The organism is Trichocoleus sp. DQ-U1, assembly GCF_039961925.1.
Lineage (GTDB): Bacteria > Cyanobacteriota > Cyanobacteriia > Cyanobacteriales > FACHB-T130 > FACHB-T130.
This window is the reverse complement of sequence record NZ_JAMPKB010000049.1, coordinates 1-44213: the sequence shown is the minus strand read 5'-3', so window position 1 is coordinate 44213 and position 44213 is coordinate 1. Positions and strand designations below refer to the sequence as shown.

General features: G+C 47.5%; 30 protein-coding genes and 1 pseudogene. 17 read left to right on the top strand and 14 right to left on the bottom strand.

Features of this window, described 5'->3' with window-relative positions; genetic code table 11:
* The first annotated feature begins 460 nt into the window (after positions 1 to 460).
* The 4 genes from NDI34_RS19090 (at position 461) to NDI34_RS19075 (ending at position 3495) form a co-directional block, all read left to right on the top strand.
* A complete protein-coding gene (locus NDI34_RS19090; protein WP_190689830.1) occupies positions 461 to 763 on the top strand; it encodes a hypothetical protein in 303 nt (100 codons plus the stop codon).
* 112 nt (positions 764 to 875) lie between these two features.
* Positions 876 to 1580: a pentapeptide repeat-containing protein gene (locus NDI34_RS19085; RefSeq protein WP_348233507.1), complete on the top strand. Its 705-nt coding sequence runs from the start codon at positions 876 to 878 to the stop codon at positions 1578 to 1580.
* A gap of 246 nt (positions 1581 to 1826) precedes the next feature.
* On the top strand, positions 1827 to 2480 hold the full coding sequence (gene msrA / locus NDI34_RS19080; RefSeq protein WP_190536153.1) for a peptide-methionine (S)-S-oxide reductase MsrA: 654 nt from the start codon (positions 1827 to 1829) through the stop codon (positions 2478 to 2480).
* 226 nt (positions 2481 to 2706) lie between these two features.
* Positions 2707 to 3495, top strand: coding sequence for a tryptophan-rich sensory protein (locus tag NDI34_RS19075; protein ID WP_348233504.1), 789 nt, complete (start codon positions 2707 to 2709; stop codon positions 3493 to 3495).
* Between the two features lie 149 nt (positions 3496 to 3644).
* On the opposite strand, the gene NDI34_RS19070 is transcribed toward NDI34_RS19075, so the two are convergent.
* Positions 3645 to 5156: a CoA-acylating methylmalonate-semialdehyde dehydrogenase gene (locus tag NDI34_RS19070; protein ID WP_348233503.1), complete on the bottom strand. Its 1512-nt coding sequence runs from the start codon at positions 5154 to 5156 to the stop codon at positions 3645 to 3647.
* 134 nt (positions 5157 to 5290) lie between these two features.
* The gene (locus tag NDI34_RS19065) at positions 5291 to 5476 is read right to left on the bottom strand and encodes a hypothetical protein (RefSeq protein ID WP_348233502.1); all 186 of its coding nucleotides are present in this window, start codon (positions 5474 to 5476) and stop codon (positions 5291 to 5293) included.
* 196 nt (positions 5477 to 5672) lie between these two features.
* Here NDI34_RS19065 and NDI34_RS19060 point away from each other — a divergent pair, with 196 nt between their 5' ends.
* Positions 5673 to 11105 carry an AAA family ATPase gene (locus tag NDI34_RS19060; RefSeq protein ID WP_348233501.1) on the top strand — a complete coding sequence of 1811 codons (5433 nt, stop codon included), beginning with the start codon at positions 5673 to 5675 and terminating at the stop codon, positions 11103 to 11105.
* Between the two features lie 438 nt (positions 11106 to 11543).
* Here the strand turns inward: NDI34_RS19060 and NDI34_RS19055 are convergent, their stop codons facing one another.
* Both NDI34_RS19055 and NDI34_RS19050 read right to left on the bottom strand, forming a co-directional pair.
* The gene (locus tag NDI34_RS19055; protein WP_348233500.1) at positions 11544 to 11834 is read right to left on the bottom strand and encodes a hypothetical protein; all 291 of its coding nucleotides are present in this window, start codon (positions 11832 to 11834) and stop codon (positions 11544 to 11546) included.
* 161 nt (positions 11835 to 11995) lie between these two features.
* Positions 11996 to 12663, bottom strand: a pseudogene (locus NDI34_RS19050) (DUF1614 domain-containing protein).
* A 431-nt stretch (positions 12664 to 13094) separates the two neighbouring features.
* On the opposite strand from NDI34_RS19050, the gene NDI34_RS19045 reads away from it, so the two are divergent.
* The 4 genes from NDI34_RS19045 (at position 13095) to NDI34_RS19030 (ending at position 19821) form a co-directional block, all read left to right on the top strand.
* Positions 13095 to 13664: an Hsp20/alpha crystallin family protein gene (locus NDI34_RS19045; protein WP_348233499.1), complete on the top strand. Its 570-nt coding sequence runs from the start codon at positions 13095 to 13097 to the stop codon at positions 13662 to 13664.
* Between the two features lie 448 nt (positions 13665 to 14112).
* On the top strand, positions 14113 to 14355 hold the full coding sequence (locus tag NDI34_RS19040; protein WP_348233506.1) for a hypothetical protein: 243 nt from the start codon (positions 14113 to 14115) through the stop codon (positions 14353 to 14355).
* Positions 14356 to 14832: 477 nt separating this feature from the next.
* The gene (locus NDI34_RS19035) at positions 14833 to 15915 is read left to right on the top strand and encodes a glycosyltransferase family 4 protein (protein ID WP_348233498.1); all 1083 of its coding nucleotides are present in this window, start codon (positions 14833 to 14835) and stop codon (positions 15913 to 15915) included.
* A 399-nt stretch (positions 15916 to 16314) separates the two neighbouring features.
* Positions 16315 to 19821 (top strand): tetratricopeptide repeat protein, encoded by a 3507-nt coding sequence (locus NDI34_RS19030; protein WP_348233497.1) that lies wholly within the window; start codon positions 16315 to 16317, stop codon positions 19819 to 19821.
* A gap of 7 nt (positions 19822 to 19828) precedes the next feature.
* On the opposite strand, the gene NDI34_RS19025 is transcribed toward NDI34_RS19030, so the two are convergent.
* Positions 19829 to 20041 (bottom strand): hypothetical protein, encoded by a 213-nt coding sequence (locus NDI34_RS19025; RefSeq protein WP_190412242.1) that lies wholly within the window; start codon positions 20039 to 20041, stop codon positions 19829 to 19831.
* 423 nt (positions 20042 to 20464) lie between these two features.
* Between NDI34_RS19025 and NDI34_RS19020 the strand changes: the two genes are divergently transcribed.
* Positions 20465 to 22942 (top strand): glycoside hydrolase family 31 protein, encoded by a 2478-nt coding sequence (locus tag NDI34_RS19020; RefSeq protein ID WP_348233496.1) that lies wholly within the window; start codon positions 20465 to 20467, stop codon positions 22940 to 22942.
* 36 nt (positions 22943 to 22978) lie between these two features.
* On the opposite strand, the gene NDI34_RS19015 is transcribed toward NDI34_RS19020, so the two are convergent.
* From NDI34_RS19015 to NDI34_RS19005, 3 genes are all read right to left on the bottom strand, one after another.
* Positions 22979 to 23854, bottom strand: coding sequence for a phosphatase PAP2 family protein (locus NDI34_RS19015; RefSeq protein ID WP_348233495.1), 876 nt, complete (start codon positions 23852 to 23854; stop codon positions 22979 to 22981).
* A gap of 138 nt (positions 23855 to 23992) precedes the next feature.
* Positions 23993 to 24214, bottom strand: coding sequence for a hypothetical protein (locus NDI34_RS19010; RefSeq protein WP_190529639.1), 222 nt, complete (start codon positions 24212 to 24214; stop codon positions 23993 to 23995).
* On the bottom strand, positions 24169 to 25527 hold the full coding sequence (locus tag NDI34_RS19005) for an erythromycin esterase family protein (protein WP_348233505.1): 1359 nt from the start codon (positions 25525 to 25527) through the stop codon (positions 24169 to 24171). The genes NDI34_RS19010 and NDI34_RS19005 overlap by 46 nt, the downstream gene beginning before the upstream one ends.
* A 386-nt stretch (positions 25528 to 25913) precedes the next feature.
* On the opposite strand from NDI34_RS19005, the gene glpK reads away from it, so the two are divergent.
* Positions 25914 to 27431 (top strand): glycerol kinase GlpK, encoded by a 1518-nt coding sequence (glpK, locus tag NDI34_RS19000; RefSeq protein WP_348233494.1) that lies wholly within the window; start codon positions 25914 to 25916, stop codon positions 27429 to 27431.
* A gap of 266 nt (positions 27432 to 27697) precedes the next feature.
* Here glpK and NDI34_RS18995 read toward each other — a convergent pair whose 3' ends face one another.
* A complete protein-coding gene (locus tag NDI34_RS18995) occupies positions 27698 to 28480 on the bottom strand; it encodes a hypothetical protein (RefSeq protein WP_348233493.1) in 783 nt (260 codons plus the stop codon).
* Positions 28481 to 28765: 285 nt separating this feature from the next.
* Here NDI34_RS18995 and NDI34_RS18990 point away from each other — a divergent pair, with 285 nt between their 5' ends.
* The 3 genes from NDI34_RS18990 (at position 28766) to NDI34_RS18980 (ending at position 32680) form a co-directional block, all read left to right on the top strand.
* Positions 28766 to 31258, top strand: a complete 2493-nt coding sequence (locus NDI34_RS18990; protein WP_348233492.1) for a glycoside hydrolase family 15 protein — start codon at positions 28766 to 28768, stop codon at positions 31256 to 31258.
* 118 nt (positions 31259 to 31376) lie between these two features.
* A complete protein-coding gene (locus tag NDI34_RS18985) occupies positions 31377 to 32102 on the top strand; it encodes a pentapeptide repeat-containing protein (RefSeq protein WP_348233491.1) in 726 nt (241 codons plus the stop codon).
* A gap of 11 nt (positions 32103 to 32113) precedes the next feature.
* On the top strand, positions 32114 to 32680 hold the full coding sequence (locus NDI34_RS18980) for a DUF4126 domain-containing protein (RefSeq protein WP_348233490.1): 567 nt from the start codon (positions 32114 to 32116) through the stop codon (positions 32678 to 32680).
* Between the two features lie 248 nt (positions 32681 to 32928).
* Here the strand turns inward: NDI34_RS18980 and NDI34_RS18975 are convergent, their stop codons facing one another.
* Both NDI34_RS18975 and NDI34_RS18970 read right to left on the bottom strand, forming a co-directional pair.
* A complete protein-coding gene (locus tag NDI34_RS18975; protein ID WP_190688330.1) occupies positions 32929 to 33903 on the bottom strand; it encodes a DUF6569 family protein in 975 nt (324 codons plus the stop codon).
* Entirely contained in the window at positions 33885 to 35264 is a 1380-nt protein-coding gene (locus NDI34_RS18970) for a VWA domain-containing protein (RefSeq protein WP_348233489.1), read from the bottom strand. Before NDI34_RS18970 ends, NDI34_RS18975 begins: the two co-directional genes overlap by 19 nt.
* Before the next feature lie 388 nt (positions 35265 to 35652).
* On the opposite strand from NDI34_RS18970, the gene NDI34_RS18965 reads away from it, so the two are divergent.
* Positions 35653 to 36420 (top strand): Mut7-C RNAse domain-containing protein, encoded by a 768-nt coding sequence (locus NDI34_RS18965; RefSeq protein WP_348233488.1) that lies wholly within the window; start codon positions 35653 to 35655, stop codon positions 36418 to 36420.
* A 191-nt stretch (positions 36421 to 36611) separates the two neighbouring features.
* On the top strand, positions 36612 to 37082 hold the full coding sequence (locus NDI34_RS18960) for a regulatory protein RecX (RefSeq protein ID WP_348233487.1): 471 nt from the start codon (positions 36612 to 36614) through the stop codon (positions 37080 to 37082).
* A 491-nt stretch (positions 37083 to 37573) separates the two neighbouring features.
* On the opposite strand, the gene NDI34_RS18955 is transcribed toward NDI34_RS18960, so the two are convergent.
* Positions 37574 to 38122, bottom strand: a complete 549-nt coding sequence (locus NDI34_RS18955) for a GAF domain-containing protein (RefSeq protein WP_348233486.1) — start codon at positions 38120 to 38122, stop codon at positions 37574 to 37576.
* Positions 38123 to 38134: 12 nt separating this feature from the next.
* Positions 38135 to 41401, bottom strand: a complete 3267-nt coding sequence (locus NDI34_RS18950) for an alpha-mannosidase (protein WP_348233485.1) — start codon at positions 41399 to 41401, stop codon at positions 38135 to 38137.
* Positions 41402 to 41468: 67 nt separating this feature from the next.
* Here NDI34_RS18950 and NDI34_RS18945 point away from each other — a divergent pair, with 67 nt between their 5' ends.
* The gene (locus NDI34_RS18945) at positions 41469 to 43511 is read left to right on the top strand and encodes a hypothetical protein (protein WP_348233484.1); all 2043 of its coding nucleotides are present in this window, start codon (positions 41469 to 41471) and stop codon (positions 43509 to 43511) included.
* Between the two features lie 57 nt (positions 43512 to 43568).
* Here NDI34_RS18945 and NDI34_RS18940 read toward each other — a convergent pair.
* Positions 43569 to 44213, bottom strand: a 645-nt coding sequence (locus NDI34_RS18940) for a tetratricopeptide repeat protein (protein ID WP_348233483.1), incomplete at its 5' end; no start/stop codon positions are given.

Below are 44213 nucleotides of genomic sequence, written 5' to 3'. Positions count from 1 at the left end.
ACAACAGGAGTAAGGGAAATCACGACTAACAATAGAAATAAAATTAGTTTACCGCCATTGGGAAGAGCTTTAAATTTTTTCATGGTCGAGGGGTAAATGGCAACTTTACTAAAGTATCAGCGAACTTTCGTAGATGTACTTAATCTCAAATAATCTCACCTTATATCGAGTCAGCAGGTCTAACGTTTGACAAATCTGCCATTAGAGAGATGTTGGTTTTGATAACTTGGCAAGTTGAACCCCTCGCCATTTGCTAGTTCCCCAATCTTTAATATTTTTGTACTCAGATGATTAAGCGGAGTGCCAAACTACGGTAAGGGAATCGATAAACCGTAGTTTATATCGAAAGGGACACTTGCCGTGAGAATTTTGGAACGGAAGTCCTTACTTAGTTGATTCGCCCAAATCTCTATAATCATTCTTCGTCTGTGCCTTTCGTTAAACAATCCGGGAGCAGATTATGAGACTAGATGAATTTACACAGTTGATCGAACAGGAAAGATGCCCGGAGTCTCTACCTCAAGCGTTACAGGCACTGTGGTATGACAAAAAAGGAGACTGGGACAAAGCTCATCAAATTGTGCAAAATGCCAGTGATGCTGACAGCGCTTGGGTTCACGCCTACCTCCATCGAAAAGAAGGCGACAAAAGCAATGCCCTTTACTGGTATCGGCGCACCGGACGACCAGAGTTTAAAGAAGACCTAAACCAAGAGTGGCAGCAGATCGCTGAAGATGTGCTAGAGCGTTGCAAACCGCAATGATTTGATGAGATGGGCAACAGGAGCGCGATCGCCCCTAGAGGTTTCGGGATCTCATTACTTCACTCCAAAAGAAGCATTCGTTCAACCGGCAACGCCTGCTAGGGTAGTGATAATGAGCGATCTAGATCGATACTACAAAGTGCTGGGATTAGAGCCTGGAGCCTCACTTGATGAAGTGAACCAGGCTTATAGGGATTTGGCTTTTATTTGGCACCCCGATCGCATCCCAAAAGATAATCCTCGGTTACAGCAAAAGGCTCAAGAAAAGCTGAAAGAGATTAATCAGGCACGCGATCGCTTGCGCTCAGTTCGACCCGGCGAAAAGAACCGAAATCCCGACCCTCCGCCACGCGATCGCGCTCATCCACCGAGTTCTTATTATCAATCTAGTTACTCCTATCAATCACCGCCTCAATCTCACCCTCAATCTCACCCTCAGGCTCCTAAGCAGCAGTCCGACTTGAGCGGAGCCAACTTGAGCGGAGCTAATCTCAAAGAAAAGGACTTGTCTGGAAGAAATTTGAGCAATGCCAACCTCAGCAACGCCAACTTAAGCGATGCCTTCCTGCATAAAGTGAATCTTCAGGGAGCCAACCTGGAAAAAGCGAATCTTTTTAGAGCCAACCTGTTGCAAGCGAAGCTAAACAACGCTAACTTGCGAGAAGCTAACTTAATTGGAGCCGACCTCAGTGGAGCCGATTTAAGGGGAGCCGATTTGAGGGGAGCTAAGGTTGGGTCGCAAGACCGAGTCCTGGTTAAACTGACTGGAGCGAACTTAGCAGGAGCCATCCTACCTGATGGCAGCATCCACGGTTAGGAAGCAGCGATACATCCTATTTGACCTTACCCCGTAAGCAGGGAGAGGAGAAGCTAGCCCCGTTTAGCTCAACGTTTAGCTCAACAACAAAAAGGCAAAGAAATAGCCGCCTCTCCGTGAAGATCGAGGGGGTTGGGGGGTGAGGTTCCGGCTAACCCTACCTCCTTCCCGCTCTTCAGGGGATGCCAAAATCTTTACAATATGAAATAAGGTTAAAACGTTTATCAGAAAACAGAGTCAGAATCAATGGCGCTATTCGGATTTGGTAAAAAGCAAAGTCTGCCCACGATCGAGCAAGCATTGCCGGGACGGGCAGAACCCATGCAAGTCCCCGCTACTCACTACGTAAACGGTAATCCGCTGAAACCTCCTTTTCCCGATGGGATGGAGATGGCGATGTTTGGCTTGGGGTGTTTCTGGGGAGCAGAGCGCATATTCTGGAAGCAACCTGGAGTTTTCACCACCGCAGTTGGCTATGCAGCAGGAGTCACGCCAAACCCCACTTATCATGAGGTTTGTACGGGCATGACGGGACACAATGAAGTAGTTTTCGTTGTGTTTGACCCGAAAGAAATTAGTTACGAAACACTCCTGAAACTCTTCTGGGAAAGCCACAATCCTACCCAAGGAATGCGTCAAGGCAATGATGTCGGCACCCAATACCGTTCCGGAATTTATGCGTATTCAGAGAGCCAGAAGAAGCTGGCTGAAGCCTCAAGAGACGCTTATCAGCAAGCCCTGAAAACCGCCGGGTATGGGGAAATTTCTACTGAGATTCTGGATGCTCCTGAGTTCTATTACGCAGAAGCCTATCATCAGCAGTACCTCGCCAAAAACCCAAATGGGTATTGTGGACTAGGCGGGACGAACGTTACTTGTCCTGTAATGACGAACGCTTGAAATAGAAATTCTGTCTTTTAGCGATCGCTAGCAGAAATCACTATCTTTACCCGGTATGCTCTTAAGCGGGTTGGTGCGTTCGTGGCACTGGTTCCTTAAAGCGTGATGAACTTGTCTAACCTAGATTTGGCAATGGTTTGACCAGTTCTCACTCTTTAGCAAACCAGTGCCACAATTTTTTATTTTGAATTGTCAAACAAAGCCTTAAAAAAGAGGCGGTAACAATATGAAATCTGTCAATCAGCGCTTCGACTCAGATTTCCTCCGGTCAGTTGCAAATTTCATCGCGATTCTTGCCGCATTTGCGATGAATGTCTATGCAAATGTTGCTCCTCCCAATGGATTGACAATTGGGGAAATATCTAATCGCTTCTTCCGTGAAGTCCCCATCATCCCCGCTAACTATGCTTTTGCGATTTGGGGCGTCATTTATTTAGGTTTGATTAGTTTTGCAGTCTATCAAGTTCTACCCGCCCAAAGACAAAATCCCTATCTGCGTCGAGAAGGGTATTTTTTGGTATTCGCAAGTATTGCACAAATTGCCTGGGTGTTTCTTTTCGGATACCAGCTATTTTCACTCTCAGTTGTGGCAATGCTGTTCATATTGCTGTCCCTGATTGGGATTTATCTGCGGTTGGGAATTGGTTTAGAACGAGTTTCAAGGGCACAAAAATGGTTCGTTCATATTCCCTTGAGCATCTATCTAGCCTGGATTAGTGTTGCGACAATTGTGAATGTGGCGAGTACGCTTGACTATTTAGGTTGGAATGGTTGGGGGATCAGTCCTCAGATATGGACGGTAATTCTGCTGGTTGTAGCGGCAGCGATCGCTGCCACAATTACCCTAAAACGGGCGGATATTGCCTATCCCTCCGTCATTATCTGGGCATTCGTAGCGATCGCGGTTCGTCAAGCCAGTCAACCTTTGATTGCTGTGACAGCGGTTGGATTTGCGATCGCATTAGGGTTGTTAATTTTATGGCGTCAACTGCGGCGTCCTAAGGTGGCGATTTAATCGATAAAATCCCAAAGAACCTCACCCCTACCCCTCTCCGTTAACGGAGAGGGGAAAATGCTAAAGGTTTTATGGCTTGCCGTTCCTTTAAAGGAGAGGAATTGGGGGGTAAGGTTTTTATTGTGAAATACAATGTATTGCATCAGATACTAAAACTGACGCGACCAGGTTTTAGGCCAGCGTTCTACTACAACTTTTGTTTGGGTAAAGAACTGCACAGCGTCTTTCCCTTGACCGTGTAAATCGCCGTAGAAGCTGTCTTTCCAACCACTAAACGGGAAGAACGCCATCGGTGCCGCGACTCCTATATTAATGCCAATATTGCCAGCTTCTGCTTCATACCGAAACTGCCGCGCCGCTGCACCACTGCTAGTAAATAAACAAGCCATATTTCCCCACTGACCGCTATTGACTAATGCGATCGCATCCTCAATCGTCTCCAGATGCATCACTCCTAACACCGGGCCAAAGATTTCTGTACGAGCTAATTCGCTTTTTGGGTTGACATTTTGCAAGATTGTCGGTCGGACAAAGTTTCCCTGTTCGTAACCGGGAATCTTGGCGCTGCGTCCGTCTACTAATACCGTCGCACCTTCATCAGCTCCTTGTTGAATTAATTGCTCAATTCGCGCTTGACTTTGACGGGTAATTACCGGACCCATTTGCACTTTCTCATCCAAGCCATAGCCAACGACTCGTGTTTGTGCCGCATTTGCGATCGCTTCCGTAAAAGTGTGCCGTGCTTCTCCCACCGTCACAGCCACAGAAGCCGCTAAACAGCGCTGTCCAGCACAGCCAAAAGCACTATCGGCGGTAATTCGAGTCGTCATTTCCATATCCGCATCTGGCAGGACAATGATGGGATTTTTCGCGCCTCCCTGACATTGCACTCGTTTCCCAAAGGCGGCGGCTTTACTGTAGACATATTGGGCAACGGGTGAAGAACCGACAAAACTAATGGCGCGGATTGTAGAGTGTTCTAAGATTGCATCGACCACTTCTTTGGCACCATTGACCAAATTGACGACGCCTTTAGGCAATCCAGTTTTTTCTAGTAATTCAAAGACCTTCTGCATCGTCAAAGGGACTTTTTCAGAAGGCTTAAGAATGGTTGTATTGCCACAAGCGATCGCATACGGCAAAAACCAGAAAGGAATCATCCCAGGAAAATTAAACGGCGCGATGATTGCGGTCACTCCCACAGGTTGACGAATCATCATTTCGTCAATCCCACGGGCAACATCTTCCAAGTTGTAACCTTGCATCAACATGGGAATCCCACAAGCGACTTCTACATTCTCAATTGCCCGTTGTAATTCTGCTTTTGACTCAGCAAACGTCTTCCCGCATTCCAGCGTAACAATGCGAGATAATTCATCTAAATGTTCTTCTAACAGAAATTTCAATTTAAATAGATATTGCACTCGTTCCGTTGCCGGGATGCGTCGCCAGTTCGGATAGGCAGCCACCGCCGCAACAGCAGCAGCCTCTACATCGCTTGCCGGTGACAAGGGAACCTGGGTTAAGACTTCGGCAGTGGCGGGATTTACCACATCCAGGTATTCGGTGGTGCGGGAAGCACACCACTCGCCGTTAATGTAGTTGGGTAAGGGGTTTCTGAAGGACACAGAGATTTCTCCTTCCAAAGGTTTTTTCTGCATCCTACTCCCAAAAAGACCGGAACCGAAGCTTTACCGGGGAGGGTAATTTAACCTAAGTTTGGGTTAAGCAGCTTGGGGCAAAGCAAAGTCCAGATCCGACGGTTTCTTGGGCTGATGGCATTCTTGCAATCAACCTATACAGCAGGTTCATCATGAGGGACAGGTGGTAATTGTTGATAACGCGACGTTCCATCATGGCGAACGCATTGCACCACTGCTTGATTGGGCTGGCTTGAGGCTGTTGTATTTGCCCCTCTATTCTCCTGAACCTCAATCGAATTGAGAAGTGTTAGGTTTGGCTCAACACTCGCATTCGCCAATGCTTATCTCACTCCAGTTCCCTGCGACACGCGATCGAGTCTGTTCTTAGGGATGCTGTGTTCTCACACTCCTGCCGATAGGGATATATAGAAAGTTTCTGAATAATTAAGTAAGTTGTACTTTTAGCTTATTTGTTACATACGTAACATTTTAGGGAATCCTAGGAATAAAGTTAAAGCTCGCTTTTTAAACCTAATGACTCCTCTAGTACAGCAATTCCCAAAACTTTCTGGCTATACCTTGGTTGAGCAACTGTATCTAGGTTCTAGGACAGCTGTCTATCGAGGAGTGCAAAGGTCACAGCAATGTCCGGTGGTGATTAAGACACTGCGGCACGAATATCCCAGCTTTAGCGAGTTGGTGCAGTTTCGCAATCAGTATGCGATCGCAAAAAATCTCGACATTCCAGGCATTGTCCAACCGATGAGTCTAGAACCCTATGCTCATGGCTATGCCTTGGTGATGGAAGACATTGGTGGCATCTCCCTACGTCATTACATCCAAACTTCCCCGCTGACGGTTGAACAATTCTGGCCAATTGCTCTGCAAATTGTGGATGTCCTCCACCAGCTCTATCAGCAACGAATTATTCACAAAGACATTAAACCCGCCAACATTCTGATTCAACCCGAAACTGGGCAGATTAAGCTAATTGACTTTAGCATTGCTTCCCTGTTACCCCGCGAAACCCAAGAGATTCAAAATCCCAACATTCTAGAAGGCACCCTAGCCTATATTTCACCAGAACAAACCGGGCGGATGAACCGGGGGATTGACTATCGCAGCGATTTCTATTCTTTGGGAATTACCTTTTTTGAAGTGCTCACAGGACAGTTACCGTTCCCAGCTGACGAGCCAATGGAAATGGTTCATGCCCATATAGCGAAGCAACCCCTCTCTGTCTGCGATCTCAACCCAGATTTGCCCATCCTGCTCGGTGAAATCCTTCGCAAACTGATGGCTAAGAATGCGGAAGAGCGCTATCAAAGTGCCCTCGGTCTTAAGCACGATCTAATGAGATGCCAGCAAGAGTATGATGTTGCGAGCAAACACGCCTGGTTTAACTTAGGTGAACGGGATATCAGCGATCGCTTTTTGATTCCCGAAAAACTCTACGGACGAGAACAAGAAGTTCAAACCTTGCTTGAAGCGTTTGGTCGAGTTGCCAACGGAGCCTCCGAACTGATGCTAGTGGCAGGTTTTTCCGGCATTGGCAAAACCGCCGTCGTCAATGAAGTGCATAAGCCGATTGTGCGTTGGCATGGCTATTTCATCAAAGGTAAATACGACCAGTTCAACCGCAATCTTCCCTTTAGCGCCTTTGTCCAAGCCTTCCGCGACCTGATGAGCCAACTGCTGAGCAGTGATGATGTGCAGTTGCAAGCGTGGAAAGCGAAGATCCTGGCAGCAGTGGGTGACAATGGTCAGGTGCTGATTGAGGTAATTCCTGAACTCGAACAGGTACTTGGCTCGCAACCCCCTGTACCCGAACTCTCTGGTAGCGCCGCTCAGAACCGTTTCAATCTGCTGTTCCAGAAGTTCATCACCGTGTTCACCACCCCAGAGCATCCCCTGGTCATTTTCCTGGATGACTTGCAGTGGGCTGATTCCGCTTCTTTAAACTTGCTGAAGCTACTGCTGACAGAGCGCGATGCCTACGGCGGCAAGCAACGCGGTTATCTGTTCATCATCGGAGCTTATCGGGATAACGAAGTGTTCCCGACTCACCCCTTGATGCTGATGCTCGATGAGGTCAAAAAAGCTGAAACCCCGATCCATACCCTCACCCTGGAACCCCTGAGCCAAGGGGATGTGAATCAGTTAACGGCAGATACGCTGAGTTGCTCGATTGAATTAGCTCAGCCATTGACAGAGTTGGTCTGTCAAAAAACCAAGGGAAATCCCTTCTTCCTCACCCAATTTCTCAAAGCCCTGCATGAGGATGGCTATATTTCATTTGACTTCCAGGCAGGACATTGGCAGTGCGACTTAGCAACGGTGAAGTTACTCGCGCTCACGGATGATGTCGTCGAGTTTATGGCACTTCAGTTGCAAAAATTACCTGCTGCAACCCAGACTGCTTTGAAACTGGCAGCTTGCATTGGCGCTCAGTTCGATTTGGCAACCTTGGCGATTGTCAATGAGCGATCGCCCGAAGATACCGCCATCGACCTCTGGAAAGCCTTGCAAGAAGGCGTGATTTTACCGATTGCCGAGGTCTATAAGTTTTATCAGCCGTCACCACTTCAGGTGGCAGAAGTCAACCAGGCAGCAACTTTTAACTGTTCCTATCGCTTTCTCCACGACCGCGTTCAGCAAGCCGCCTATTCTCTCATCCCTAACGAGCAAAAACAGACGACTCATTACCAGATCGGGCAACTGTTGCTGCAACAAGTTTCCCCTGCCGCCAGAGAAGAGCGCATTTTTGAAATCGTCAATCAGTTGAACTATGGCACGACGCTGGTTGAGGCACAACAGGAACGGGACGAACTCGCCCAACTTAACCTCACGGCTTGCCGCAAAGCCAGACTGGCAACCGCCTATCAAGCCGCCCGCGAATATGCCACCGTCGGGCTGCAACTGCTAGGAGCAGACGCTTGGCACCGGCAGTACGACATGACTCTAGCTCTACACGACTTAGCTGCCGAGGTCGCTTTCTTGGTGGGCGATTTTGAGGAGATGGATCGGTGGATTGAAGCGGTAATTCATCATGCGAAAACGCCTTTAGAACAGGTGCAAGTCTATCAAGTCAGAATCCAGGCGTTGGTCGCCCGCAATCAATTTGTCGAGGCGATCGCGATCGGTCAATCGGTCTTCCGAATGTTGGGCGTGAACCTGCCGGACGAAACAACGCTAGAGGATATTCGGCTCCTGAAGCAGGAAATTGATGCCTTAATTGGCGATCGCGCCATTGAGTCATTTCTTCATCTGCCCCCCATGAGCGATCCTCAGCAGCTCGCGATTATGCAAAATGCAGCGCGACTGACCCCCGTCTGCTATATGTCCGGCACAAAGCTTTATTTTCTGGTCGTAGCCCTCCAGGTTAAATTATCAATTCAGTTTGGCAATAGTCCGGTTTCCCCTTACTGCTACGCGGGTTACGCCTTTCAACTGAGGATATTGTGGGGAGACATGACAAAGGTGCCTCAGTTTGGGCAATTAGGATACCAACTCGCCTTAGAGCCAGATGCCAAAAATATTCGAGCCGCAACAGCCCTGTTAATGGGGGGATATGTGGGTCACTGGACGATCCATTTGCGAGAAACGTTGGCTATTCTGCTGGAAGGCTATCAAGCTGGATTGGAAACTGGCAATCTAGAATTTATGGGCTACGATGCCCAGTTGTACTGCTTCAATGCTTATTGGTGCGGTCAACCGCTCGCTGAACTCGAACCCCAAATTCGCGCCTATTACCAACAGTTGTGTGACCTCCACCAAGTCACGGCAGCAAACTGTGTTTTGGCTTACTGGCAAGCGGCTCAAATTCTTTTGGGTGAGTCAGAGGAAGAAATTCCCTTACGCCAGGATGCCTATGAAGAACAAGTCCTGGATGAGGCAAAAGTCGATTTTTACCGACTATCTTTCTTTTACCTGTATCGATTCACATTGAATTACTGGCTGGAAGACTTTGCCAGAGCGGAACACGATGCCACTCAAACCCGACAGTATTTAGCCGGAGGGATGGGAAGTACCGTTGAACCGATCTTATATTTCTATGATTCTCTGACCGTGCTGGCGACTCCCCCGGAATCGATGTTGGAGTCAGAACCTAGATGGCAGCGAATGCAAGAAAATCAAGCCAAGCTAAAAGAGTGGGCAGATTATGGCCCCATGAATTACTTGCACAAATATCATCTAGTAGAAGCTGAAAAACATCGCGTTCTCGATCGCAAAACGGAAGCAATAGAACTGTATGACCTAGCGATCGCCGGTGCCAAAGCCAATGGCTACCCTCAGGAAGCAGCCCTTGCCAATGAACTGGCGGCAAAATTCTACCTGGCTTGGAACAAAGAGCGGATCGCCCAAGCTTATATAATTGAAGCCTATTATGGCTATGCTCGCTGGGGGGCGAAAGCCAAACTCGCCGACTTAGAAACTCGCTATCCTCAACTGCTGGCTCCCATCCTCCAACAAACGCAGACACTATTCTCTATCGACGAAACCGTATTTGCCACTGGAACTGTCACCGCTACGAATACTTCTTCCACCAGTATTTCTGATTCCCTGGATCTGCTTGCCATCCTCAAAGCTTCCCAAACTCTTTCTAGTGAAATTGAGCTTGAGCAGTTAATTGGCACTCTCTTACTTACGGTAATACAAACCTCAGGGGCGACGCAGTGCGCTTTGATGTTGAGTGAGGAACAAAATCTCACGGTTCAGGCTAAGGCAGAGCTTACGGGATCGGGTCAAATCGAAACGCAGATTCTGCATCCGGCGCAGTCGCTTGTCGATAGCGGTATAGTGCCCATCAGTCTGGTCACAAAAGTCAAACGCAACTTGCAGTCTGCCGTGATTCCCAACGCCGTGCAAGAGCCGCTATTGATCGGTGATGTGTATATTCAAAACCAACAGCCCAAGAGTCTGCTGTGCAGCCCCATTCTGCAACAAGGCAAGTTGCTGGGTATGGTCTATCTGGAAAATAATCTGGCAACAGGAGCCTTTACCCGCGATCGCGTTAAGTTGCTGAATCTGCTCTGTGCCCAAGCTGCGATTTCCCTGGAGAATGCTCGCCTCTATCGGCAAGCCCAAGCCTATGCTCAACAGCTAGAAGAATCTCAGCTTCAGATTGTGCAAAACGAAAAAATGGCGACTTTGGGTAACTTGGTGGCAGGAGTTGCTCACGAAATTAATAACCCAGTCGGCTTCCTCAACGGCAGTATTAATAATGCCAAAGATTATGTAAAAGACCTGCATGAGTATTTAGACACCTACCAGCAGCACCAGCCGCCTACTGGTTCAGTAGCCGAATTGGCCCAAGAAATTGACCTAGAGTTTCTATTGGAGGATTTACCCAAGTTAATTGACTCAATGCAAGGAGCGACCGATCGCATCAAAGGCATCAGCACCAGTCTGCGTACCTTCTCTCGTGCCGATACGGAACACAAAGTTAGCGCCAAGCTGCACGAAGGGTTAGATAGTACGCTGTTAATTCTCAAATATCGACTCAACGCGAATGAAAATCGGCCTGCCATTAAAGTTATCCGAAACTACGGTGAAATCCCTGAAATTGATTGCTTCCCCGGTCAGCTTAACCAAGTGTTTATGAACATTCTGGCTAATGCGATTGATATGTTCGATGAAATGGCACAGCAAACAACCTTTGAAAAATTAGAACATCATCCCCAGAAAATCACGATTCAAACTGCATTGTTACCAGAACAAAATACGGTTGAAATTCGCATTAATGATAATGGTAAAGGCATGAATGAGGAAGTTAGAACTAAGATTTTCGATCATTTGTTTACCACTAAAGAGGTTGGCAAGGGAACGGGGTTAGGCTTAGCGATCGCTCGTCAGATTGTGCTAGAGAAACATGATGGTCGGCTGGAAGTCCAGTCGGAGTTAGGGCAAGGCACTGAGTTTTCCATCTTCCTCCCGGTTCGGGGTCAAGTCATCCATCCTGCTTGAAAGGCTGTAGATCAACCACTGCTGTGGCGTAGTACAACCACTCTGTTGCAGCGGACACTTTAGATATCTTGGTGTAGATGCAAAGGCGATCTGCTGCCGCTGAACACGACCGTTGTACAGCTTAAATTCTGGGTTTTGGCTGCTGAAGCAGGGACTTTCGCCACTAGGGTTCAAAGTGGCAGCACAAATCGTCGATGTGCCATAAAAGTTCTTCTGGCACTAGATATGGGAGGAACTGGCTGAATTATAGATTTAACTCATTTCAGCTTACACGTCTCCTTCTTTTCTTATCCCAAACTCAGGTTGATTTAAACTCCAACGTTCGCCAAATCAAAGCGATTAAAAACAAAAAACCCCAGTACCCATCTGGGGTGTACTGAGGAGCGAGTTCTTTCGAGTCCGATTATTTTTTATCTAGAGTCCCGTCCGCTTTGTTCTCTACATGACAGCCGAAATTTGCTCCACTAACGAAAGCCGTCCTTTACACGCGGCGCGAAGCAGACGGTCGATGACATCTCTCTCTTCTTCACCCAACGAATCATCGAGTAGCGCTGCCAAAAGTCCGTAGCGGTCAGCAAGCGTCAGAGAACCAGAATAAGTAACTTGAGCGAATAACTCAGAGAGGGCGGTGGGGAGAAGTTGGATAGAAGGCATCGTTTGGGACTTGAACTCGATATCTATAATATCGGTGAATTTCCGGTTGTCATTGGTGATGCGATGGGATAGCAAAAAGTGATTCTTTTAGCCGCCTCTTGTGATTCAAATCACAAAAAATGGCGAACTCAATCGCAGCACGAGTACGATCTGGATCACTTCATGGCTTCCTGGCGAAAGCTTTACGTTTGTGCTGAATCGAGACTCCCAGAGGCTTCCGTCCTAGGAGTGTCAATTTAAGTCAACAGCAAGGCAAAAAGACCGCATAAAGCAATGCCATCAAAGACTCCGGCTCCACCGATACTTAGCACTCCTGGTGTCATTGCTTGAATTTCCTTCAGATGCAGCAAATCCGCACCAATCAACGTTCCCAATACGCCCCCAGCAAACGCGACAGGAGTAGCATAAACCCCTGCAATCACAATGGCAGACAGCGCAGCGGTTAGGGGAGCCAATAATGGACTCATTTGAATACCAATTCCCGGCACCACTTTCGCCCCGTAGTAGCTAACAAGCGAGACAATTGCAGTCACTAGGACAATGAAGAGCGGATCTGCACGGGTAAATTGGTACAGCGCCACAACTAGCGGAATTAATCCACCCCCCACATTTAAAGCTACGACAGTTGAACGCCGCACTTTCTCAGAGGAATCCCCCAGAATTGCCTTAACCAGAAGGAGGTAAAGTCATCGATCAAGTCAGCTTGGGATTCCACTCGATAGAGGGGGATATTGATAGTGCTGCCCAGAATAACTGCTGTTAGTAATAAAAGAGCCATACCGGGAGAAAATCCTAGCTTGGCTACCGCAATTTGCACCACATCCACCGCTAAAGCAAACCAAAGAAAAGGTAGTAGCAGCAGGAACAGGATAAATAGAAGTAGGGAGACTGGAAGATAAATCATAAACATCTGGGGGAAGGATTCCTCGTTAGAGTCCTTCACGCTGTCGCTATTGTATAAATTTAGAGAAAATCCAGTAAGACGGTGTTGACCACCTTAATCATTGGTTATTGCCGTACACGAGCAGGAAAGGCTCGTGGTTGTGCGGCCCTACAATATGGGTGGAAAGCATTACTTACTAGGTAGGGTTTTCCCAAATGACAAAAGTTTTTGGATAGAACAATATTAGATTAAGGCAAGTAAATAAGTCTTGTAACTAAAAGCTGCTTTGTCAAAGTAATTAGCAGTGCAGCCAGTTACTGAAAAAGACTATTTTCTTGCCTCAGGTAAAGCAGCTTCTCCATATTAAGTAATCGCAATCAAAGAAGCTGTGCGCGAGCCTATCAAACGATAACGTTGAGTGAGTTAAGTCTATAACGGAGGTAACTGAACGTATGGCACTAATACGTTGGCAACCATTCCGCGAAATAGAAACCTTACGCCGTCAATTTGACGAACTGTTTGAGGAACTTGCAAGAGGCAACCGCGAGTCTGAGATGACTTGGACGCCTTTGGTTGAACTTCAAGATATGGATGACAACCTCATTGTCAGGGCACAACTTCCCGGTTTAGAAGCTAAGGATCTCGATGTCCAAGTGACTCGTGATGCAGTTTCAATTTCGGGGGAACACCGCTCTGAAAACAAGGTTGAAGAGAAAGGATATTTCCGCTCAGAGTTTCGTTACGGTAAATTCCAACGGATGATTCCTTTGCCGGTTCATATCCAAAACGAGCGGGTACAAGCTGACTTCCAGAATGGCGTCTTAACGCTGACTCTACCTAAGGTGGAAGAAGCGCAACGCCGAGTTGTCAGACTCAACTTGGGTGAAAGCCAAGGCGTGGGCAGCGATGCGATGCCAAAGGAAATCGCTGGAGCAACTGCTTCCACAACTGTAGAAGCGAACAGCGAACAAGGTAACAGTCATAACGACCAGGCTCAAGCTGAATCAGCGATCGCTTCCTAATTAACGCGCTTCGCATCCTCCATTCCTCCTGAGAGACATGGCAGCAGACGGGAGCAATTCCGTCTGTTGCTGAAACGACAACTAACCGCGATCGCAATCACTGCAAGTGCGATCGCGGTTAATTTTTTCACATAACAGCTTTGTGCATTCCCACAAGTTAAAGGACTATTCTAATTTGTCTGTTGAGTGCTGCTTCAATCGCCGCATCAGTGGCTTGAACTGAGATTTTGAAATACACACCCACAGCAGCCTTCAATCTCCAGCAGTGTTGCAGCTGCTCATCAAAGCGTGGTGCGGTTAAGTTGCATTGGAATCCAGGTTAAGCCTGGTTCTTTACGAAGACGAAAATTCAGGGAATAATTAGAGAAATACAGATGAGGAAAATTTTTAGTTCGGTAGAAATACTATGCTGAGAATTGCGATCGTAGCTCTATTAACTTTGGAGATAGTGTTATTGTCTGCGTTAGCGCTATCTCCAGCTAACGCGACTAGCAGTGACTTTGAAAATTACATCTGGAGCTTTGCGGATGTAGGCAGCCATCAAGTTGTTTGTAAAAAGATTGTGATGCATCCGGAGAAACAGTTGCAGTCCGGAGAATCTGGCAGACAAGTTGTCAAAATGTCTTCTACCTCTACAGTCGTGAGTGATAGTTATTGTGCTGCCTCAACGAAACCTGTTGTGGGAAGCTAATCGGTTACTTTAATACTGAGCTGAGTAGGAGGTAACTGGAACGCACCTCACATCTTAGTTATGTTTTGCCCGATTGCTCCCGGAAAGGTATAGCAGTCCTAAATGATGCTTGAAAGCGAGATTACTGACTTCCTTAAAGAAGTCGGTAATCTGAACTTCTGAACTGCTGATTCACAACTCAAATAGGGTTGCTATAGCGCCAGCTAACAAGAGATTATTATGCGTAGAACTCGCATCATATAAGTATTTTCATTCTCAAAACTATATCCCAAACTTTATATTCTTTGGTTCGGATATCTCTACCTTCTTGATTCCAAGTTTCCGTCCAAAGTAGCATTTACAAAACTAAATAAACTTGATTAAAATCTTGTGAAGTAATTTCCTCTGTTTACGAAATCCTTCACAAGGAATAAGACATCTATAGAACAGAGCCTCTTCTAATCTAAATTAGACCTTACTACAATTAGGAGGTTAGTGATGAGAATTGCACAGGTGGCCCCTTTATGGGAGCGTGTTCCACCTCCAGCCTATGGCGGCATCGAATTAGTTGTCGGGTTACTTTGCGATGAATTAGTCCGGCGCGGTCATGAGGTCACTTTGTTTGCATCTGGTGATTCCATCAGTCTCGCTAAATTAGAATCTGTTCATCCACAGGCACTCCGTTTAGACTCCTCAGTGAAAGAATATAGCATTTACGAAATGCTGCAATTGAGTCGAGTCTACGAGCAAGCAGATAAGTTTGATATCATTCACTCTCACATGGGCTGCGCTGCCTTGCCTTATGCGAATCTGGTAAAAACGCCTACTGTTCACACCCTGCATGGCATTTTTACCCCAGACAATGAAAAGCTGTTTATGCACGCCCGTCGCCAACCTTTCATTAGTATCTCCAACGACCAGCGGGAACCCAGACTAAATCTGAACTGCGTCGCTACGGTTTACAACGGCATCAATCCAACGATTTATGAGTTTTACCCCCAGCCGGATAACCCCCCTTACTTGGCTTTTCTAGGTCGAATCTCACCGGAAAAAGGGCCGCATTTGGCAATAGAAATTGCGAAGCGTTCTGGCTGGCACTTAAAGATGGCAGGGAAAGTGGATGTCGTTGATGTGGAATATTTTGAGCAGGAAATCAAGCCTCACATCGATGGCAAGCAGATTGAATATTTGGGTGAAGCAAACCATGTTCAAAAGAATGCATTGATGGGAGGGGCTGTTGCAACTTTGTTCCCAATTACCTGGCGCGAACCGTTTGGGTTAGTAATGATTGAATCGATGGCATCAGGAACGCCAGTTATTGCCATGAAGATGGGTTCTACGCCAGAAGTGATTGCTCACGGAAAGACAGGCTTTTTAACCCAAAACGTTGAAGAAGCGATCGCTGCAATCGATCAAGCCGCCCAATTGAACCGCTACGCTTGTCGAGAACACGTGCTAACCCACTTCAGCGTCCAACAGATGACTGATGGTTACGAAGCAGTTTATCAACAAATCTTGGCAGAGCGCTTTTCGCAAAATGGTCACGTCCGCAGTCAATCTAAATTGCGTAGCACCCATTAATCGCTAATCGTTTTGAGGAATCTTACAGGGAGGAGGAAGCTTTTACCATCCAAACTGTAAGTCTTAATTCCTCAATTCAGTTCAGTTAAGAGCGAATCGCAGTTTAAGAATTCTAATTTTCATAAAACTTGGTATGATTTCGCCTAGTTGCTGTTAGGTAAGCAGACTTAAAAATAATTTCGCTAAATTAAGTCGTAGGCAATTTCGTGTCTCTACAAAGCCGGAGATTTATCTCAAGGCTCTTATGTCAGTGCCCTTCGGCTTAGCAATGGTGCAAGCTATGAGCTTTGCCACTAACCGGAGTGCTTGATAATTGAGCAAATTTTTACATAACTGTGGCTCAGATAAAGATATAGATAAGGGAGCAAGCCATCTACCAATCGGCAAGAGGACTTCCCAATGCACTACCGTCTTAGATACCTCAGCTTTACTACTGCGACTCTACTGCTTTCGGTAACATTCCCCCTTTTACCGCTTACCTCAAACTTTGAGCCGTTGGTAGTTCAGGCGCAAACGACCCAAGATAGAAATGCTAAGGCGAAGCGGCTGAACGAAGAGGGACTTCAGCAATTAGACAGGGGACAATTTCGAGAAGGCTTAGAGAAATTCCAGCAGGCTTTAGCGATTAATCGAGAAATTGGCGATCGCAAAGGCGAGGGAGTCAGCCTCAACAACATTGGGCTAGCTTACAATAACTTGGATCGATATCCCAAAGCTTTAGAGTTTTATCAACAAGCTTTAGCGATTTTTATAGAAAGTCGGGATAAGGCGGAGGAAGGAAACACTCGCAGTAACATCGGGTTAGTTTACCGCAAACTGAGTCAGTACCCTAAAGCCCTAGAGTTCTATCAGCAAGCCTTAGCCATTCGCAAAGAAATTGGTGATCGGGCAGGGATAGGGACAACTCTCAACAATATTGGAGCAGTTTACAACAGCCTTGGAGAGTATCCCAAAGCGCTAGAGTTCTTTAACCAAGCCTTAGCCATTCGCAGAGAAATTGGCGATAAGAGGGGGGAAGGGACAACCCTCGGCAACATTGGGACAGTTTACAACAGCCTTGGAGAGTACCCGAAAGCCTTAGAGTTTTATCAGCAAGCTTTAGCCATTGCTAGAGAAGTTAGGAATGAAGCGGGAGAAGGGGCAAACCTCGGCAATATTGGGGCAGTTTACAACAGCCTTGGAGAGTACCCGAAAGCTTTAGAGTTTTATCAACAAGCTTTAGCCATTTTCACGAAAATTGGTGCTAAGGCGTGGGAAGGAAACATCCTCAACAATATTGGGTTAATTTACAACAACCTGGGGCAGTACCCGAAAGCCTTGGAGTTTTATCAACAAGCTTTAGCCATTCGTAAACAAATTGGTGATAAGGCGGGTGAAGGAGACAACCTCAACAATATTGGGGGAGTTTACAGCGATCTGGGGCAGTACCCGAAAGCCTTGGAGTTTTATCAACAAGCTTTAGCCATTGGTAAAGAAATTGGCGATAAGGCGGGTGAAGGAAGCACCCTTAACAATATTGGGGAAGTTTACGGCGAACTGGGGCAGTACCCGAAAGCCTTGGAGTTCTATCAACAAGCTTTAGCGATTCTTACCGAAGTTGGCGACAAGGCGGGGAAAGGGATGACTCTCAATAATATTGGGTTAGTTTACGCCGATCTGGGACAGTACCCAAAAGCGTTGGAGTTTTATCAACAAGCTTTAGCGATTGGTAAAGAAATTGGTGGCAAGGCATGGAAAGGGTTGCTCTTCAACAATATTGGGTTAGTTTACTCGGATCTGGGACAGTATCCGAAAGCTTTGGAATTCTATCAACAAGCTTTAGCGGTTCTCATCGAAGTTGGCAGCAAAGCAGGGGAAGCAAACACCCGTAGCAACATCGGGTTAGTTCACCGAAAATTAAATCAGTACCCGAAAGCCTTGGAGTTTTATCAACAAGCTTTAGCAATTCGCACAAAAATTGGCGATCAGACGGGGGAAGGGACAACCCTCAATAACATTGGGGGAGTTTACTACAACCTGGGACAGTACGAGAAAGCCTTGGAGCTGTATCAACAAGCTTTAGCGATTCGCAGAGACGTTGGCGACAAGGCGGGGGAAGGGACAACCCTCAATAACATTGGGGCAGTTTACTACGACCAGGAACAGTATCCGAAAGCATTGGAATTCTATCAACAAGCTTTAGCGATTGTTAAAGAAATTGGCGACAAACCAGGGGAAGGTTTAACCCTCAACAATATTGGTGTGCTTTTAGAGGAAAAGCAGCCAGAATTAGCGATCGCTTTCTTCAAACAATCTGTCAATGTCACGGAAGGCATTCGCAAAGATTTAAGAATCCTGCCAAAAGAGCAACAGCAGTCTTATACCGAAACCGTTGCAGCTACCTATCGCCGTCTTGCCGATCTCCTGCTGAAACAAAACCGGGTACTGGAAGCGCAACGAGTCCTCGACTTGCTCAAACTTCAAGAACTCGACGATTACCTCCGCACCGTACAAGGGAACGAAAATACAAAACCGGGGGTGGAATATTTACCCTTAGAAGAGCGACTTTTGAGTGAGTACAATACTGAACTGGCGTCTGTTGTCCAAATCGGTAAAGAACTACAGAAACTCCAGAAAATTCCCGCAAGCGATCGCACTCCACAGCAGGAACAGCGACGACGGGAGATTGAAACCGCTCAGCGGGCAACAACTCGAAAATTTCTCGATTTCATCGGTTCTCCCCAAATTGTCGCCCTTGTCGGGCAACTGAACCAAACCACAGGCGGCGAAACTCTTAGCCCACAACTGCTTGTAGGTTTACAGGACAACCTCAAGAAACTGGCACAAAATGCCGTTCTCCTCTATCCGCTGATTCTCGAAGATCGCCTGGAACTGGTACTCATTACCCCCTACGCGCCTCCGATTCATCAGACTGTCCCCGTCAAACGAGAAGAACTCAACCGCACCATTGCCGATTTTCGCTCAGCTTTGAAAAATCCGAACGCGAATGCGAAAGAACCTGCCCAAAAACTCTACAATTGGCTCATTCAACCGATAGAAGCTGCCCTTAAAGAAGCGAACGCCCAGACGATTATCTATGCCCCAGACGGGCAACTGCGTTACATTCCCCTGGCGGCTTTGTATGACGGCAATCAGTGGTTGGTGCAGAAGTACCGCGTCAATAATATCACTGCCTTGAGTCTGATCGAGTGGGACAAGAAACCCCAAGCGCCTAAGATTTTAGCGGGTGCGTTCAGTCAGGGAAATTACAGCTTTCAAGTCGGCGATCGCAACTTCAACTTTGGAGGATTGCGCTTTGCAGGGAAGGAAGTCGAAAACTTGGTGGCGATGCTTCCCAGCACGACAGGTTTACTCAATCGGGACTTTAGCGAAAAGGAGATATTAGCCCGGATTAGCGATTATTCTATCCTTCACTTCGCGACTCATGCCGCCTTTGTCACGGGGAAACCTGAAGATTCGTTCATTTTATTTGGCAATGGCGATCGCGCAAATTTCCGCGATGTCGAAACTTGGCCTCTGAAAAACACCGATCTGGTCGTACTTTCTGCCTGTGAAACCGGAGTCGGCGGTCAATTAGGTGATGGGAAAGAGATTTTAGGCTTTGGGTACCTGATGCAAAAGGCGGGTGCGAGGGCGGCGATCGCGTCTTTGTGGATGGTCGATGATGGCGGTACCCAAGCACTGATGAATGCTTTCTATACCGCCCTAGAAAATGGCAATACCCCAAAAGCTGAATCCCTCCGCCAAGCACAAATCGCCTTGATTACCGGCGACTATACAGCTTTGGGTCAAGAACGGGGCATTTTTGTCGTCGAACGGATTCGCGATATACCCGGTAATGTTAGCGATCGCCTTAGCCACCCTTATTATTGGGCACCCTTCATCTTGATTGGCAATGGTCTATAAATGCCGATTACTGCTGTTCTTGCCCCGATCCGCCTTGATTCGGTCGTTGAGTCGCAGCGGCATTCTCCGGACTTTCTTCTTCGGCTCTTCTGGCATCAACACCTTCATCCAGAAGATCGGCTGGCTCTACTGAGAGGTCGGCAGCAGTATCAATCCGACCATTCGCATTCGTGTTGGGTTTTGGTGAAGTGCTTTTATGACTGGCATGACCACCTGGCATAATTTTTTCCTCAATTTAAATGAATTTATCTCTTTCAGCTTAGACTCGTCGGTTTAGAGAAATACCCTATCTTGGGGCTTAAATTTGGCTAAAAAAACCAACATTTCTGATTAGTTTCTGTTTATTCATTTCTGTCTATTTATACTCAAAAAGTATAGATGGAGACGCGACAACTCCTGTTTATACTGGCTATCTAGACGAAACTCGCTTTCAACGGCTTTCAACCCGGCTCTGCCAGAATTTGTCACCCGTGTCTTTTTAATTACCAGAATATTTTTTAGCATATTGAGATTTTAATTCAAGAGATCATACTTAGGATTGATGAGCTTACTAAGATAAATTTGCTTTTCTCTTGAAGAGTTGCTCGATTAAAAGATTTGTTAAATCGGTTAAAAAGATTAGCTCTGTTCTGGCATAAATACGATGAGTCTCTTCAAAGAAATATCGCTAAAGATACGTTTTGTTCTAGGATCGCTGCTCTATGTGAGTTATATGCCGCAGGCATGGGTCTATTCTCGCCAACGCGATCGCATTGAACAAGAGTTTCTCAATCCGCCAGCCGATGAGGCTTTTGACAACCCCGGAAAATTACTGCGGGGCGAGCCAAGCAATCGAGGTGCTAATTTTTACTTCGAGCAAGCAGAGTTAGAAATTTGTTTTCTGACTAGCGATTTAGTCCGAGTGGATTGGAAGCCGGGGATACCGCCGATTCCGTATGCGATCGCTCGTCAGGATTGGTCGGAAGTCGAGACGACGCTGGAAGAAACGGCGGAGGGTTGGACGGTTTCGAGCCACAATCTCACCGTTATCGTCGGAATCGATGGCAGCCTGAAATTCTGCGACGCCTCTGGGCAACCCTTACGGGAAGAACTCCCGCCGCAACGAAAAGACGGGGGATGGATTCACAAAGCCCAACTGCGAGAAGAAGAACGCATTTATGGCTTGGGAGAACGCGCTTCTTCCCTCAACCTGCGTGCAGCGAGGCAGGTGACGGAGAAAGGAGAAGTTACCGAGCAACCGAAAACCTATCGGATGTGGAACTATGACGCGGCTGGGATGTATGCCCCCGGTTCAGATCCGATGTATATCTGCATTCCGGTTTATTGGGGTCTTCACTCCGCTGGCAGTTACTTGGTTTTCTATGAAAATTCTTTTAATGCCAATTTTACGTTTGCGGATGTCGCCACCGCTGACTTCGACGGAGGATCGCTGCGTTACTACTTTACTTCCGGCTCCCCAGCGGAACTACTAGAGCGTTACACGGAGCTGACGGGACGTTCTCCCCTGCCTCCCCGCTGGGCTTTGGGCTATCATCAGTCGAAGTGGGGATATGGTACCGAAGAAGCAGTCCGAAAAGAAGCCAAGACATTTCAGGCTCATAACTTGCCGTTGAGTGCGATTCACCTAGATATTGACTGTCAGGTGGGATACCGAGCCTTTACGATTGACCCGGAGCGCTTTCCCAACTTAGGAAGTTTTACGCAAGAACTGGCTGAGCTAGGGGTACAGTTTATTGCCATTCTCAACCCAGGAATTAAGTACAGCCGCCAGAGCAACTTGTTCTTAGAGGGTCAGATTCTCGATGCGTTTTGCAAACACCCCAACGGCAAGCTTGTTGTTGCCCCAGTTTGGCCTGGTTGGTCAGTTTTCCCCGATTACACGAATCCAACGGTACGCAAGTGGTGGAGTCGGCAGTATGCATACTTGCTCGATGTCGGCGTGGCGGGATTTTGGCACGACATGAACGAACCCGCTGCATTTATTCTTTGGGGCGATCGCTCTCTTCCCAAACCGACGCGGCATTTCCTGGAAGGGAGAGGTGGCGACCACCGCGAGGCGCATAACATCTACGGGTTGCTGCAAGCGGAGGCGGGATACGAAAGTCTGCGGGAACATCGACCCCATCAACGCCCGTTCATTGTTTCGCGTTCGGGTTGGGCAGGACTCCAGCGTTATGCTTGGACTTGGACGGGCGATATTGAGTGTACTTGGGCGGCGTTGCGTCAGACGGTGGCAACGGTGGTGGGGTTAGGACTATCGGGAGTTCCTTATAGCGGCCCGGATATCGGCGGTTTTCAGGGAAATCCGAGTGCTGAACTTTACCTGCGCTGGTTCCAGATGGCAAGTTTTCTGACTTTTTGCCGCACCCATTCTTCTAATAACGTTGAACACCGCACGCCCTGGACGTATGGCGAACCTTACCTGAGTATTATTCGGCAATTCTTGCAATTACGCTACCGACTGCTGCCCTACTTCTATACATTGGCTTGGGAAGCAAGCCAGAAGGGTTATTCTCCAGTTCGTCCGCTTTTCTGGGTTGACAGCGATGAATCTGCACTTTGGGATGTAGAAGATGCTTTCTTGTTGGGCGATGCACTGCTGATTTGTCCGATTGTCGAGGATAAAGCGCGATCGCGTGACGTTATCTTACCCAAGGGTCGTTGGTATCGTTTCTGGGATGATGCCGTGCTGGAGGGTTCGCAGTCGGTCAATCTGGATGCACCGCTAGAGCAGATTCCGGTGCTGGTGAGGGCGGGGAGTATTCTCCCAATGGAGGAACAGCGGCAACTGATTCTCCACCTCTATCCACCCGTGCAAGGAACCGGCGAAGCTCATCTTTACAGCGACGCCGGAGATGGATATGGAGAATCGCGGCTCGATCGATTCCGGATGGTACGGGACGAGAACGGTTTAGAACTGACCTGGGAAGAACAACACGGGGATTATGCTTTCCCTTACGCCAGTGTCCAGGTGCAACTTCACGGGATGGAAGTGCAGCAAGCTTGGCTAGATGGGGCAGAAGTGACTTCTCAGGGGAATCGTGTGGAATGCGTTAGCGCAGCGGGAGGCGGTAGCATCCATCGCTTCCAGCAAATTCGCTTGAAAGGAGCGTTTTTTTAATCCCAATTGCCTCTTTTAAGCTTGATTGCAGAATGGCTACGTTAGTCCTGTCGATGATAGTTTCATGCGTACAAACAATGCCGGTGCCAAGAACACGATCCACAACGCCGCGATCGCAAACGTCACCACCTCAAGCGCCACCCCGTAAATGCCGATGAGGCGAGGCACCAGTACGAGCATGGCAAGTCCTCCCAAACCGACCGCCAGCTTCAACATTTGCTTTTGGAAGGGAAGTATATCTGGGGAGTAATGAACGTACCAATATTCCAGGGGCATTCCAATTCCCATACCCAGTGCAGCACCAAAAATTTCCCAAGCTTGGGGCAAAAAGCCGGTGAAAGGAAACACTGCAACGGGTGCGGAAAGACCGAGGATTAAGAAAAATCGAAAGGGGCGTCCGGAGAACCAGTGCAAAAGCACGAACCACAAACGCTGATAAGTCAGCACCAGGATCAGCCCGATCGACACGCCACCGAGTAAGTCTACCGGATAGTGTACGCCGAGATATAGGCGACTCAGCATCACCCCCGCAACAATACCCACCGCAACCACGATCGGGATACGATTGAACGCAGCTAACGTTCCCCACAGGGTAGTTGCAGTAACGGTGTGTCCGCTGGGAAAGGACGGTACTGTTTGTTTTTCGCGGATCTCGATCTGCGGGTCGTGCGGACGCGGCACCGGGAAGAGTGTCCAAATCAGGACGTTTGTAAAGGTTGCCCAGAGGATAATACCCAGCAAGCCGTAGGCAAGCTCTCGCCCCCAGATCCACAACACCACAGCAAAGACCACTGCGATCGCCGGAACTGTCCCTAGTATGGTGAGGGTCTTAAAGAACCAACTCCAGCTAGCCCCAAAAAAGCGCTGAACTCCAATAATCGACTCAGCACTCCACAGTACCTCAATCCCCATGCCGCAATTTTTCCGAAAAACCTAACTAAATATATTACGTTTTAGCTAAGTCGCCGTGCTGGAGGAGAATTCCACGCTTAAAATGCGGTACCAAAGTCTCAGGGAGAAGCCGTCCCTGCTCGCGGGGAAGAAGCCGATTCATAAATCTAGGGTGGGGTCTAATAACTGGCTGTTTCCTCCATCTCCTCTTTCCTCGCCTTCTCTTCGAGACGCTACACGAACGGCATGGGTCACAGGAGTATCGTCAACAGCCGGGGTTTCATCCCGACGCTGACCCTCGATCTGATAGAGGACGGGACTTCCTGCGAGGCGAGTTAAAAACCAGAGGGAAATGTCTCTGGCACTTCGTCTGTCTCCCATCCGGCACGCTCTAGTGGCTGCACTGCTTGGGTTTCGTCGAAGTGGATGATGGCGTCAAATTGGTCGGGTAGCCGTGCGTGGAAGTAATGGCTGCTCCGCTCGGTTTCGGGTCGATAGATGACACCGATCGCCCGTTCTAATCGAGGCTCCCGCAATCCTTTGATTGATGAGCCACTGTCGCGTAAGGCGAGCAGGAAGCGCGGCAAACCCGTATCGTGAAACAGCCCTTCATAACTGTCTGGGACTGCCGGACGGATGCGCTTGCGTTCGGCGGGTGCGTCCCAATTTGAGGCGGCGGTGACGGTTCCCGTGTAGGTGCTGAAGCCGACGAGTACCGCGTCGCGACCGTACTGTTCGCGCACCAGTTGACCGACGTTCAGTTCGCCGTGTGCGCTCATGTCGGTGGCGCGGGCGTCACCGAGATGGGAGTTGTGCGCCCACAGAACGACCTTAGTGCGATCGCTTTGTTTGTCCAAATGAGCGACGAGGTGTTGCAGCGTTTCTGCCATGTGGCGATCGCGCAAATTCCACGACGACACCCGACCACGAAACATTGAGCGGTAGTATTCCTCGGCGTTCTTGACCAGTCGTGCGTTCTGTTCGGCATAGAAAAATTCGTCCTCTGTCACGCGACCATCCCGATGGGCGTACTCGCTAGCACGACGTTGCAATTCTAGAAGTTGGTTGACAACTTGGCTCTCACAGGATTCCTCAACATCGAAGTTGGCGACATACCCGTAGGATTGAGCGTCTTCACCAAAGTCTTCAAAGCACGAGTAGCGGTGACGCGCCTGTTCTGCCGCCTCTGGGTCAATTTTGTCAAGGTAGTCGAGAACGGCGGCGATTGACTGGTGTAGGCTGTAGAGGTCAAGACCGTAGAAGCCAGTCTTCGTCGCATTTTCAGGGAGGGCGCTATTGTACTGGCGTAGCCAATCAATGAAGTTGACCACATCCGCGTTGCGCCACATCCAAGCGGGGAAGCGTCCAAAGCCAGAGAGTGCTTCGTTACTGGTGGTATCGTCGCTGACACCAGTGACGTAGCGGTTGACGCGGTAAGCATCGGGCCAATCGGCTTCGACAGCGATCGCTGTAAAGCCTTTTTCTTGAATCAGCCGCTTGGTAATTTCGGCTCGCGCTTGATAAAATTCATGGGTGCCGTGGGATGCCTCACCCAGCAGGACAAAGCGGGCATCGCCAATAAGTTCCATCAAGGGGTCGTAGTCAGAGGTGGCACCTGTGAGTGGGTGGGCAATGTGGCGCAGGGTATCGGTTAGGTTGGTCTGAGTCGCATTAGTCTGAGTCGCGTCGGGCATCGCTTTCGCCCTCCTTTCAAAAATTTGCTTGGGACAGCGATCGCTACTGGGTGAATATTTATGCGATCGCATTGCTGATGAGAACTGGTTCTTGGCAGACTCTTATACTTGTGCAAAATACTTGTGCAAAGTCTCAGAACGTGGAGAGTCTACCTCCAAACTAACTGCCTCGATTTCTGCTAACTTCTACCCCAGGAAAGGCTCTGGGTGAAGTTAGTCTGTTATGAGGAATACAAAAAAGCCGAGAAACGTAGACGTTGCACGCTCAAAGTCTGATGCGTGTAGCAGCGATCGCTTTCTTGGCATTCTTGGCAACGTTGACGATCGAGACTTCGGCTTAATTCGCCCGTTGAAAAACTCTCAATTTATTACTAATAAAGCTTGCAATGACTGCATCGACGCCTGCCTACGTTCTCGCCCTAGACCTCGGTACTACCGGCAACCGAGCGATCTTATTTAATGCTGAAGGGACGATTGTTAGCTCTGCTTACAAAGAACTCACTCAGTATTATCCCCAACCGGGTTGGTTAGAGCATGACCCCAGAGAAATTTGGCAAGATACTTGTTGGGCGATGCAGACTGTATTGCAGAAGGCGGACATCACTGCAAAAGATATTGCTGCGATTGGGTTAAGCGTGCAGCGAGAAACTTGTCTGTTGTGGGACAAAACCACGGGGCGACCTTTACATAATGCAATTGTCTGGCAAGACCGACGCACGGCACCCCTGTGCAATCAACTTGCAAGTCAAGGTCATGCAGCAGATATCTACGATCGCACGGGGTTAGTATTAGATGCCTACTTTTCTGCAACTAAATTAACTTGGTTGTTGGAGGAAATTCAACGAGAACATCCCCCCATCGATTTAGAGAATGTTTTAGCAGGCACGATTGATACCTGGATTCTCTGGAACCTCACGGGTGGTAAGGTACACGCCACGGATGATAGTAACGCCAGCCGCATGATGTTGATGAATCTGGCTTCGCGGGAGTGGGATCAGACGCTACTGAATTTATTTAAAATTCCGGTTCATTTGATGCCAAAAATTCAGTCAAGTTTAGGCTTATTTGGCTACACTCAGCCGGAATTATTAGGCAGTGAGGTGTCCATTACGGCAATTTTAGGCGATCAACAAGCTTCCTTATTTGCTCATGGTTGCGATCGCCCTGGGTTATTAAAATGCACCTATGGCACTGGCTGCTTCTTAGTTACACATACCGGAGAGAAAATACAGCGATCGCGCAATCAACTCCTTTCAACTGTCGCTTGGACACAGACAGGCAATGACGGACAAATCCAAGTCGGTTATGGCATGGAAGGCAGTATATTTACCACTGGAGCTTGCATCCAATGGTTGCGAGATGGCATTAAACTCATTACTGCGGCTACGGATACAGAACGAATGGCGCAGCAGGTGGCGGATAACGGGGGTGTTTACTTCGTTCCAGCGTTGAGTGGTTTGGGTGCGCCGCACTGGGATATGAGTGCGAGGGGGGCATTTTTCGGCATTACAGGCGGAGTCCAGCGAGAACACATGGTTAGGGCGGTGCTGGAAGCGATCGCCTTCCAAGTCAAAGAAGTTGTACAGGCAATCAACCAAGATAGCGGTACCGACATTTCCCTGCTAAAAGTAGATGGCGGAGCTTGTCAAAATGACTTTTTAATGCAACTCCAAGCGGATGTTTTAGGAATACCTGTAGAACGTCCAGCCGTTCTCGATGCTTCTGCACAAGGTGCCGCTTTTGCTGCTGGTTTAGCAGTTAATTTTTGGCAAGATTACACTACATTAACCGCGAGTCGTCAAATTGACCGAACTTTTCAACCCGGTGCGGGAGTTACCCAGGCACAGGCAAATTTTACCATGTGGCAAAAAGCAGTTGAAAGAGCGAAACATTGGGCAGAGTGAAGAGGACGGAGGGCTGAGGAGTGAGGACTGAGGGCTGAGGGCTGAGGTTGAATAGAACTTCTTGGTTAAGATTATGTCCGGCGAATTAGACATAATTCCTCAGCATCCGGAACCCCACCCCAACCCCTCCCCGCAAGCGGAGAGGGGCTATCAACTCCCCTATTGCCCGTAAAACATCAAAAACATTTATTCCGGTTCCCTCTCCTTTTAGGAGAGAGATAGGGAGAGGTTTCAATGGGATTATTTGCCCAATCCCAGAAAAATTGTCAGATAATCTCTATCTGCGTGCCAACTGACGGACGCTTGAAGGACTCCCAGGCATTGCCACCGCGTAAGAACAGTTCGATCCAGCGTGTTTCTTCGCCTTGGGCATTTTTCCAACCGCTGCTACCGGGTGCGAAGGCTAATTGTCCGGGTTCAACGGCAAAGCTGCCATCGCTCTTCGTCGCTTCTTGCTCGATGTCACCGATCCGCAAACGGATATTCGCGCGATCGCTGCCATTACTGGCATCATATTGAATCGTCGTTTTTAAGTTGCCATAGCCGTCAATATAGGCAATTCGATTCGAGGGCACATCGGGGATATCCGAAGGCTCAATCTTATCCCCTAGCGCATCTGGTTGTCCCAACGCGATCGCCGCCGCCGCTTGCGGAAACAAGTCACGAGAACGAAACTGCGAACCTTCCGCAGCAACAGCAGCCCAGCTCAATTCTGCTACATCGCGGACAAAGGAGAAGGCATAGCCAGCATTGACTCCGATCACCCGCACACCCGTTGGGAGGCGCGCGAAAGCCAGACGTTCACCGGCATTCCCGACGCGCGCCTGTTCATCGTCTTCGCGGGGCGCAACGTTGTGGTAAATGATTGTTCCAGCCGGAGCTTCATTCAAGCCTAACTGGGCGATACAGAAGCCAGCAGCCAAGGTGGCAAAAGCAGGCACGGGGGTAAGGATTGGCTCAGCATCCGGTAGATAGAACCTGATACGCTGCACGACTTCCGCAAAGGCGAGATCGCCAAAGCCGTAATCAGCGATGATATGAACTAACATAAAGTTTTTTTGCTACTTTTGCTCTTTGCAATTTCATCCTATCGACGGGCATTTTTGAATGCTTACCGCCTTGGTATGATTTCCGAGCGATCGCCAGAAACTATCGATGCGAATAAACCCGCACCCTTTAATTTATTTCCTATCAATATTTGTTTAACTTCTAAATTCTCTCTATGCCTCTTCTCTCTGCGCCCTCTGCGTCCTTAGCGGTTCGCCAAACAATCAAATAAGATTGCTATATTCGACTAATCAAGTCAACTTCACCCAGTTCTCAAGGCGAATTAATTGAAAAGAATTTATTGGTTTGCAAGTGCCATTATTGTCATTTTGTTAACAACTTTTATCCTAGAAAGTAAAGTTTTCTTTCTAGGTGCCAAGATCCAAAAGGAAGCCTTTGGTCATCCCGGCACTTGTCCAACTTGGTCGCCTTCAACCCTCACCTTTCTCGGTACTGCCCAAAACCCAACTTCAAAAGTGTGGTTCACGGGTTTCGATGGCATCATTAGCCAGATATTTTACCCCTCTGCTGACAAAGCAGCGACGGTAGATTGGCAGTTTTTAGTAGGCGATTCGGCAAAAACTTGGGTTGATGAAGAAAAGCAGGATACTATCAGCCAGGTTAGTTTGAATAATACGCGATCGCTTTCTTGGAAGATGACCAATACGGCGAAAAACGGCAAGTATCAAATCGACAAGACAATTTTCACCGACCCCAATCGCAATACTTTAATTCAGCAGGTAACATTCACCGCACTCAGCGGAACGCTGGATAATTTTAATCTTTATACTTTGTATCATCCAGCTATTGACAATAACGGAAAAGCCACTACAGGTTACAGCACTACTTACAAGAATATTCAAATGCTGATTGCTAAAAATCCCACCAGCAATCAAGCATCGGCATTGGCGAGTTCTCTAGGTTTTAAAAAAGGCATGATGTCTTCTGGATTCGTCGGACGCAGCGACGGCTGGCAAGACCTCAAAGGCGGCGAAGTTGATAATACGATGAACTGGACTTATCAAAAGGCAACCAATGGCAACATTGCACAGATGGCAATGTTCGATCTCAGTCCTTATGCCAACCAGAAATCGGTCACTTTTAACCTGGTACTTGGCTTTGGCAATAGTGACAAAAACGCTGAATCGGAAGCCGCAGGAACCCTAAAAGATAATTTCTCTACGATGCTGTCCGGTTACAACACGCAATGGAACAGCTACACCAATCATTTAAATACCTTTGGCGGCACCGCAGATACTCAGTATTATGTTGCGGCAATGGTACTGAAGGCAGCGACTGACAAAGCATCGGGTGCGATGGTTGCAGGTTTAGGGAATCCGTGGGGGAACTCTAACTACTCAATTTGCACTCCATCTGGCATCGAAATGTCAGGCGGCTACCACCTCATTTGGCCTCGTGACTTGTATAAATTTGCCAGCGCCTTAATTGTTGCAGGCGACACGGCTACCCCCAAAAAAGCCCTGGATTGGTTGTTAACCACTTTGCAACAACCCGATGGACATTTTCTTCAAAATGCCTTTGCGGATGGTACGCCTTACTGGAATGGCATTCAAATGGACGAGACTGCCTTCCCAATTATCTTGACGTGGAAACTCGGTCGTACCGATGCAGACACCTATATCAAACACATCAAGCCAGCTGCTGATTATATTGTGAAAAATGGCCCAGTTACGGGGCAAGAACGTTGGGAAGAAAACGCAGGCTATTCTCCCGGCACCATTGCTGCGGAAATTGCGGGTTTAGTTTGTGCCGCAGATATTGCCAAAGTTAACGGTGACACAACCAGCGAGAAACGCTATTTGGCAACAGCAGACTACTGGCAAGGCATGGTAGAAAACTGGACGTTTACGACTAGCGGTTCGATTGGCAATGGCAAATATTTTGAACGCATTGATGATAATGGAAATCCTAATGACGGACACATTTTACACATTGGCAACGGTGGCGGCGATCGGGATGAACGTTCTATCGTTGACAGTAGCTTTTTAGAATTAGTGCGTCATGGAGTAAAAGCTGCAAATAATCCCTATATTCTCGCCTCCCTTCCGGCGATTGATTCCACCATTAAACAAACAATTCCTGGCAAAGGAGAGGGTTGGTTTCGCTATAATCACGACGGTTATGGTGAAACATCAACGGGTGCAGATTATACAGGTGCGGGAATCGGACGGCTGTGGCCTATTTTCACTGGAGAACGCGGTCACTTTGCGATCGCGCGTGGTAACAAAGCAGACTCTTACCTGGCAACAATGCGTGCCTTTGCCAATCCTTCTTACATGATTTCCGAGCAAGTTTGGGATCTCAATGCACCCTCTGGTTATACTCCCGGAACTCCCACTAAATCAATGACTCCCCTTTCCTGGTCGATGGGAGAATACATCACGTTGCTGGCATCAAATTATACTCATAAAGTAATGGATATGCCGGAGATTGTCTATCAGCGCTATGTCGTCAATTCATCCAAACCGCATCAAGGCAAAACGGTAGATTATCAGGAAGCTGACTCGAAACAAGGGCTAGCTTTAACGATTTATTACAAAGGGTTATTGACCAATTCTGAACAAGTCAAACTGCACTGGGGATACAATAATTGGCAGCAAGTTACTGACAGCCTGATGATCCAGCGAGAGGATGGATTCTGGGAGACAACACTCTCTGTTCCTCCGGTAGGAACTACTTTAAATTTTGCTTTCACCGATGGAAATAATTGGGATAACAACGGGGGGAACAACTGGAATGAAACTATCTCAAATTCTTAAATCTGAATATGTCTATTGATTGATGTCCACTCCGGGTGTGTTAGCTAGGGTATTTAAAGGATATACAAAAGTTTTATCGATTTGAATGCCCCTTGAATAAAATTGCTTAAAACACCGGATGAAAGACTTAATCCGAAATTTATTATCATTCTCCAGCAACCGGATTAGTAGTTCTGGAGGCCGGGTAACGCAAGATATGCTCTTATTCGACTCCTTATATGCTGCCCAAGAAATTGCTTTTATTCTCGGCGGTGAATGGGATGGTTGTAATGGGGTGGTATTGCCTAAAAAAGACGAATTAGCGGTTAACACGGCGGCTAAATTAGTCGGGGCGCAATGGTGCTATTGTGAAGGCAAAAGTGCCATTTTAATCAAATTTGCTGCTGATGATCTGAAGCGGCGTTATGCAGCCGGAGAAAGGTATTTTATCAATGCTAACTTGAGAGGTGCTTGGCTTTGTGAGTGCTTATTGAGCGAAGCTAACCTGAGTTGGGCAAAACTGAATTTGGCGAACTTAAGCAGAGCAAACCTAAGTAAAGCGGAGTTAAGTAAGGCAGATTTGAGTGAAGCGAATTTGAGCGAAGCAAATCTGAGTGCAGCTAACCTAACGAGAACCAATCTAGCGAAGGCTAACTTGCGGCTGGCAGATTTACGAGGGGCAAATTTGAGTAAAGCTTTCTTGAGTGAAGCGAACCTCAGTGAAGCCGATTTAAGGGGAGCAAATTTAGAACTTGCCGACTTAAGAGGCGCAGATTTGAGTGGAACGAACCTGAGTGGGGTCAACTTGAAAAATGCCAAGGTAATTGAAGCAGATTTGGCGAGAGCAACCCTATCGAATGATTGAATTTGAGTAGTATGGATACATTATTAAGCATTGCAATTGGCATTGGTTTGAGTGCGGCTTGTGGTTTTCGGATCTTTGTCCCGCCGCTAGTGATGAGCATGGCAGCACTGTTTGGACATCTGCCACTGGCACCGAATTTTGAGTGGATGGGAACTTATCCAGCGTTGCTGACATTTGCTATAGCGACTTGTGTTGAAATTGCCGCTTATTACATTCCGTGGATAGATAATTTGCTGGATATCGTTTCTACACCAACTGCGATCGCAGTCGGCACATTCTTGACTGCTGCCATCTTTCCCCACGACGATCCTTTAGTTCAGTGGACAATCGCCGTGATTGCGGGTGGAGGTTCGGCGGGTATCGTGCAAGCCTTGACGGGTATGGTTCGCTTTTCTTCAACCGCACTCACCGGAGGATTCGGTAATGGGGTGGTTTCCACTCTGGAAGCAGGGGGTGCGATTATTTTATCCATCCTGGCGATTTGGTTGCCAGTGGTGACTGTCGCCTTGGTAGTCAGTGCTGGGATCTGGCTTTGGCGGAAAGGATATCTCAGGCTACCCAATCCCAGAGAGTCTTGAGCGGTGCAAAGGACATAATAATACCCCCTTCCCGGACCGGGAAGGGGGTTAAATTTTCTGTATAAAGTTTAGATAGGGCGGAAAATAACAGTTGGACAAGCGGTTAGCGCGGTAGCCTTTCTTAACCATGACTTGGAATCATCAAGTAAACACCAATGCCTAACTCAGTTCCAACTGTAATGTATTGTAGTACAAATTGAGCGAATTGACAACTCAGTGCTTTCTTATCCTGTCAAGCGTTGACTTGATTAAATTGCTGAAGCAAACAACGAAGCATACACCAGTTGTCCAGACTCTTCGACCAACTGACCCGCAAAGTTTTTCCCTTTACAAGTATGCAGCCGCAGACTCAAGAAGCGTTCTTCTTCTTTGAGCTGAAATCTTTCAGCGGGTGTTTGACTTAGCCAATTGCTGACTTGTAACTGTTTTTCCTGACGGCTTTTGTGCAACTGCTGGCGTAGTTCTTGCAGATTGCTGGCTGCAAAAGGAAGCACGGGTTTGTCGCTTGCTTTTGCGTGCTTTTGGGCATACATTGCTGCCACACCATAGCAGAAGCAAACCAGAGGCATCCACACTTCCCGGAAGTAAGCCGCCGTGGGAGCAATTTCCACGCCAACTAACTGATTCCGAATCAAGAACAACGCCCCGGTTTGCTGGGGAAGCAATTCAAATCGGCTTTGATATTGCGTCAGAAAGGTGCGTTTTTTACTGAGAATTTGCTCTAAGTGACCGCGTTGAGGTAAATCAAATCGCTGATTTAGACGCTCAATTTCTTTCCAGAGTTTGCTGTAGTCTTCCTGACCCCGGAGTTTCAATGCTTGAAAGCGCAGTTGCAGGGGGAGAATGAAGAACCATTGTTCTCGACCTTCCAAATAACCGCCTTGACCGGATTGCACGCAGCAGGCATCTTTAAACATGAGTTTCTGTCCCGCAGCAATAAATGCTGAGCGACACAAAGCATGATTTTGGGCTTGGTCTTGGATATAACCCATGTGCAAGGGAACGATTGCCACGCCCGTTGATGGATTATGGAGTTCTACATTTCCATAGCCGTGAACTCGACTGAGTTTCAACCCAGACAGGGGACTGGTAAATTGACCCGGACAATCTGGGCTGAAGATAGGGACTACAGTCATGGCTCCAGACTGTTGAGGAATTCCAAAATGATAAGGAGAGAGATCGACTTTGTCGGGAATTAATAACTCTAATGGCTGGTAGTCCATGTGGCTAACTCCTTTTCTTGGAATGTGAGTTTTTGGCGTAGGAATTCCTGCAAGGAAACTTCGGTTTGCTTTGCACCCGCAATCGCAAATAGCGAATTTAGTAAGTCTTCAAAATCGTCTTGATGCCAGAATTCTCTTTGGAGGAGATTAGGCGCAGGTCGTCTCAATTCCAAGTCATCCAGCGCCGTAAACTTGCTATGACAGAAGATAATTGGGGTATGAATACCCAATTGCGGCAAGGTAGCGACGACTCTTTCCAAGTCTCCCGGATACATATTTTCATAACCATCAGAGACAATGGCGACTAAATCGGGTGAGTCTTCTAAAGCATCCAGTAAAGCACCTGCCAAGTCGGTGTAACCTTCTGGCATGGGTAATTCGCCAACTCCCCCAAGGGTATGGACTTTGAGGTTCGCGCAGCATTTTTCGAGTACCAATTTCAGGGCGACTGACTGCGCTAGAGAACAGTATTCGCGATCGCCATAACTTCTTGTCGAAGCAGACGCATCCAATACCAATGCCACTTGACCTGAAAATTTCGGCAGGTTTACCGCAGCTTGTTCGACATAATGCTGCAAAGCTGACATTAATTCCGGCGATTTTCCACCCCGATACAAATGCACCAAGGTTGCGGAAATATCACCGCGATTGGTTGCCGTTACGGTCTTGGGACGCTCTGTTTGTACCTCAAATTGACAATATTGTTGATGAACGAGAGTATATTTAACTTCGGCTTCCGCAGGCATTAAACCTGTTCCCAGAGGAGAATGATACAGAAAAGGTAGAATTGCTTTCACCGATTCTGGATTATGGGCATAACGCAACAGATAGCGACGCAAATCCCTTTTATCAACAGTTGCATCCGACAGCTTTTTCACAGAACCCCTCGCCACATTCTTCCCCAGCGCGTGTTCAATCGCATCCACAACCGCAGGACGGCGGCGCAAAGCCATATCCTCAAATTGGGGATGATTGAGGATGTACTGGAGAATCGCCCTCGCGGTATGTTTGTGATTCGCTCGTACCCGTCGCAGTGCTAAAAAGACGGTCAAAACTTGGTCGGGGTGCAAAATTGCCAACAAGAAATTAATGACGCGATCGCTTGTTTGACGTGCTTCTTTCGACATCCCCACACGAGAGCGTTGCAGCAACTGAAACAAAATCCGCAGGCGCTGCCCCGTTGTAACATGAGTGATGAGAGCTAAAAGCGCATACAATTCTGGATTTTGTTCGTAAGCTTCCCGATGCAGAGATTCATCGCTCCAGCGTGGGGGTTGCCCGTTATAACGTAGGAGAAATGGCTCATTACAAGAGCGCAGATGCACAATAATATTCAAGATGGCTGGTTGAGTTGCATCCATAATTTGACTCCTTGCATTACAAAGCTGGAGCGTATCCCCGCAGATGTTTAGGAACGCTCTGATTACTTTGATGAATTCTCCAGTGGCTTCAAGAACTCGACCACTTGTTTAAACGTACTACAAATATACTACAACAAATTGAGTTGCCACAAGAGGGCAACCAGCGATCGCAAGCATCTCACTTGTGAAAATTTGCAAAGACCTACAACTATCCCCCCGCAGGCAGGGGAAAGGTAAAGAAAAACTTTTTTTCATGGGGAAGTAGAATTTCAGGATTTCGCTTCCCCGTACCCCCTCTATTCCCTCGCAAGTGGAGGAAGACAAGGAATAAATTTTATTTACGAGAGTTGAGGTGGGGTTCTGAACTACGGTGTATTAATTTCTCAATATGGCTAAAGCAGATTTTAATTTTTACGCAGAATTGAATGATTTCTTGCCACGGAAAAAGAGGGGCGTAACCATTACTCATGTTTTTGAGGAACGAGCCTCAATTAAGGACACGATCGAATCTTTTGGCGTCCCTCGTCCGGAAGTGGATTATATCGAAGTCAACGGCAAACCCGTCGATTTTTCCTATATTGTGACGGATAGCGATCGCATCCATGTTTATCCAATTTCTGCGGCGACTGAAAAGACATCTAGCGTCTCTCTCGTTCGTCCTCAACCGCTAAAATTTCCTCGTTTCGTTCTCGATATTCATTTAGGGAAACTAGCAACATCTTTACGAATGTTGGGTTTTGATACCCTGTATCGAAATGACTATGACGATCTAGAGTTAGCCCAAATTTCGGCATCTGAAGAACGAATTCTCTTGACTCGCGATAAGGGTCTATTGATGCGTAGTTTGGTAACACATGGATATTATGTCAGAGAAACTAATCCAGAGCGACAGGTGGGCGAGATAATGGGACGCTTTGCTCTAATTGAATTCGTCAAACCATTGCAACGATGTTTGCGTTGCAATGGTTTATTAGAACCTGTGGATAAGGAATCGATTCTTGACCAAGTGCCACCCAATATCCAACAATCTATTGATGAATTTAGCCGCTGTCGTGAATGCGATCGTGTTTATTGGAAAGGCACGCATTATGAACAAATGCAGAAAATTATCCAAGGAATAATTTTCTCGAAGCTAGTTGAATCGAATGGGGTATAAAAGCTGGCTTTTTGCGATTCGCATTGATTATCTTAAGGCAAATCTTAACAATTTATTTCATTCTTTAAATAATTGTTTCTTGGGTATTTGCGCCTAAAAATATATTTTAAACATACATTATTCTAGACTGCTATACAACAATTAAACTTTTGTATGTGTTAAAATCAATAAACATAATAACTGTTTGATAAATGAGTTGCACTGACTATTTTTTTCGCCTGATCTCCCGCCGAGATTACAGTGCTTACGAACTTTTAAAGAAAGGACAATTAAAGGGGTTTGAGCCAAACGAAATCTCCGAGGCTATCAATTATTTGCAAGAGAGAGACTATCAATCCGACACGCGCTTAGTCGCCAACTTGATTGCCTATTCTCAAGGCAAATATGGGAAATCTATGGTAAGGCGCAAATGTATGGAAAAAGGGATTTCCTCCGAGGTATTCGAGCAAGTTTGGAACGAACAAATCGAAGCAGAGGGAAGTGAGGAAACAGACGATCTGGATGGTTTAAAAACAAAGATCATGCGAAAGTATAAAATTGATAATTTTCAAATTATCGACCAAAAAACCAAAGCCAAGCTATTAAATTACTTGCAATATAGAGGTTTTAATGCTTTTGAAGTTTTGAAGCAATGGCAGAGACAACAAGTAGAAAATGAGTAACGGAGCGGTTTGGTAATTTGGTATTGCTAGATTATCTTAAAAACTTTTAATTTGCATTTTTTTATCACCTTTAGTTTGTATCTACTATGAAAGATATTGTCACCTTGTTTTTTGGATTGGGTATGGTGTTTAACGCCAGCTTATTTATTCCACAAGCCTTAAGGATTGTTCAAACTAAGAGTTCTAAAAATTTGTCTTTAATTACTTTTCTCGGTTTTAATTTTATTCAGCTTAATGGGGTTCTCTATGGGTATTATCGAAACGATTTGGTTTTAATGTATGGAAACTTAATTAGTTTTATGAGTTGTGCAAGTGTAACAATTTTGGCAATTATATACCGAGGTAAGGGACCTAAGTAAAGAGTAGGGGCGTATAATTCTACACCCCTCCCTATATTCAGGTTCATTTATATTCAGCTATGGAAACAAGCAATATTTAGTAGAGACGCGATAACCCTTGTCTCTACATTTCGGTGTTAGTAGCTAGAGAATTTATCCCTTCGCAGGTATGGAAGACTTCGCTGCCAATATATAGGCAACAGCAAGGGGTGTTAATTTCTCTGTAACTGTGGTCATAATAGAGCGGTCTTCCGGCGTCCATACTCTAGGCTGACCAAAGATACAAGGTTGCAGAATTCCCCACAACAAATTATCTTTGCACAGGTGAGCGTGAACTAATGCTCGATGTCCAAATTCTTTTTGCTCGAAAGCTTTATTAACGACTTCCGGATTCGCTGTCTCTACATCTTCGACAAAGACAGAAGGTTGTGTATGCAGTGCCGCAGCAAAAAGCGGATCTTCTTTTGGCAAAGATTCTGGTTCTTTCTTCCAGTCAGCGTCAAGAATGTTGGGATATTCTTGAGTGCGACGCCAGCAGTAAGGAACTTTACCGATGGAGGTATGGGGATCGCGCAGGTAGAGAAAAACGCGATCGCACTGCAAGACTTCACCCAAAGCTGGCACTAAGGCAGAAAACACAGCATCGGGTGTACTGTCATGGCTCAAAATTTTATCGAGAACTGGCGGTATTTGGTTGGTCATCAGCTTATTTTCTCAGCCGTCTGTTCGTTTCACTACAAAACTAGCGATTTTCCAAGGCTGGATGCTAGCGATTTTCCCAGAAGCAAACATTTCCGGTGCATCGATGGGGCGTTCTAACAGATCCACCGGGTGCGCGATCGCTAAATCCAAGTCGCTATTCAACTGCATCTGTGCCTCTTCCCCGTGACACTCATAACAGCGCAAAATCCACTGCTGCAAGCTATCTTCTGACTGCTTCAACGCGATTAAAATCAGATTCTCAGCTTGCAAGTCTAACAATTGACCAACGGGGGGTAAGGACGAATTCTGTTCCCCTACCGATGGCAGCAACATCACTTGTAGCGGTAGATTTAGCTCATAGCCTCGGCGCACAGTATGCGCTGACTGCCAGCTACCTTGATGAGGATAGAGGGCATAGGTGAATTGATGCCAACCTCGGTCTGCATCTGGATCGGGCCAACTCGAACTTCGTAATAGGGTAAGGCGTAATTGTGAGGCTTGGGCGTCGTAACCGTATTTACAATCATTGAGCAAACTAACGCCATAGTCATTGTCAGCTAAATCTGCCCAGTGCAAGGCAGGAACTTCCCATTTGGCGGTTTCTGCGGGTGTTTGAGGCTGAGTAGAACGCCCGTTAGCGTCGCGTGTGCTTCGCACAATCGCGCCGCAGGGAATTTCGTAGGTGGCAGAATCCGCCGTCAAGGTAAGCGGAAAAGCGGCTTTTACAAGTACGTGGCGTTCTTGCCAGTCTACAGTCGTAATGATTTTCAGTAGCGGCGAATCTGCTTGCAGCACGTAATCTTGGCAAAATTTCGACTCGCCTAGCTGTCGCACAACGCGCAGACGGGTTTGTACTGTCCCCTGTTCTACCCATTCAATTGACTTTAGCTGGGTGGGAGGTAAGGGGTGTTGGGCATAGTTGGGGTCAATGTTCCAAGCATCCCAATATTGACCGCTATCTTGGAAGGCTTGGAGTTGATTTCCTCCGACTTGAGAGAGGATCTCTCGATGATTAATTTTGTCAAAAACACTGCTTAAATCGCCTGTTTGAGAATCAACGATTACCCGCAGTAAGTCATTTTCTAAAATGCAATTTTTTTCGCTAAATCTGATATTATCTCGATTAGGTGCATTAGAATCCGGAAAGCTAGTGCTATGCTGCCCGTGTTCTTGCCTTTTTGAGGGTAATTCCTCTTGAGGATATAGGTTTTGAGGACATAGCCAGAAGAGGCGATAACCCACTGATGGGATATTCTCAGCGAGAAATAACAGCGTCGTGCCTTCAGAAAGCTGGGATGGTAGTAGTTTCCCTTCTAAGTTGTAAACTTGCCAGTGATGTTTAGATGCCGGTAAGGGGACGGTAACGACTTCCGAGCGTTGCCAGTTCAGGGAGTTGAAGACGATAACTGGCAGGGCGTCTGGTTGCGGCGGCGGGGGAAGGGCAATAGAAGTTGCGATCGCGCTTAAGGCTTGCTGTACTATTTCCGAACCCACTTGTTCCACCTCTTGCCAAGCTTGATTCGCATCTACAAAGACTTGGGGAATGGAGGAACCGGGAAGAATATCGTGAAATTGATTAAATAGCACCTTTTTCCACGCAGATTCTAGCTCTTGCTGGGGATAAGGCGCACCGATGCTGATACTCGCTAAGGAAGCGAAAAGTTCTGCTTGGTACAGCAACCCTTCACTGCGACGTTCAAAGCGCTTTTGATCGGCGTGGGTGGTGTAGCAACCCCGATGGAATTCTAGATAGAGTTCATCGTCCCAAACCGGGAACGGTTTTGAGTTGGGATTCTGAGTGCTAATCTGCTGTAAATAGCTCTCAGATGTAGTGAATTCTAGACGAGGAAAGAAGGGGGATTTTTCCCAGCGCGCTTGCACTTCCAACATATCACGGGTAGGGCCACCGCCATGATCGCCCACACCTGGAAGCCAAAGACTCTCTTTTAAACTGGTTTGGGTTTCCCAAACACAGGCATAAGACGCCATTTTAATCGGGTCAATGCCTTCACCAATCGGAGCAGACATGAGGCTGAAGATTTGGGAACCATCAAGCGATCGCCACCAAAATGTTTCATAGGGAAACTTTGTGGTGTCGTTCCAGCGCAATTTTTGGGTGACAAAGTATTCAATCCCAGCAGATTTCAGAAATTGGGGCAGCGTGGCACAAAAGCCAAAACTATCTGGCAACCAAGCGACTGTACTCAATTGCCCAAATTTTTCTAAGACGTAACGCTGACCATAGAGCAACTGGCGGACAATCGATTCGCCATTAATAATATTTAGTTCCGGTTCCACCCACATTCCGCCGACAACTTCCCAGCGTCCAGCCGCAACTTGTTGTTGAATGGCGGCAAATAAATCCGGGCGATGTTGCTCAATCCAAGCATAAAGTGCGGGTGTAGAATGGCAGAAAGTCAGGTTGGGAAATTCTTGTAGGAGTTTGAGAACCGATTCAAAAGTGCGTTGAGCAGCTTCCCAGGTGTCGCTGACAGGCCATAGCCAAGCCAAGTCTAAGTGAGCATGACCGAGCAAACAGATTTTAGATTTTAGATTTTGGATTTTAGATTCTGTTGACCCTAGGGTGTCAAGCAGGTTTTGGCGGAGGGTGGAAAGCGATCGCTCAAACTTTTGTACATCAGGCAGTGCTGTCCAGTCAATCTCAGCTACAGCAGCTGCCAAGATATCCAGTTTTTCCGGTTCAAAGGTTTTTAAATACCGTTGCAAGACAGCTAACTCATCAGCGACAAAACCGGGTTCAATCCGAGCGTCGGTGGTAAATTCGTATATACAGCGCGATCGCACTAATGCTCCATCATCATGTCCGGGACTTACCAGGCGCAAGGCAACTGTAATCTCCTCACCCGGCGTCACCGCGGGACTCAGCAGTACCCTCGTTGAGCAATCGAATAAATCTCCCGCTTGCACTTTGACGCCATTGACAAAAATTTGCGCGTCTTCTGCCCACCACGTTAGCACCAGCCGCAACGCCAACCCCGATAAAGGATACAGGTGTAAATCTTGGGGAATAATCAATTTTTGACTAAGCCATAACACCTTTTGCCCCGCTTCCCAAGCAATATGTCCCCTCGCATTCAACTGGACAGATGACCAATCATTCCCTAAATCAGATTGGTGAACGGTATCTGCTGTCAAGTCTGCGGCACAGTAGCGCCAGCGAGTCTGAACGTTAACCTGAGTCATCGCGGAGAGTTTTTCAATCGCTTCGCTCAGGAGGCTGCATGAGGGCGTTACAAAAGGTGTCTTGGAATCGGTCATCTTTTCGATAAAATCAGGGCATCTACTATTTTTAGCAATTAGCAATTAACATTTAGCATTTCGCAAAATGTCCTCCCCTCCCAATGGTCGGTATAAAAGCAAATTATTTAATTTCCTCTCCCGAAAATCTCGCCGGTTGAAGGATGAGAGCGATCGCGCTGTGCGAAATCTGAAAGTCGCAGCGGTTTGGGGAGCGCAAATCCTCCTCTATCCGGTGTATCTGCTGGCTCAAACTTCCCAATTAGCGGGGCGTCAATTACAACAAGCGACGCAAGAAAAATTCCCACAATTACATTCTGGTAAAAAAGACCGAACAAAACGTCCTAACTCGCCGCCAACGCCGCCACCGACAGACGCGCCAATTCAGGAAGTGCTACGAGCGATCGCGGGTCAGGAAGAATCAGAATTCGCTTTAAATCCATCGGCAAATTCTGTTGCTACTTCTAGTAACAAAGCAGGAATTTTCAGTCAAGTTGCAGATGCGATTAATCGTGTCTCTACGACATATTTTGGATTCCAATTTTTCGATCGTAGCGCTGCGGGCGGATCGAGTCATTCAATCTCCCCAAATTTAACCCTTCCCCCGCTCAATCTCCCGGAAACTGTTGTCGTGCAAACGCTACAGCCCAAAGCGGCGGCGGGAACAAGTAGTGGAAAATCTTTGGCAGCGGCGTTACGCAATCAAATTGTCGTTCGGGGAGTTGCGACACAACTTGCTACCCGTTCCGTGGTACTCGTCACCACCGAGAATCAAATTTTAGATATTCTTACCCCTGAACAACAGCAAAAATTACAACAGCGAATTCGTTGGGAATTGGCAAACTACTGGCGTCAGTGGCGGTTAGCGCAGGCGTCGGCAAAAGGAATTGCAGCACAATTGCACCCTCCTGTCAATCAGCGCCATCTGTTACCACCCGTGCGTCTCTTCTGGGGAGTCATCGCCTGGGTGCAACAAGGGCCGGTTGCGATCGCTGCCAATCTCTTCCAAGAATCAACCCTGGTGCGGTGGCAAGATACCAGAGAAGAGGAAATTGGAACGCGATTGAGCGCCTCTAGAGAGGAAATCGGAAGTCTTCCACCCTTCGCAAACAAAGCCCTTCATCCTTCCTCCTCCTTACTGCTTCAGCCATTAATCTTCCTCGATCGGACGATGGTTGCAATCGAAGTCCGGCAAAAAGACTTTTTGGCAAAGCTGACACCCCATGCTGGGGAAATAGAGGCAAATGAGCGATCGCCTTTACAATCGCCTTTACAACGGATACAAGCTGTATTCAGCCAACCGATGCGACAACCGGCGTCTCCTGATGTTACAGATGCCCAAGCACACAATAATATCCAAGCACTAATTCAGGCAGCAATTGACTACTTTTTTGGCAGGCGCAACGGAAAATTACCTTGGGAATCTACCCCAGAAATCGATTCTGATTCCTACAGCCAAACGCATCAGATATCAGGTGGCGCTTCTGCCTCCTTATCATCTGCCCAAAGGAAGAATCCAGAATTAACCGCAACTGGTATTGCCGATCCCTGGCTGACCATGAATGATTTATTCGGGAAGCCAGATGCACCCACCCGCAAGCAGCCAACGCGAACCGCCCCTAATCGCCCTTTACCAAGGGTGGCAGGCAAAGAGCAACCGTCAGCTCATCTGCAAGGAAAGAAGACCCGGACTGCCCTCCCCGGAGCCAACCAGCCGGAAATGCCGGCTGAGAATTCTGTTTGGAGGTCGATTAAGCTTCGCCTGAGTTTCAAACAAACGATTTTGACGCCCCGCAAACCCACTGCGCCTGAGCCAATGGCGGCGCGTCCAACACCAGCTCCTTCTACACCTAAAAAATCCCGCAAAAAAGACGGCAAAATTACCAAAGTGCCTGCTTTCCAAACGCCAAGGGTGGAAGCCGAAGAGGCGCTTTCAAATCTATCGCCAGCGATCGCGCAAAACAATCGGACAAGCTTTGCGACCCATTCGCCCGACTGGATTGAGGCTGAGGTGACTCCAGCCGGTTACGTCAAACACCCCCTAGAGTATTTGCTGGAATGGCTGGATAAGGCGATGCTATGGCTGGAGAATTTCTTCGTGAAAGTGTGGCACTGGCTGAAGAAATTCTGAGGGCTATAGAGGCGGAATCTCACCGTTCCTGCTCTGTGCGTGCCCTTTTCCTACGGTCTAAATTGGTACGTTAGATGCTTCGCAATTTTCCGAAGCAAGTGCCAAATTATTTTGGATGGTCGCCCATTTGTCGGGACTCGCTTCGCGGGTATAGATTTCCGATGCTTGCCTGTAGCACGCGATCGCTCGTTCTAGATTATCAGCGCGATTGCCCCGTATCCGGTCGCGGTAAGCATTGCCGAGATTATTTTGCGTCATTGCCCAATCTTGGGGAAAAGCTTGGCGGGTATAAATTTGCAATGCCTGTTCGTAACACGCGATCGCTCGTTCCAGACGATCGGCGCGTACCGCCATATCTTTGTCAGCCAAATCGTCCTGTATCCGATTGCGGTAAGCATTGCCCAGATTATTTTGCGTCGTCGCCCACTCGTTGGGACTGGCTTCGCGGGTAAAAACTGTAACCACGATCTCGTAGCCGGTGATGGCAATTTCTAAGTTTTTCTCCTTGTCTCCTAGGGGAAATTGCGCCATCAGGTTGCTGAATCCGCCGATTGTCGCCCCAATAAATTTTGCTTCTTGGGGTTCAACTTGCGGCAGAATTATCATTGCCCAATCGTGCAGTATCTCAGCCAGTTTCTCATTCAGTTGATCGAGATTTGCTTGTAACAGCGGATACACTACTTTGCGATCGCCATTGCTATC

Excerpts from the sequence above, each read along its gene's own strand:
- NDI34_RS19090 (WP_190689830.1), top strand. The coding sequence starts at position 461 with ATGAGACTAGATGAATTTACACAGTTGATCGAACAGGAAAGATGCCCG.
- NDI34_RS19085 (WP_348233507.1), top strand. The coding sequence starts at position 876 with ATGAGCGATCTAGATCGATACTACAAAGTGCTGGGATTAGAGCCTGGA.
- msrA (WP_190536153.1), top strand. The coding sequence starts at position 1,827 with ATGGCGCTATTCGGATTTGGTAAAAAGCAAAGTCTGCCCACGATCGAG.
- NDI34_RS19075 (WP_348233504.1), top strand. The coding sequence starts at position 2,707 with ATGAAATCTGTCAATCAGCGCTTCGACTCAGATTTCCTCCGGTCAGTT.
- NDI34_RS19070 (WP_348233503.1), bottom strand. The coding sequence starts at position 5,156 with ATGCAGAAAAAACCTTTGGAAGGAGAAATCTCTGTGTCCTTCAGAAAC.
- NDI34_RS19060 (WP_348233501.1), top strand. The coding sequence starts at position 5,673 with ATGACTCCTCTAGTACAGCAATTCCCAAAACTTTCTGGCTATACCTTG.
- NDI34_RS19045 (WP_348233499.1), top strand. The coding sequence starts at position 13,095 with ATGGCACTAATACGTTGGCAACCATTCCGCGAAATAGAAACCTTACGC.
- NDI34_RS19035 (WP_348233498.1), top strand. The coding sequence starts at position 14,833 with ATGAGAATTGCACAGGTGGCCCCTTTATGGGAGCGTGTTCCACCTCCA.
- NDI34_RS19030 (WP_348233497.1), top strand. The coding sequence starts at position 16,315 with ATGCACTACCGTCTTAGATACCTCAGCTTTACTACTGCGACTCTACTG.
- NDI34_RS19025 (WP_190412242.1), bottom strand. The coding sequence starts at position 20,041 with ATGCCAGGTGGTCATGCCAGTCATAAAAGCACTTCACCAAAACCCAAC.
- NDI34_RS19020 (WP_348233496.1), top strand. The coding sequence starts at position 20,465 with ATGAGTCTCTTCAAAGAAATATCGCTAAAGATACGTTTTGTTCTAGGA.
- NDI34_RS19015 (WP_348233495.1), bottom strand. The coding sequence starts at position 23,854 with ATGGGGATTGAGGTACTGTGGAGTGCTGAGTCGATTATTGGAGTTCAG.
- NDI34_RS19010 (WP_190529639.1), bottom strand. The coding sequence starts at position 24,214 with ATGGGAGACAGACGAAGTGCCAGAGACATTTCCCTCTGGTTTTTAACT.
- NDI34_RS19005 (WP_348233505.1), bottom strand. The coding sequence starts at position 25,527 with ATGCCCGACGCGACTCAGACTAATGCGACTCAGACCAACCTAACCGAT.
- glpK (WP_348233494.1), top strand. The coding sequence starts at position 25,914 with ATGACTGCATCGACGCCTGCCTACGTTCTCGCCCTAGACCTCGGTACT.
- NDI34_RS18995 (WP_348233493.1), bottom strand. The coding sequence starts at position 28,480 with ATGTTAGTTCATATCATCGCTGATTACGGCTTTGGCGATCTCGCCTTT.
- NDI34_RS18985 (WP_348233491.1), top strand. The coding sequence starts at position 31,377 with ATGAAAGACTTAATCCGAAATTTATTATCATTCTCCAGCAACCGGATT.
- NDI34_RS18980 (WP_348233490.1), top strand. The coding sequence starts at position 32,114 with ATGGATACATTATTAAGCATTGCAATTGGCATTGGTTTGAGTGCGGCT.
- NDI34_RS18975 (WP_190688330.1), bottom strand. The coding sequence starts at position 33,903 with ATGGACTACCAGCCATTAGAGTTATTAATTCCCGACAAAGTCGATCTC.
- NDI34_RS18970 (WP_348233489.1), bottom strand. The coding sequence starts at position 35,264 with ATGGATGCAACTCAACCAGCCATCTTGAATATTATTGTGCATCTGCGC.
- NDI34_RS18965 (WP_348233488.1), top strand. The coding sequence starts at position 35,653 with ATGGCTAAAGCAGATTTTAATTTTTACGCAGAATTGAATGATTTCTTG.
- NDI34_RS18960 (WP_348233487.1), top strand. The coding sequence starts at position 36,612 with ATGAGTTGCACTGACTATTTTTTTCGCCTGATCTCCCGCCGAGATTAC.
- NDI34_RS18955 (WP_348233486.1), bottom strand. The coding sequence starts at position 38,122 with ATGACCAACCAAATACCGCCAGTTCTCGATAAAATTTTGAGCCATGAC.
- NDI34_RS18950 (WP_348233485.1), bottom strand. The coding sequence starts at position 41,401 with ATGACCGATTCCAAGACACCTTTTGTAACGCCCTCATGCAGCCTCCTG.
- NDI34_RS18945 (WP_348233484.1), top strand. The coding sequence starts at position 41,469 with ATGTCCTCCCCTCCCAATGGTCGGTATAAAAGCAAATTATTTAATTTC.